This window comes from Hymenobacter sp. ISL-91 (assembly GCF_018613725.1).
Lineage (GTDB): Bacteria > Bacteroidota > Bacteroidia > Cytophagales > Hymenobacteraceae > Hymenobacter.
This window is the reverse complement of sequence record NZ_JAGGPS010000022.1, coordinates 1-57,671: the sequence shown is the minus strand read 5'-3', so window position 1 is coordinate 57,671 and position 57,671 is coordinate 1. Positions and strand designations below refer to the sequence as shown.

Sequence of the window (57,671 nt, the reverse complement as noted above, 5' to 3'; positions counted from 1 at the left end):
ACGGCACCCGTTGCCGTAAAGCCCAAGGCTTTAATCTGGCCGATAGTAGCTTCCGACACCTCGTTCTTGATGGTAACGTTGTCTTTTTCCTGACACGAGGAGAGGCCGAGGCCCAGTCCGGTAGCAGCCAGCAAAGCCAGTAGCGTATTTTTCTTCATGGTGTTTGGTTGTGAGAGGTGGAATGGTGGAACAGTGAGGTAAACATAGTGTTTTATTGAAGATATTTCAAAATAGTTGCCGGTTATTTGACAAAATAATATACATTATACTTTCCTTATACCGATTGCATAAAATTGCGTAATCTGCTCAGGCAGTAGAATTAAAGCGGTTTATTTGGATTATGTGAGGAGGAAAATGTTTTCATATGCTGCTCGCTCAATCTGGTCGCCGCTGCCACCTCAGGTGTTGCGGTGGCTGTGGGGGTGCTAACTGGTGGGGCTTAGCTGCCCCGGCTATTTGGCTATCTTTGTCGATAACCCATTTCGTGCCGTTGGCTTGTTGGCCGCGGACTTACCTATATAGATTCTCCAAGCCGTGGCTTGTTCCTCCTGTTCTTCCGGCGGCGGCGGTTGCTCTACCAACGCTACTACTTCGGGCTGCGGCTCCAAGGGTAGCTGTAGCAGCGGCTGTACCCGCCTCAATGTATTCGACTGGCTCCAGGATCTGGATATGCCCAGCGACTTTAAAGAGTTCGACCTTGTGGAAGTCCGCTTCAAGGGCGGCCGCAAAGACTTTTTCCGCAACCAGAGCCGCCTGCCGCTCATCACCGGCGACGCCGTAGTGGTGGAGGCGGCCGGCAGTGGCTGGCACCTAGGCCATGTGTCGCTGAAGGGCGAGCTGGTACGCCTGCAGATGAAAAAGAAAAAGGTCCCCCTCGACTCAAAGGATATCCGCCCTATTCTGAGGGTGGCCACCGACGACGATGCCGAGCGCTGGCAGGCCGTACGCGACCTCGAAACGGGCACCATGTTCCGGGCCCGCGCCGTGGTGGAGGAGCTGCGCCTGCGCATGAAGCTCTCCGACGTGGAGTACCAGGCCGACCGTACCCGCGCCACGTTCTTCTACTCGGCCGATGACCGCGTAGACTTCCGCGACCTGATCCGGCGGCTGGCCGACGAGTTTCGGGTGCGGGTAGAAATGCGCCAGATTTCGCTGCGCCACGAGGCCGGCCGGCTTGGTGGCATCGGCAGCTGCGGCCGTGAGCTGTGCTGCTCCACCTGGCTTTCCGATTTCAAGAGCGTAAGCACTACCGCCGCCCGCTACCAGAACCTGAGCCTGAACCCGGCCAAGCTTTCTGGCCAGTGCGGCCGCCTTAAGTGCTGCCTCAACTACGAGCTCGATACCTACCTCGACGCCCTCAAGGACATTCCGCAGGTGCAGCGCCCATTGCTGACCGAAAAGGGCGAATACACGCTGCAGAAAACCGACATCTTCCGCCGTAAAATGTGGTTTGCCGTGCGCGGCGACAACAACTGGGTGGTGCTGCCGGTGGAGCGCGTGCGCGAGGTGCTGGAGATGAACAAGCGCGGCGAAAAGCCCGATACGCTGCTCGTGCCGGTGCGCGAGGAAGAGCGGGCTCCCGAGGTAACCGCCATTGTGGAAGGCTCGCTGGAGCGCCTCGATGATAAGATAACCTCCTCGTCGGGCACTAAGCGGCCCAAGCGCGGCAAAAAGAAGCCCGCCGACGAAGCGCCCGCCACTGCTCGTACGCCCCGCTCGGGCCGGCCTGAACGCCCGGCGCGGGTTGCCGCGTCCGATACCGATAACAGTTCCGCTTCCGCCAAACCAAGTGGCCCAGCCGAAGGCACCGATGCTGCTGAGGAGCGTGCGCGGCCCCGCGGAGCCGCCGCCAAGCCCCTCAACCGCCGCTCGGGTCGTGGCCGGGGCGGCGAGGGCCGCAGTGGTGGCGAAGGCCGGGGCGAAAACCGGCGCGGTGCGGGCAAAGCTGCTCCCGAAGGCGGGGCCACCGATGCCCCCCGGCCTGCCCGTGAAGCGGGGCGTCCACCCCGCAACGACGGTTCGCAGGGCAACGCCGAGGGCGGTAAGCCCGAGGGCAGCGACGGCCGCTCGGCCGAGCGCCGGGGCCGTTCGGGCAGCCGCCGCACGGGCCGCTCGGCTGGCCGCGAAGGCCGCACCGATGGCGGCAGCACTCCACCCTCACCCTCCGCCGACTCCTGATGCTTAGCCTTTCTAACTCTATGCACGCTTTAACGCGCGGATTTATCGTTTTAACGGGGGGGCTGCTGCTGGCTGCCTGCGACCCGGCCGAGGTCTACGAAAAGAACATCGACTTGGAATCGCCCGCGGGCGACCCTTACGTGTGGGCCGTGCAGAACAAGCCCACGTTTGAGTTTGAAATAACCGATCCGGTGCCCCGCTACGACGTGTTTCTCAATGTCCGGAATACCGCCGATTACAGCTATTACAACCTCTACGCCCGCGTAACACTCACGGGGCCCGACGGGCAGATTATCTCGCGCAAGCTGCACGATATGAACCTGATGGACCCTAAAACCGGCGAACCGCTGGGCAACGGCAGCGGCGACATCTTCGACCACCGCATTCTGGCCCTTCCCAACCAGGAGTTCAGCAAGCCCGGTACCTACCGGGTGCAACTGGAGCAGTATATGCGCCAGGACCAGCTGCCTGGTATTATGGCTGTGGGCGTGCGCGTAGCCCGTCGCGAAGCAGGCCAGTAGCAAAAGCCACCACCACCGACGAACAACTGGTAATGTCAACCAAAAGCAGGGCTCCGTTCCGGCGAAACAAACTGTTTCGCCGGAACGGAGCCCTGCTTTTGGCAACAGATGGCAGTTTTTTAGCTGACTATTGAAAAAGATAGGCGCTTAAATCCGCTCTACTTTTACCGCGTTCTGCCCTTTGCGTCCATCAACAATATCAAAGCTGACGCGGTCATTTTCGCGAATTTCATGCACCAAGCCGGTTTGGTGCACGAAGATTTCCTGGTTGTCTTCGTCCTGTATGATGAAGCCGAAGCCTTTGGCTTCATTGAAAAATTTAACGGTGCCTGTTTTCATAAAGGTGTTAAGTGGTTGAGAAAATGGTGGAAAGAACAGCAAGTGAGCCTGAAGTAAAGGCTATACCTAAGCGCGGTAAATCTACGCTGTTTTTTAAATCAACAAAAAAGCCCGGGTGCAAAACGTGGCTGCCGGGGCTGCGTATGTACCAGCACCGCCACTTAAGCCCTTCGCAGCCATGTCCGATAACACCCAGAAGCCCACTAATACGCCCGAAAATCCTGCCAGCGCGCTGCCAGCCGAGCTGCGCACTCCAGACAACACCGCCGCCGGGCAACCCGTGGCCAACGACGAGTTCAACCACGAACAAAATGAAGTAGCCGGGGCCAGCCGGGGCGAATTCGGCCGCCAGTCGGAGCAGGGCGCCACCCAGGGGGGCTACGGCAACGAGGCCAGCCGCAGTACCGATACCTACGCTGGGCCGCCGGTGCAGGCCCCGGCAACCTCTGGTTACGATGGCGAGCGGACGCAAAACAAGGACGGTGTGCCGTCGGCCGAAAATGGCAGCTTTGGCACCGTTGCCGTGGGTGCCGGCCACGATGAGCCTGAGTCGGCCGTTGGGCCACTGTTTGGCAACGACAACGATGCGCCTACCGGCACCGGCTCAGCGTATGCCCAAAACTATGGTACCTCTTCGCTTGGCGGACAACCCAATGCAGAGGTTGAGCCCGGTGGAGCACACCGCAACCAGCGCGAAGACTACACCCCGGGACACCCGGAGGGAGGGCCAGCCGGCCAGCAGACTGGTCGGGCAAGCAGCAACGCCGGATACGGCAGTGGCGAAGCCGGAGCTACTCCGCCTACCCACGCCGACCGTAGCGGCTACGAGGCTGCCGGCTCGACTGATGCAGAGGGTGACGAGGCGCAAGGCTTCGGCTCGCAAGGTGGCTCGTACAACGACGAGTACGACGACTCGGCACCGGCTGCTGCTACTGGCTCGCCTGCTAAGGGAGACTTCGACAAGCAGCAGGGCGCCGGCAACTATGGTGAAGCGTCGGATGAGCGTACCAATGCCTCCGACTCGCCCGATTATGGGGCTAGCCCCGGTCCGCCTAAAAAGTAACCGGGTTATAAGGGGGGCTGGGTACGCCTATTTCAACTCGATATAGGGCAGCAGCTTGTCGTAGGTGGCTTCGTCGAGGATGCGGATTTTGCGCAGGTCGGTGGGCTGCTGGAAAGGGCCATGCTGCTGGCGGTAGGCTACCAGCACGCGGGCCAGCCGCTTACCCAGGTAGGGGTGGGCCTGCAGAACTTCAAACGAAGCCGTGTTCACAGCTAAGCGGGCCGGGCTGAAGCCGGGAGCCACAAAGGTGTATTTGCGCAGGCTATCGATGAGGTCGGGCGCGTCGCGGAAAGCAAAAATCTCGGCTAGCTGGTCTTCCTGCCGGAAGCCGCCCAGCCGCTGGCCGTACTCTACCACTCGCCGCGCATACCCGCGCCCAATGCCCCGAATCTGCATCAGTTGGGTGGTATCGGCCGCGTTCAAATCGAAAGCCGCCAGGTTGCGGGGTTTGGGCACGTAGCCCGGCTTGGTTTCGAAGGGTGAGCGCTCAGAAAGCTGTCCGTTTTTGGCGAAAGCGCGCTGCTCGCGGGGCGGCAGCTGCTCGGGCAGTTGGATGTAGGGCGCGAGGCGGGCATAGGTGGTGTCGGAGAGGCCGTAGGCTTTGCGTAGCTGCTCCTTGGCCCGAAAGCTGCCTATCACCGTGCGATATTTCACGAGCCGCTCGGCCAGCCAGGCAGGCAGCCCCCGCGCCTGCCAGTCGCGGGCCGAGAAGGTGTTGGGGTCGAAGGGAGCCAGTGGCACCTGGGGCACCCGCTCGCGGGCCACATAGGCGCGGCGCGGGTAGCGGCTGGAGTAGCGGTTTTCAAAATCGGGCCGGGCGGTGCGGCGGGCGGCCAGCTCGGCGGCCCAGGCATCGAGGCGGCGCTGGTCGGGAGCGGGGTCGTAGGCTGGTAGGGCCGGGCGCAGCAACGCGGGTAAGGCCAGTAGCAGCCCCAGCAGGCTCAGTAGCACCACAAGCCCCGAGGTTTCGCGCCGCGAGAAGCCAAAGTAGCGCCGCACTGCCCGGCGCAGCCCCGCTAGGGGGCCGGTCGTGCTCCTACGGTTCCGGCGGGTAGGCGGCAGGGGCGTAGGGGCAGCGGAATGCATAACGGATAGGGTTTAGCACGCTATAAGCCGCTCAGTTTAGCCGATATTCCGCACAAAATCAAATCAATTGTCTTAGCAGCTGCTACCTCCTGCTACTCGCGCATCTTTACTTCCACCTCGTAGCGGTAGCGGGGCGGGCCACCAAGCGGAATAGCGAAGAAGGGCAGGGCTACGTCGTACTGGTCAGTGACGTAGAAGACCAGGTCGTTGGGAGCCTTGGAAAGAGTCGTGAGCTGGAAGTCGAGCGAAAGGCCGTGTTCCTTGGCCACCACGGAGTGCGTGCTGGTGGCCCAGGCATTATTGCCGCTGATGGTAGCCGGATGGCCGTTTTTGGCCACGCTGAAAATCTTCATCTTGAGGCCTCCATCCAGGTCGAAGTTGCTTTGCCTGATGCTGACCACCCGGTCGTTGACGAAGGGGTAGAGGTGCGTTTTGGCCCCAACTACCGACGTAAGCCGGAACGCGTACTCGTAGGTGAAAGCGTTGCCACCCTCGACAGGCACGTTTTCGGTGGGTGAGGAGCTCAGGAAGTAGCGGTATAGGTTGCCATCGTCGCCGCGCAGACCCTGGGCAATCAGCTTGAACACGTAGCCGTCAAACTCAGGGGTAAGCTCGCCTTCGAGCGGGTTGAGGGGGCCGAAGGTGTACCAGCGGTTGTCGTAGGTGGGCTCGGCGCCAAAGGTTTTCTGGGCCAGCAGCGTGCCGGCGCGGTACTGGCCTTTGGGGGTGGTAGCGCGGGCATCGGGGGCCGAGTGGGCGTTGGTGCCGCCATACAGGCTGAAGTTGGTGGTCGTGTTCCAGCCACCCTTCAGCTCGTCGTGGCGGCCGCCGCAGTCGGGGTCGAATACGCGGATGTATACCGGCTGACGGCGCTCTTTCGGCACCAGAAAAAAGAAGGTCTGACTGAAGTCGTCGTCGCCCCAGCTGGGGTCGGCCTGGGCTCCGAACGTAATCAGGAAGGGGATATTCTCGCCGGGGTTGGGTGCAGCCTGGGCCCGCGCCTGCCCCGCCGGCAGCAGCAGCGCCCCCAACAGCGGCAAAAAGAGCAGAACGAGGCGCGGAAAGGGCAGAAGCATAGTCCGAAAGTAGCGCCCGGCCGGCAATTTACCGGCAATTGACGCCTAAATTGGCTGGCCGCCGTTGCCGAAGCGGCCGGCTTCGCGTATCATTACGGCACAAACCCGCCCACCGCTGCCTGCTGCCATGTCTGCCTATCCTGTTGCTACGACCGAATTTCTGGATGCCCTCACCGCCGATGTGGAGCGGGTACGCGAGGTAGCCAACCGCCGTTTCCGGACGCTGGGCAGCGAGCAGCTCAACCGGGGCCCGGGGCCGGGCCGCTGGAGTGTAGGCCAATGCCTGGAGCACCTCAACCTCATTGGCGGCCTGTATCTGCCGGTTATCAGCCGCAAAATTCAGGCAGCCCAGCAGCGCGGCACCCGCCCGGCCGCCACCGTAAAGCATGGCTACTTCGGCCAGAAACTAACGGCCGCTATGCGTGTGCCAGCCGCCGAAAAACCGCTAAAGTCGCCGCAACAGTATGCGCCCAGCGGCTCGCGGCTGCCGGGTACGGTGGTGGAGGTGTTCACGCGCCAGCTCGACGAGCTCAGCAACCTGCTTAGTCAGGCCCGCCGCGTCAACATGAACGCCATTCGGATTCCCAACCCGGTGATACCGCTGCTGCTGCCGCCCTTGCCCGACGTTTTCGAACTGCTGGTAGAGCATACCAAGCGCCACCTGCTGCAGGCCGAGCGCGTGCTTGATGGACTGAAGGGAAGCGAGTAGAAGGGGAGGGGGAGAAGGAAAATCGGCCAAGTATTCAGGGAAGTTGCGGCCGGCTGTGCGGTGGGCGTTTTTTTACGCATTTCTCTCGGAGCCGTGTGGAATCGGACGGCGGCGGGCATCATGGAGGTATCTGAACACGCATTTCCTTCGTTTTAGCCCTATGCGCCCTTTCCTGCTCTGCCTGTTGGCCCTGCTGATGCTGCTAACTCCCGGTTCCTCCCAAATCAGCCCCGCTGACCGCCCCGATAGCGGCCCGAACGCGGCCACCTGGCGTAAAATAGACCAGCTGCTGGCCAAGGGCCAGACGGCTTCGGCCGCCAGGCTGCTGGCGCCGCTTTACCAGCAGGCCCGCCGCCGGCCCCAGGCCGCGCCCGAGTACGTGCGCACGCTGCTCTATAAGCTGCGCCTGCTCGAAAACAAGGAGGAAGAAGCGGATGTAAAAGGAATTGAGCTGCTGGAGAAAGATTTAGAAACGGCACAGTTTCCGGCCCGGCCGGTGCTGCACAGCCTGCTGGCCCAACTCTACACCCGCTACTATCAGCAGCACCGCTACCAGCTGTACAGCCGCACCAACGCTGCCCGCCCCGACACGGCCGACCAGAGCCGCGCCGACCTGCGCACCTGGGACGCCGCCCGCCTCGGGGCCGCCGTGGTAAATCACTACCGCGCCTCGACCGAAGAGGAGCCCCGCCGTCAGCAGCAGTTGAAACTCACGGACCTGGGCTACCTCAGTCGCGGGGCCGATGCCGAGGGCCGCCAGCGCCGGCCCACGCTCTTCGACCTGCTGGCCTTCCGGGCCGTGGACGGGTTGAGCAACGCTGAACTGTATATCACCCGGCCTGCTCAGCAGTTCCGCCTCACCAACCCAGCGTTGTTTGGCCCCGCCGCCGAGTTTGTCCGCCTGCCGTTGGAAGCCCCGGCCGCCGACTCGCTCAATGGCCAGTTTCATGCGCTGCGGGTGCTGCAACAGCAGCTGGCTTTCCGCCTGACCGATAAAGCCAACCCCACAGCCCTGGCCGACGCCGATTTACAGCGTCTGGAGTTCATCAACCAGCACGCTGCGCTGGAAAATCAGCAGACCCTATACCGCGCCGCCCTGGCCCGGGCTGCTGCCACCTATCAGGCCTTGCCCATAGCCGCCGAATTCCGGGCGGCCGAGGCGGCGGCCTGGAAGGAGCAGGACCCCGCCAAAGCCCACGCCCTGGCCCTGGCCGTAGAGCAAGAGTTTCCTAAAACCCGGGGTGCCCGGCAGGCCGCTGCCCTGCGCCAGCAGCTGGAGCGGGTGGAGCTAAGCTTCACGGCCGAGGAAGTGCTGCTGCCAAACCAGCCCTGGCTGCTGCAGTTGACGGTCCGCAATGCCCCGCGCCTCTACGCCACCGCCTACCGCCTCAGCAGCGCCCAGGTGCTCCGGCAGCTGGAGCGGCCGGAGCTATATCAGAACAAAACCCTGCAGCAGCGCTACGCCCGCACCCTGGCTGCTAAACCGGCCGCCGCCTGGACGCTGGAGGTGCCCGGTCCGGCCGATTTCCGGAGCCACACCGTGCAGCAGGCCGGTCCGTCCCTGCCGCTGGGCCACTACCTCATCGTACTCAGCACCGCGCCCGCCAACCCCACCAAAGAGCAGCCCGGTGCCATTACGGCCACCAGCCAGGTGCAGGTGAGCCAGTTGAGCTACCTGCGCCGTAGCACCCCCGATGCCGACGGCCCCGAGCTGCTGGTGCTGCACCGGCAGACCGGCGCGCCCCTGGCCGACGTGCGGGTGCTGCCGTTTTTTCAGTTCTACAACCAACCCAAACGCCAATACCAGCAGCGGCGCGGCGAGGCCCAGACCACCAGTACTACGGGGCAAGTTCGGATTCCGGTTGGCGTTAAAACGGGCGAAAACACGCAGTTGCGGGCGGCCCTGTTCACGCAGGGCCCAGACTCGTTGCTGATGACGGACAACATGGGCTACTACGGTCCGCGCCGCAGCCAGCCGGATGAGAACGATGAACCCGAAAGCCGGACCTTCCTGTACACCGACCGCGCCATTTACCGGCCCGGGCAAACGGTTTACTTCAAAGGAATTGTTGCGCAGCAGCAGAAGGGCCGGACAAAGGTGCTGGCTAATTTCAAGGAAATCGTGGAGTTGCATGATGTGAATGGCCAGGTCGTGCAGCGGGCCGAATTTCAAACCAACAAGTTCGGTTCTTTCCACGGCTCCTTCGTGCTGCCAACCGGCCTGCTGAACGGCCAGATGACATTGGTGGCCGATGAATCGGATGAAGGGGGAGAGGTATACTTCGCCGTTGAGGACTACAAGCGCCCCACATTCCAGGTGACGTTTGCGCCGGTGGCGGGCACGCCCGTGCTGGGGCAGCCCGTAACGGTGCGTGGCACCGCTACCGCTTACGCCGGCCAACCCGTAGATGGAGCGGCCGTGAACTACCGGGTGGTGCGCCGCACGTTCTGGCCCTACTACGGCCGCGGCTTCTACGGGGGCGGCGCACCGGAGCAGGAAATTGCCACCGGCACGGCCCGCACCGATTCGGCGGGCGGCTTCACTGTCACGTTCGTGGCTCAGGCGGGCGAAACTGCCGCGGGTGGCAAGCGTGGCTCCTGGGAGCCCGGCTATGTGTTCGAGGTAACGGCCGATGTAACCGACGCGGCCGGCGAAACCCGCACCGGGGAGCAGCGCCTCAGCCTTGGCACCGAGGCCCTGACGCTGCGCCTGGATGTGCCGGAACTGGTAAACCGGGCCGACTTGCCCGAATTGCGCCTGCTCAGCACCAACGCCACCGGCGAGGCCCTGCCCGCCCAGGGGCAGCTGCGCCTCTACCGCCTCACGCCGCCCGCCCGGGCGTTCCGACCTCGTCCGTGGGCACGACCCGAGCGCGAGGCCCTGAGCGCGGAGGAGTTCCGCCGCCGCTTCCCGCTCGATGCCTACGGAGCCGAGGACAACGACAGCACCTGGGCCCGCACGCTGGTGCTTACCCAGGCTTTCGATACCGATAAAACGCCGCTACTGCCCGAACTGGCCGCCCGGCTGGCTCGCCAGGAACCCGGCCGCTACCGGCTCGAAGCTACGGCCGCGCCCGCCAAAGCTGGCCAGCCCGCCCCGCGCGCCGAGCACTTCTTCACCCTCTTCGACCCCGCCGCCAACCGCCTGCCCGTGCCCAGCCCTGATTGGTTCGTGGCTTTGCAGGACAGCATCCGACCGGGCGGCGTAGCCCGCTTCCTGGTGGGCAGCTCCTTTGCAGGGGCCCGCGTGCTGGTGCAGGCCGAGGCCAAGGGCGAAGCCCTGCGCGCCGAGTGGCTGACGCTGGGCGCCGGCGAGCAGCGCGTGGTGGAAGTGCCTGTGCCCGTCGCCCTCGGCGAAACCCAGTTCTACGTCCACCTCACCCAGGTGCGCGACAACCGCCTTTACCTTCACACAGCTGCCGTGCAGGTGGCCACGCCGCCTGCGCCACTGGTGCTCAGCATTGCCACCTTCCGCGACAAGCTGCAGCCCGGCCAGCGCGAAACCTGGCGCGTTACCATCAAGCAAACCGATGGCAAACCAGCCGATGCCGAGCTACTGGCCACGCTCTACGACAAGTCGCTCGATGTGTTCCGGCCCCATAGTTTCACGCCGCTGGAATTCCCGCAGCCCTATTCTCCTGCCACGCTGGCTTGGCAAGGCCGTTTTGGGCTGGAAGAAGGGCGGGGGCTGTTCGATAATCAGCCTAGTGGGGAGTCGCCTGAAGAGGTAGAATACCCGCACCTGACTATGTGGGGCGTTTGGGGAGAAGACACCAGAGAAGAGGTGGCTTCGACTAGGAAAAGCTTGCGCATGAATGTAGCAATGGATGCTGATAGCAAGCAGCTTAGTGAAGTTGTCGTGGCGGGGTATGCTGAGGCGGCCGATATGGCGGCACCAATGGCCAGCGCGCTTGCTGGGAAAGTGGCCGGCGTGCAGGTAGAGGAATCCGGTGCTGCGCAAGACCAGTCAGCCCCCCGGCCCGACCTAAGCAACGTGCAGGCCCGCACCGATTTCCGGGAAACGGCGTTCTGGCTGCCCGCGCTGCGCACCAACGCCCAGGGCGAAACCGTGCTGGAATTCCAGATGCCCGAGGCCGTGACGCGCTGGCAGCTGCTGGCCCTGGCCCACGACCAGCAGCTGCGCACCGGCCTGCTCCAGCGGGAGCTCGTGACCCAGAAGAAGCTGCAAATCACGGCCAACGCCCCACGCTTCTTCCGCGAGGGCGACCAGCTTACCTTCCAGGCCAAGCTCAGCAACCTCACCGCCGACGCCCTGGCCGGCACCGCCCAGCTATTCCTGCTCGATGCCCGCACCCAGCAGCCCCTGGAGGCCCGCTTGCTGCAAAGCCCGGCCCAGCTCGCCTTCAACCTGCCAGCCAACCAAAGCCAGGCGTTAAGCTGGAGCATTACGCTGCCTGAAACCGCTGAGGGCCAAATGCCCATCGAGGCCGTAACCTATAAGGTGGTGGCTTCCGCTCAGTTGCCACTGGTTGGTAGTCAGTTGTCAGGCAAAGAGAAGCGCCAACGCCGCCGCCAGAACAAACCAACAACTGACAACCAGCAACTAGCAACTGTCGAAGACGGCGAGCAGAACACGCTGCCGGTGCTGCCCAACCGGCTGCTCATCACCGAGAGCCTGCCGCTGCCCATTGTGGGGCCGGCCACCCGCGAGTTCGAGCTGAAGAAACTGACGAGTACTACCTCGGCCACCCGGCGCAACTACTCGCTCACGCTGGAAATGACGCCCAACCCGGCCTGGTACGCCGTGCAGGCGCTGCCCTACCTGATGGAGTACCCCTACGAGTGCTCCGAGCAGGTGTTTAGCCGCCTATATGCCAACCTGCTGGCGGCCAAAATTATCACCAGCAACCCGGCCCTGAAAACTACCCTGGCCGAGTGGCAGCGCGCCGCTCAGGCCGGCGACCAGACTGCGCTAAACAGCAAGCTGGAGCAGAACCAGGAACTCAAAAACCTGCTGCTGCAGGAAACACCCTGGCTGCGCGATGCCCAGAGCGAAACCGAGCGCATGCGCCGTCTCGCTGAACTCTTCGACGAGCCCCGTCTGAGAGCCGAAACCGCCCGTGCCCTGGCCAAGCTGCGCCAGCAGCAGCTCCCCGATGGCTCCTTCCCGTGGTTCGAGAAGATGCCCGCCGACCGCTACATCACCCAGCTCATCGTGGCCGGCTTCGGCAAGCTGCAGCGCCTGGGGGCCTTTGATGCCACGCAGGATGAGCAGGCCCGCCCGCTGCTGCAAAACGCGCTGGCCTACCTCGATGGTGAGCTGCAGCAGGATTACGCCCGCCTGCGCAAGCAGCCCAAGGTCGATTTGAAAGCAGATAACCTGAACGACCTCCAGATTCAGGCCCTGTATGCGCGCAGCTTCTGGCCGGCGCCGGCCGTACCGAAAGTGGCTCAGCCGGCCCGAAGCTACTACCAGCAGCAGGCCGCCACCTACTGGCCCGGCCGCACCCGCTACTTGCAGGCCCAAACTGCCCTGGCCCTGCACCGCGCCAAAACGCAGCCCGCCGCCGTGGGCCAAATCATGACCGCGCTCAGCGAAAATGCCCTGCACAGCGACGAGCTGGGTATGTACTGGAAAGACGTGCGCCCCGGCTACTACTGGCGCGAAGCCCCCACCGAAACCCAGGCCACCCTCATCGAGGCCTACGACGACATCCAAAACGACCAGAAATCGGTGGACGAAATGAAGCTCTGGTTGCTCAAGCAGAAGCAGGTGCAGAACTGGGCCAGCACCCGCGCCACCGCCGACGCCTGCTACGCCCTGCTGCTGCGCGGCTCCGACTGGCTGAAGCCCGCCACCGAGCCGCTCGTAGTAACAGTAGGCGGCCAGCCCGCCCAACCCACGAGCCAGCAGGCCGGCACTGGCTACTACAAAATAACCTGGCCCGCCGCCGAAATAACGCCCGCCCAGGGCCGCGTAACGGTGCGCAAGCCCGATGCCGGGGTGGCCTGGGGGGCGCTGTATTGGCAGTATTTCGAGCAGCTGGATAAGATAACGCCCGCCGCCACCGGCCTGCAGCTGGAGCGCCGCCTCTACCGCGAGCAGCGCACCGCCGCCGGCCCGGTGCTGGAGCCCCTCATGCCCGCCAGCCCCCTGCGGGTGGGCGACGTGCTGGTGGTGCGCCTGGTGCTGCGCGCTGACCGCGACCTGGAGTACGTGCATCTCAAGGACCAGCGCGCCGCCGGCCTGGAGCTCATCGGCCAGACCAGCGGCTACCGCTACCAAAGCGGCCTGGGCTATTACGAGAATCCCCGCGACGCGGCCACCAACTTTTTCATCAGCTACTTTCCCAAGGGCACCCACACCTTCGAGTACCGGTTGCGGGCGGCGCAGGCGGGCAATTTCAGCGGCGGCCTCTCGCAGCTGCAGTGCCTCTATGCGCCCGAATTCACTACCCACTCGGCCGGTACGCGGGTGAGCATTGCCGGGCAGAAATAGCGCAGGCCGTAAGCCTTGTCGGGAGCGTTGCTGCTATCTGGTGAGGCTTCTGGAAGCTCGTTTTTCCATGGGCCGGCTGGGTGTGGCCTCCCATTGGTTTTTTCGCTGCTCACAGTCCCATGAGCCTGATTCTGACCTCAATTCAAAGATTGGGGTTGAGTTTGGCGACCTGACGCCGTACCTTTGCCCCTCGTTTACTGAAGGAAAGAAAGGAAAAGTCGATGCGTAAACTACTTGTATTACTCTCTGCGCTGCTACTCGGCAGCGCCCCCGCCTGGGCCCAGGACGACACCAAAGCGGCCGCCACCATAACGCCCACCAGCCTGCCCGGCGAAGAAGAACTGTCGGCTCAGGAGCGCGCCGAGCGCGACTTTCTCATGCCTACCCGCCGCAAGCGGGCCGCCGCCATCGAAGCGGTAGAAGAGAAGGCCCGCGCCGCCGAAGCCGCGGTGGAAGCCGCTGCCAAAGCGGCCCGCCTGGCCGCCCAGGTAGAAGCTGAAAAGAACGCTCCACCGGTAATAGCACCCACACCAGCAGAGGAGCGAAAAGCAGTTGTCAAGCGCAAAACCGGCCGTAGCCGCCGCTAAATCCCGGTAGGTTTCCACCCAACCCACCAACGCCCCGCCCGACAACAATCGGGCGGGGCGTTGCGCGTTAGCTCCTCATGCGGGCCGACAGCCTAATCGGGCTGTGTATCATCAGTTGGGGGTTCCGAAAGAGCAGGTGCTTCTTGCGCTTCAGTCAGTGCTTCGGATTGCTGGGGTGCGCTGCCGTAGCGGGGCGTATGGGGCGTGGCCCGTTCACCGGTGCGGCCCAGCAGCCAGCCATAACCCAGCTGTAGCGCTATGTTTGAGCCCCGTTCGCGTACTGCAAAGCCGCCTTGCCGGAGCGTTCCATTAGCGTCGGGGTACAGTAGCTGCTGCGTGCGCAACTCCAGTAACGGCCGCAGACCCTGGGCATACCCCAGGCTGAGCAGCAGATGGTGGTTGGCTGCCAGTTCATAGCGTAGGCGCAGGTCGCCGTTCAGCAAAATGGTATTACGGTGCAGTGAGTGGCTTCGATAGATAACCACCAGTTGGTTTGGGGCAGACTGGCGCTGATCGAAAAAATCATGCACATTATCAACAGGGCTGGAACGAACCAACCGGGCTCCTGCGGCTCCTAAGCTGGCATCGAGGCTGAGTCGGGAGCCCAACATGAGCAAATCAAGGCGACGCACCGACAGGCCTGTTTGCAGCAGCGGCCCCATTCCAAACCCCGCGCTACTACTTGCGCTTCGCAACTGGTAGCTGATACCGGGCTGTAGTTCGGTAATTCCAATCGTGGTTTCCAATGCCCAATCGGAGGCTATGGGCCACGCCAGCCGCAACTCGCCTGCTAGTCTGAAAACGGCGTCGACCCGAAATGCCCTGGGCGTGCCCGCTGTGCGCTGCATGGCCGTTAGCGAATAGGCTGGCCCGGCACTCAAGGATACCTGAGGCCGTAGCTGGGCCTGAACAGTAACCGAGAGTAGCAAAACAGCCAACGTCGTACCTGTCATCCGGGTAACACATGCTGCCATAGTAATTCAATAGAAAGCGCCGATGCTGATGTTTCCTCATAACGCCCACCAGGATGTTGCATTGCGCTATCAAACAGAAAGCCGGCCCCACAAAGGGCCGGCTTTCTGTTTGATAACGGCAACGAATATTACGACTCTTGGGGCATCAGGCGCACCACCAGCCCGTCCATCCGCGGGTTAAGGCGAATCTGGCACGAGAGGCGGCTACCCTGCGTCATGATGGGCAAGCTTTCGAGCATGGCCAACTCATCATCGGAAGGCTCGGGCAGTTCGGGGCCGGCCAGCACCTCTACGTGGCAGGTACCGCACAGCGCCATTCCGCCGCAGGTGGCCTGAATGTCGTAGCCATCGGCCTTCATCAGCTCCATCAAACTCAGCCCCATATCGGTGGGGCCCACTATTTCGCGGCGGTGGCCGGGAGCTTCCTCCACGTACACCCGTACTTCGTCAGTCATGTTGTAAGCTTCAAGCTTCAAGCTTCAAGCTTCAAGCCGCAGAAGTCCGAATTTGGTCGAACCTACTTGCAGCTTGGGGCTTGTAGCTTGCGGCTATTTTCTAAAGAGTAGGTACCCCGTTCACGGTCGTGTACTTGAGGGTGTATTTTTTGTCGGGGTAAATGTACTTAAAGGCGCCCTGGCACATAAGGGCCGCCTCGTGGAAGCCGCACAAAATCAGTTTCAGCTTGCCGGGGTAAGTATTGATGTCGCCGATAGCATAAATGCCGGGCACGGAAGTCGAGTAGTCCACGGTGTTCACTTCCACCGCGTTGTCGTCGATGCCCAGGCCCCACTCGCCAATCGGGCCGAGCTTGGGCGTAAGGCCGAACAGCGGAATAAACGAATCAACCTCGACCTGCTGGGCCTCGCCGCCGTTGGCCGTAATGGTTACGCCGTTGAGGCGGCCGTTGCCGTGTACGTGGGTTACGTTGCTGCTGAGCACCAGCTTCACCTTGCCGGCCTCATGCAGCTTCTGCACCTTCTCGGCCGAGTCGGCGGCCCCGCGGAACGTGGTGCCGCGGTGTACCAGCGTCACCTCTTTGGCCACGTTGGCCAAGAATATGGTCCAGTCGAGGGCCGAGTCGCCGCCGCCGGCAATTACCAGGCGCTGGTCGCGGAACGTTTCGGGGTCGCGCACCATATAATGCACGCCCTTGCCGTTTTCGAAAGTGGTCAGGTCTTCAATGGCGGGCTTGCGGGGCTCAAACGAGCCGAGGCCGCCGGCAATGGCCACAGCCTTACAGTTGATTTGGGTGCCATCGGTGGTTACGAGCTCAAATGAGCCGTCGTCGAGCTTGCGGAATTGTTCCACCCGCTCGCCGAGCGTGAAGGTGGGATGGAAGGGCTCAATCTGGCGCATCAGATTGGTTACCAGGTCGCCGGCCAGAATTTCGGGAAACCCGGGAATGTCGTAGATCGGCTTCTTGGGGTAGATTTCTGACAGCTGCCCGCCTACCTGTGGCAGGGCATCCACTACGTGGCAGCGGAGCTTCAGCAGCCCGGCCTCAAATACGGCAAACAGCCCCACCGGGCCGGCCCCGATAATGCAGATATCGGTCGAAATCGAATTGGTGCTAGTATTGGTCATGGAATGAGCGAAAGACGAACCATTAAGGCCCGCAACGGGCCATGCGCACAACAACGAAACCGGCTAAATCGTTGGCCGAAAAATGCAATCAGTCAAGACCACAAAGGTTATGCGGGCGCAAAGATACGTAGCCAAACCGCCTGGCCCAACCAATAACCGAAGGATAGGCTTTTTCAGCAGGGGCTTATGGCCCTATAGTGGCAAATGGCTGTTACCACCGATGATATACAGGAAGTTATCGGGATTGAGACGATAATTATTAGAATGTCAAAATAATATCATTCTATAAAATAAGTGCTTATTTATAGTAAGTAATTGGTTTTCAAAAGAAAACCTAAAGCTTGTTTCGCCCAGCCGGCGGCCAGCAGACGCCGGATGAGCACTGCAACCGCAACGGCATCAGCCGGGTACACGTTGTTCTAGCCGTGCACTCTGCCCCGCTTTCAGCCCCTTTTCGGGCGTCTAAATACGCGCAAACCTGCCTGCCCCGCATTTGCTTTCTGTAACGATGGTAGTCGACGGCTACCCGTTTTTTTCATAACTCTCTTATCCTCCCTGCCAACGCCTTCTTCTATGCAACTCTCCGACCTGTTCGTCCCCACCGCCGCCCGCATAGACATGGTGTCGATGCTGACATATTTCTTTCTGCTCGCCTCGATGTACGCCTTTTTAGGCAACTTCCTTTTCTCTGTTATTTCCAATGGCCTCACAGTACCCGAGCACCGCCTCACCCGCACAATGGGGGCAGTAGTAGCGGGTATTGCAGCCCTTTCATACTACTTCATCCAGAATTACTACCAGCATATGCTAACCGACCTGGCCCGCCTGGGTACCGCAGCCGAGCAGCAGGAACTCATCCGGACCAGCTACAACGCCATCGGTCAATACCGCTACATCAGCTGGTCGATTACCACGCCCATCATGCTACTGACTATGGTGCTGCTGTTGCGCGTAGATCCGGCGAAGGCCAAAGGCTCGCTGGCTGCGCTGTTGCTGGCCGACTTTCTAATGATATTGACCGGGTATATCGGTGAGCAGCAGCTCGACGCAAACGGCCACATTGTGGCTGGCCCCAAGCTGTTTTGGGGCGCCATTTCCACGGCTGCTTACTTGGTGGTGCCCTTCGTGCTCTGGCGGCTCTGGAACCGGTTCAAAGGCCAGATTACGGTGGTAGAACGCCGGGCTTTTAAGCTGGGGGCTCTGAGCACCGTAACCACCTGGGGAGTATACCCGGTGGGCTACGTGCTGTCAACAATGGCCATCAATATGAACTGGATACACATCAGCTTCTCCATTGCCGATGTTATCAATAAAGTGGGGTTGTCGGTAGCCGTGTACTTGGTAGGCAAAACCATGCTCGATGAGCGGGTGCCCAAGGATGCCACCCAATCGGCCTATACCATTGGGTAAATTATGAGAATCAGCCGCTGCCAGACAATACCCGCATAAACGAGCACTGTCTGACAGTATAGGATGTGTTTTGGTAAGCTTATAGCAATAAAAAAGCCCCCGCTCTCGATTGAGGAACGTGGGGCTTTTGCTGTTTGACAGAGTTAATAACTATAGCTTTCGAACCAGAACAAAGATACCCCGTGCCCGGAAAGCTTTGATGAGAAGGCAAAAAACGGGGTGTTGGGCCGTTTACGAAACTCATCGCTTAGGGGCATTTCGTAAACTTTGAATCGTAGACGAGTTTCTTAAACTCACCAGATACTACAGTAGCTTGCTGACACCTGATAAAGGCACATTAAAGGTGGTTCAAGAAATCGAGGGTTTCGGGAAGCGGATGGCATGAATAAGCAAAAATTACCACCATACCGTGTATCTACTACCTTACACGAAGGGCTACCTTGTAGGGAGCAACGTTCCAAATTCCGTATGACTTCAAGAGTAGTAGCTTCATCTTATGTGATCAATTTCCCTAATCATGACTTCGATGATAACGCTATCATGGCTTTGCTTAAAGCAGAAGCAGACATCCTACTTCAAGAATTTGCGATAGACTCGCTGGCCGATTGGGAAGTCCTTTTCCATGCCATCTATGGCAACAGACCCGCAATTGGTGTCGCTGCCAGCATGCCTTCTTACATACAGGAGAAGCAAAAGCTTCTAATTATTCATATTCCTATCCCCACCCGCGATATTGTTCCCTGGGGCGTTGACCCGAAGCAGCATATACGACTTGGTGTACATCCCAATGAAGATAAATACATTAAACCCCTGCCGGTACATTTTACTGATTTCACGAATCAAACCGACTACATAGTAGACTCTATGCGCCGCGCAATAGCCTGTTGCTTTGAGAACGGATTCAGAGTCAATAGCATCCCTATAAAGGCAAAACACTCGGCAAAGTCGCGCTAGTGCCAGATACGATTCCTATAGTTTAGCAAAAGGGTCCGAAGGTAAACACACGCAGTCCGGTCAAAGGAGCGCACCTTTGGATTTCGTGGGGTACCACATCCGTCTTGGTTACTTTCGCGGCATGCACCTATTTAAGTTAACCAATCCGGACCGCGATAAACTGGCGGTCCAACTCGAACCGTGGGCTGAGGTGTATTACCTGCGCAAGGGCCAGGAACTGGAACTACGGCAACCCGTGCTGGCCCATGGATACTACCACTTGCAGGTGTGGGCCGATGGCGACGTACAAGTTTTTGTCGAGGGGTGGTTGGACCTTCCGCAAGTGTTTATCGACGGGGAGGAAGCGCAGCCTTGGAACGACTTCGTGTAGAGAGGCAAGTGGGCACCGTGGCCAAAGTCGGTTCTGTTTAGCCAAACGGTGGTTTAAAATGTCAGCGTTCTAAATATGTTCCTACCTACGGGCAAAGCCCCGCGTTCTTCGGTCGAGAGGCGCGGGGCTTTGCCCGTAGGTAGGAGCTAGCAACTACTTCCCGGCGGGTGAAACAAAAATACACGTCCGGCACACTTCGGTACGGGCAAGTTGCTCCTGATGCGAGGTCAGAAAGGAAATAACTCCGGACTGTCCCCTAAACCGTCCCCCGGAAAAGTAAAAAGCCCCGCAGCGCAATGCTGAGGGGCTTTTTGGTGGTCACGTAAGGAGTCGAACCTTAAACCTTCTGATTCGTAGTCAGATGCTCTATCCAGTTGAGCTACGCAACCCTTTTACCGTTGTGCGGATGCGTTTATCCGTTTTGGTTGTGCAAAGATAGCAGCTAAAAACCGGGCGGCGCAAACCGGGAGGCAAAAAAAGTGTGCTGCCAGCCTGCAAACAGCTGAATGACAGTCGGATTTTTTTTATTCTGACGCTTCGCCTTGCTTCAAACTGCGCTTCAGCGCCCGGGTAAACACAAAGTACAGCCCGAAAGCCGATACAGCCAGCAGTACGGCTACCAGCACCTTGCCGGCCGTGCCGGTGTCGGGGCTCTGGATGAGTAGCAGTACGTCTTGGGCCTTGGTACCGAGCCAGTAAAAAAACAGCGTACGTGGCAGCATCCCAATAACCGAGGCCGTCAGGAATTGCCGCTTCGGCACGCCCATTACGGTCAGAATAAACGTAATCATGGCAAAGGGCAGCACCGGCGAGAGGCGGGTAAGCAGCACGAGCCGCCAGCTGTCGGCCCGCATTTCGCCCATTACCGCGTGGGCCTTCGGAAACTGCTCCAGCAGCCGGATGAGTTTGCCCTTATCGAGGCTTTGGGCGATGAGGTACCCCCCGTAGGCGGCCAGCATATACGTCAGCAACATGCCCGGAAAGCCCTTCCAGCCGAAGAAAAAAGCGGTAATGAGCACCACCACGGTAGTGTGGGTGAGTGAGAGCGTCATGGTGGCGGCTACCACTATAAAGTAGAGCAGCATGAGGCCCAGACTAGGGTTTTGAAGCCAGTGCTGGTTTTCGTGCAAAGTCCAGGTTAGCACGCTGTCGCCGATTAGGGGCAGTACCGTGAGCAGCACCAGGGCGGTAAGCGTGGATTTGTTCTGGCGAAAGAGGGTTTTCAGGAACGACATAAGGAGCAGCAAACAGCGGCCGGCGCTACGGAGCCGGTCTGCCGCTAAGAACGTAAGAAAGGCGCCAACGGCCGGAACCTGCCCCGCAGCCCGGGCCAAAACACACTCCGGCCAAGGAGTGCGTACCTTTGCCGGGCAACTGATTTTTCACCTGTTACCGCTCTCTGCTGCATGAAATTCGGAACCAAAGCTATTCACGCCGGCGTGCATCCCGACCCCGCCACCGGGGCCATCATGACGCCCATCTACCAGACTTCTACCTACGTTCAGACTTCGCCCGGCCAGCACAAGGGCTTCGAATACTCGCGCACCCACAACCCCACCCGCACCCAGCTGCAGGATGCGCTGGCCGCCCTCGACAACGGCCAGCACGGCCTGGCGTTTGCCTCGGGTATGGCTGCCATCGACTGCGTGGTGAAGCTGCTGCAGCCCGGCGACGAAGTTATCTGCACCGACGACCTGTACGGCGGCTCCTACCGGCTCTTCACGAAGGTGTATGCGCCCTACGGCATCAACTTCCACTTTGTGCCCATGCACGACATGGCCGCTGTGGAGGCGGCCGTAACCGAGCGCACAAAGCTGATTTGGGTGGAAACGCCCAGCAACCCGCTGCTCAACGTCATCGATATCGAAGCCGCTGCGGCCGTGGCCAAAAAGGCCGGCGCCCTGCTGGCCGTTGATAATACTTTCTCGACGCCGTACCTGCAGAACCCGCTCGATCTGGGGGCCGATATCGTGGTGTACTCGCTCACCAAGTACATGGGCGGCCACTCCGATACGGTGATGGGCGCGCTGGTTGTGAACGACACCGAGCTGAACGAAAAGCTGGCGTTCTACCAGAACTCCTGCGGCGGCACGCCCGGCCCCCAGGACTGTTTCCTGGTGCTGCGCGGCCTGAAAACCCTGCACGTACGCATGCAGCGCCACTGCGAAAACGGCCGCCAGGTAGCCGAGTACCTGCAGCAGCACCCGAAAGTAGAGAAGGTGTATTGGCCCGGCCTCTCAACCCACCCCAACCGCGCCGTAGCTGCCCGGCAGATGCGTGACTTCGGTGGTATGGTGTCGTTTGTGCTCAAAGGCGATAAGCAGGCCGATGCCGTTGCGGTGCTCGAAAAATTCGAGCTCTTCACGTTGGCCGAAAGTCTGGGCGGCGTCGAGAGCCTTTCAGGCCACCCCGCCAGCATGACGCACGCCAGCATCCCGGCCGAGCAGCGCCGCAAGGCGGGCCTGTCCGATTCGCTCATCCGCCTGAGCGTGGGCATTGAGGACATCGACGACCTGCTGGCCGACCTCAAGCAGGCCATCGGCTAATCTGCTGGTGGGCTGCTTAGGTGACCAGCTACGCCGTTTTGTGGCATGCGGGGCAGCGGCTACACTCTGCCACTACTTTCCTGCCGAGTTGGAGTCGAGGATTTTGAACAGTTCGTTGAGCTTGGGCGTGAGGATGATTTCGGTGCGGCGGTTGAGAGCCTTGCTTTCGGGAGAGGTGTTGGGGGCCACGGGCACGTACTGCGAGCGGCCCGAGGCCGTTACGCGCTCGGGTGCTACGCCGCCGGTGGTGAGCAGGCGGGCAATTTCGGTGGCCCGCAGCACGCTCAGGTCCCAGTTATCGGTCATGGCGCCCACAGCCCGGCTGAAAGGCACGTTGTCGGTATGGCCTTCCACCACCACGTTCACGTCGGGCTGCTGCTGGAGCACGGTGGCCAGTTGGCGCAACGCATCCTGCCCTTTAGGATCTACTTTGGTCGAGCCGGTTTTGAACAGCAGCTGCTCGGAAAGCGACACGTACACCTTGCCGTTGCGCATTTCCACCTGCAGCTCGGTGCCCTTAAAACCGCGCAGGGCGTTGCTCACGCTGGCCTTGAGGGCGTCCACGGCCCGGTCTTTCTCGGCCAGCGCCTTTTGCAGCTCGCCCAGCTTGGCTTCGCGGGCCGTCAGGTCCTGGTTGAGGCGGTCGATGTCGGCGCGGCTTTTCTTGAGGCTCTGGTCCAGCTCGCCCAGCTCGGCCTCGCGGCGGGCCAGGTCCTGGGCCACCTTGTTGTAGTCGGTGGTTTTGTTGGCCAGCGTCCGGTCCGAGTTCTTCAGCAGCCGGTCGTAGCTGTCGGTGAGCTGATCGTAGAGCTGGCGGGTACGGGCCAGGTTGCGGCCGGTTTCGGTCGAGTCGTCGGTGAGGCGGCGGTTTTGTAGCCGCAGGCGGGTAAGCTCGTCGGAGGCCTTTTTCAGCTCGGCCACATTCTGGCGATTCTGGCGCTCGGCCTCGGTTTTGGCCTGCTCGGTAGCCGACTGACGGGCCCGCAAATCGTCGTACTTCTTGGAAGCTACGCAGCCAGGCAGGGCCAAAGAGGCGAGTAGGGCGCCCATTGCCAGGGCGGAGGGGATAGAGTTCTTCACTACGAAAGCAACTAGAAAGCCGAAGGAAAACGCGGCCGGCTTGCGGCCGGCTTCCGGCAAGATACAGCCCGCCCGCCGCTTTGGCCCCAGACCGGCGGCTAAGCGTACTTTGCCCCGGCGTTTCGCGCTTCTGGATTCCGCCGTAACTTGCACCCCCCAACCTGCGCCCGTCCGGCCGGCACGGGCCTGTACTTCCTTCTGAATCCACGCCTTTCCGTTAGTTATGTCGTCCTGGTTTAATCGCAAAGAAAAAGGCATCGTAACGCCCACCGACCAGAAAAAGGAAACGCCCGACGGCCTCTGGTACAAGTGCCCCGAGTGCAAAACGGTGGCCACCATGGTAGAGCACAAACGCCTGCTCTCCACCTGCGGCAACTGCGGCTACCACGACCGGCTGGAGGCCGCCGAGTACTTCAGCTTCCTCTTCGATGGTGGCCAATTTGAGGAGCTCGACGCTACGATGCACTCGGCTGACCCGCTGCACTTCGTTGACACCAAAGCCTACCCGCAGCGCCTGAAGGCCACCGAGAAAAGCACCGGCCTGCGCGACGCCGTGCGCACCGCCCACGGCCAACTCAACGGTCTGGGCCTGGTAGTGGCCGCCATGGATTTCAAGTTTATCGGTGGCTCGATGGGCTCGGTAGTAGGCGAGAAGATTGCCCGCGCCATCGACTATGCCCGCGAGCACCGCCTGCCCTTCCTGATGATTTCGCGCTCGGGCGGTGCCCGCATGATGGAAGCCGGCTTCTCGCTGATGCAGATGGCCAAAACTTCGGCCCGGCTGGCAATGCTTTCCGAAGCTGGCCTGCCGTATATCTCGTTGCTCACCGACCCCACCACGGGCGGCGTTACGGCTTCGTTCGCCATGCTCGGCGACTTCAATATTGCCGAACCCGGTGCGCTTATCGGCTTTGCCGGACCGCGCGTTATCAAAGAAACCATTGGTAAAGATTTGCCCAAAGGCTTCCAGAGTGCCGAGTTTGTGCTTGAGCACGGCTTCCTCGACTTTATCATTGACCGCAAGGAGCTGAAGACGCGGCTGCACACGCTGCTTTCTATGCTGCAGGCTGGCAAAGGCGCTGAGGCTGAGCCCGCTTAAGCGGCCCGATTGGTATTGCGGCCCCTAGGCTTAATTTTCGGCAAGCTTTTTGGAAAGAAGCCCGCCAGATGCGCTGCAGGCGCTTCGGGCGGGCTTCCGGCTGTTTAGGCAGTTCGCTACCGGAGCTCATGTATAGATAAGCGCCTATATTTGCCGAACTTTTTTTCTCAAACCTAGTAAGTACCTCTGACCAGGTAAACTGGCTCTTTCTTTCACCAATCTATTGAATTTTATGACTTCCCGCACCTCCCTTTTTACTCTTCTGATGGCTTTCGTGCTGTTCATCAGCTCCTGCGCCACTTCGCAACCCCGCAACCCCAACATCCCGGAGGCTGATACCAACGGCACAGGCCCCCGCAAAACCGGCATGAGCAAAACGGCTAAAGGTGGCCTGCTCGGCGCTGGTGGCGGCGCCATTGTGGGTGGCGTATTGGGCCGCGTAATTGGTGGCAAGAGCGGTACGGCTGCCGGTGCCATTATCGGTGCTGCTGTAGGCGGTACGGGCGGTGCCCTGATCGGCCGCAAAATGGACAAGCAGGCGGAAGAGTTGCAGCGCGACATGGCTAACGCTAAAGTAGAGCGCGTAGGCGAAGGCATCAAGATTACCTTCGATTCGGGCATTCTGTTCGATACCAACAAGAGCGACCTGCGCGCCGCTTCGATGACCGAAATCCAGAAGATGGCCGAAACGCTGAAGAAGTACCCCGACACCAACGTGATTGTGGAAGGCCACACCGATGCTTCGGGTTCGGATGCCATCAACAACCCACTTTCGCAGCGCCGGGCTCAGGCTGTAGCCAACTACACTGTTAGCCAGGGCGTAGATGCCAGCCGCGTTACGACGCAGGGCTACGGTTCGAGCCAGCCTATTGCCGACAACACGACCGAAGCCGGTAAGCAGGCTAACCGCCGCGTTGAAATTGCCATCTTCGCCAACGAGAAGATGAAGAAGGCTGCCGAAAACGGTACCCTGTAACTATAGGTTGGGCACGTGCTGCCCGAATCTGCTAAGAAAAGCCCCCTCGGTGAGGGGGCTTTTTTTGTGCCTGTGCCTACTATTTAGAAGCTGTAGCTGGAAACTACCCCCGCGGTGCCCGCCCGAGATGAAAAATTGCGGCTTAGAAATCTGCTATTCCTGCCGCTAACAGCGCAGGGCTTTGGAGGTGGGTAGTTTTCATTGCGTGAGTTCTGTAATACCCGGCTCATGGTTTAGGAAAGGTGTCCGGCCACGAAAAAAAGAGCGGCGGAAAGTGCAACACGTGCTGCTGTGCTTACCGGAAACTACCAACCTGGGTTTAACCAGCGCCGTTAAAGGGTTCATTGGCTCGCTGCTGTGCCTGGGTATATCCGCCCGGAGTCTGCCAGCGCTGCCGATTTTTCGTTTTACTAAAACCGACCAACCATGAAAATGATACGCTGGACCTTTATGCTGCTGATTGCCGCCCTGATGATGAGCTGCTCGACTTACCGTAATGCCAACGACACGGGCAAAGGCGCTATAATTGGGGGTGGCAGCGGTGCGGCCGCCGGTGCCGTAATTGGCGGCACCAAAGGCGCTATAATTGGTGGCGCTGTGGGTGCCGGTGCCGGGGCCGTTATCGGCAACGAGAAGCAGAAGCGCAAAGATGAGCGCCGCCGGGCCCGCGAGGCCAACACCCCGAACCTGTAGGCACCCCCTTGTGTTCAGCCTAGCTGTTACTGTTTTTGAAAACGTAGCAGGTTGATGCCCGGGCCCATTCGCTACCAGCGAGTGGGCCCGGGTTGTTTCTGGCAGGGTGGTTGTAAAGCGAACTTCGGCGGGTAGCTTTGCCGGCAAGTAGCCAGCTGGCTGATCCGTTTTTTTCAACTTCCTCTCATTTCTATTTTCCGATGACCAATCTTCGCTCCCTGTTTGTGCTGCTGCTGGCCGTGTTGCTGCTGGGCGGCAATTTCGCCGAGGCTCAAACCACTAAAGAGAAAAAACCCTGGAGTAAAACCGCCAAAGGCGGGGTAATTGGCGGCCTGGGTGGTGCTGCCGGCGGCGCAATTCTGGGCCGCGTGATTGGTGGTAAGTCGGGCACGGCCAAGGGCGCCATTATCGGGGCTGCCGTGGGCGGAGCCGGGGGTGCCCTCATTGGCCGCCGCATGGACAAGCAGGCGGCCGAACTGCAGCGCGAAATGGCCGGTGCCACCGTCGAGCGGGTAGGCGAGGGTATCAAAATTACTTTCGACTCAGGCCTGCTGTTCGCCAAAAACTCGGCTGGCCTGACAGCTGCGGCCCAGAACAACATCCAGGAACTGGCCAAAACGCTCGTGAAGTACGGCGACACCAACGTAATTGTGGAAGGCCACACCGACACCAGCGGCTCCGACGCCGTGAACAACCCGCTTTCGCAGCGCCGGGCTCAGGCCGTGGCCAACTACACCCAGCAGCAGGGCGTAGATGCTTCGCGCTTCACGGTAACCGGCTACGGCTCGAAACAGCCGGTAGCCGACAACTCGACCGAAGCCGGCCGGGTGGCCAACCGCCGGGTAGAGGTGGCCATTTTCGCCAACGAAAAGTTGAAGAAGGCCGCTGAGAAGGGCACTATCTAGTCCAGGTTTTTGGGCTTTTGAAAAGCAGGGGCTTCCTTTCGGGGAGGCTCCTGCTTTTTTGTGGCCCGGTGGGTGCAACCTGCCGCCGGGCCCGGCGGTACAACCGCCTATGCCCATTGCCTACACCGCTTCCGCCGCCGAGAAAACCCTGCAGAACTATGCGGAACTCCAGCGCTTCTTCCCGCCCCTGACGCTCGATAAGCCCCGCCGCTCGCCCATGCGCGAGCTGATTTCAACGGTTCTGTCGCACCGCACCACCCACGCCGACGAGGAGCTGGCTTACGACCGGATGCTGGAAACCTTCGGCGACTGGGCCGGGGTGGAGGCGGCCCCGACCCGGGAGCTGGCCCATGCCATCCGTACTACCCGATGGCCCGACACCCAGGCGCCGCGTATCCAGGAAATTCTGCGCCGCATAAAGGCCGAACGAGGCGAGTTCGCGCTGGATTTCTTGGCTGAGTGGCCCACCGACAGGGCCATGCAGTGGCTGCACGACATGCCTGGTATCGGCCTGAAAACGGCTTCGCTGGTGCTGCTCTTCAACTTCCACAAGCCCGTGTTGCCCGTCGATACGCACGTGCACCGCATTGCCCAGCGCGTGGGCCTGATTCCGCCCAAGGCCTCGGCCGATAAGGCTCACCAGCTGCTGCTGGCCCAGCTGCCAGCCGATGCGCTGGTGCTACTCAACTTCCACAAGCACAACTACTGGCACGGCCAAAAGGTGTGCTTCTATGCCAAGCCCGACTGCGCCCGCTGCCCGCTCAAGGGCTTCTGCAACTACTACCTCGAACACTACGGCCCGGCGACGCCCGAGGTGCTGGCCGCCACGCCCGCCCGCTGGGACCTGGCCTGGGGCGAGCTGCAGCACTGAAAAGCTTCAAGCCACAAGCTTCAAGCTTCAAGTAAGTTCATAAAGTCCGTTACTTGTAGGTCTGAGCTCCAGAACAAAAGCTTGTAGCTTGCGGCTTGAAGCTTGTAGCTCACAACAAGCTTGCAGCTCCCAAAATATGCGCCTCGTTCGTCATCCGGTTCTGTGCAATTACTATGTTACCTACCGGTGCAACGCCAAATGCTCGTTCTGTGACATCTGGGAGAAGCCTTCCCCTTATATCACGCTCGACGACGTAACCCAGAACCTGCGCGACTTGAAGCGGCTGGGCGTGTCGGTGGTGGACTTTACGGGCGGCGAGCCGCTGCTGCACCGCCAGATTCATGAGTTCGTGGGGCTGGCCCACGACATGGGCTTCATCACGACGCTGACGACCAACTGCCTGCTCTACCCCAAATACGCCGAGCGGCTACGCGGCAAGGTAGACATGCTGCATTTCTCGCTCGATTCCAGCGAGAAGGAGGTGCACGACCGGGGCCGGGGCGTGGCCTGCTTCGATTTCGTGCTCGAAAGCATCCGGGTGGCCCGCGAGCTGGGCGAGCGGCCCGATGTGCTATTCACCGTATTCCGCCAAAACCTGGCCGACCTGGAGCGGGTGTACGAACAGATTACGCAGCCCAATAAGCTAGTGCTCATCCTCAATCCGGCCTTTGAGTACGGCGACGTGGAAACCGGCGAGCAGCTTACCGCTGAGGAACTCGACTACCTTTCGGCCTTTGGCAAGCGCAAGGGCGTATACCTTAACGAAGCGTTTATTCAGCTGCGGCGCGATGGGGGCAACCACGTGGCCGACCCGGTGTGCCGGGCCGCCAGCACCACGCTGGTCGTGTCGCCCTCCAACGAGTTGGTGCTGCCCTGCTACCATCTCGGCGAAAAGAAATTTCCCATCGAAGGCCGCCTGTTCGACCTTTACAACTCGGCTGAAGTACAGCAGCTGGCCGCCCTCGAAGGCCGCCTGCCCGCCTGCGAGGGCTGCACCATCAACTGCTACATGCAACCCAGCTTCGCCGTTGAAACCAGCAAGTACTTCTGGCAGGCGCTGCCCAGCACTCTCAAATACAACTGGGACAAAGGCACCTGGAAACGGATGCTGACACGCTGAGAAACTGAAAAACAGCGTGTCATGCTGAGCGTACGTAGCAGAGGGGAGTTGAAGCATGCTGATACGTTCTTGTCCACCTCATCACTCACTATCCCACTACTTACCACATGCCGCTCCTTCTGCCCGTTCAGGGAAAAAACCCGCAGCTTGGTCCCGACTGCTTCGTGGCCGATAATGCCACCATTGTGGGCGACGTAACAATGGGCCGCGCCTGCACCGTGTGGTTTGGGGCCGTGGTGCGCGGCGACGTAAACGCCATCCGCATCGGCGACCAGACCAACATTCAGGACGGGGCGGTGCTGCACTGTACCTACCTGAAGGCAGCCACGACGGTTGGCTCGCGCGTAAGCATCGGCCACCGCGCCATTGTGCACGGCTGCACCGTAGAGGATGACGTGCTGATTGGTATGGGCGCCATTGTAATGGACCACGCCGTGGTGGGGGCCGGCTGCATTATTGCGGCCGGGGCCGTAGTGCTGGAAAACATGCACTGCGAGCCGGGCTACCTGTATGCCGGGGTGCCGGCCCGCCGCATAAAGCCCGTTACGGAGCAGCAGCGCGCCGGCCTGCTTCAAACGGCCGACAACTATGTACTGTACGCCAGCTGGTTTCAGCAGGAAGGCGCTCATCCCGAAAAGCAGGCTGACTAGAGCCAAATTTCCTCCATGAGCCCCAACCAAAAGCGCCTCCCCGAACCAGGGAGGCGCTTTTGGCTATTATGGTTTAAGGCCTGCGGGGCCGGCCGCTACAGGTGTGGCATTTCGCTGGCTTCCGCTTCTTCTTCCTGGCCATTGAGTACCCGTAGCTGCACCAGCTCGACGGCGCGGCGCGAGCGTTTGAGCACCCGGAACTCGTAGTTGTCAAGCGTGGCCACATCGCCTACCTCCGGAATGTTGCCGTAGAGCACGTTGAGCAGGCCGCCCACGGTTTCGTAGTCGTCGCCCTCGGGGAGGGGGTAGGGCAGGTGCTCGTTGGCGTCGGGGATGGGCGTGGCGGTATTTACGCGGTATTCGGTTTCCGATACCTTCTCGACCACCGGCACCTCGTTGTCGTACTCGTCCTGGATTTCGCCTACCAGCTCCTCCATGATGTCTTCAATCGTGACGATGCCGGATACGCCGCCGAACTCGTCGCTGACAATGGCCATGTGCATGTGCTTGCGCTGGAACTGGCGCAGCAGCCGGTTGATTTTTTTGGTTTCGGGCACGAAGTAAGCCGGCCGGATAATTTTGGCCAGCTCCAGCGGCTCGTGCCGCCGGATAATCTGGAGCAGGTCCTTCACATAAAGTACCCCCACGATGTTGTCGATGTTGAGTTCGTACACCGGAATACGCGAGTAGCCTTCGGTGTACACCATTTCCAGCACCGCATCTTCGGGCGTATTGATTTCCAGGGCCACCAGCTTGGTGCGGGGCACCATAATCTGCTTCACCATCCGGTCGTTGAACTCGAACACATTCTCGAGCAGCTCGTGCTCCGATTCCTGAATCTCGCCGCTCTGCTTGCTTTGGTCAAGCAGCATCCGTAGCTCTTCGCTGGTGTGCACCTCCGAACCGTGCGACGAAGCTACCCCAAACAGGCGCAACACAACGTTCGACATCCGGTCGAGAATCCAGATGAAAGGGAAAGCAATAAACGCAAAAGCCCGTAGCGGGATGGCAATGGCCAGGCTGGTGCTTTCGGGCTTCTGAATTGCCAGCACCTTGGGGGCCTGCTCGCCGAGCACGATGTGCAGTATCGTAATCAGCGAAAACGAGGTAACGATGGATATTTGGTGGACTACCGTATCAGAAAGCACGATGCCGAACTGCGCGATAATGGCCATGATAATCTCGGCTACCACGCTTTCCCCGATCCAGCCCAGGGCCAGTGAAGCCAGGGTAATGCCGAGCTGGCAGGCCGAGAGGTAGTGGTTCATTTCGTGCAGCATGCCCAGCAGCAGCTGCGCGATGCGGTTACCGCTCTGCGCTTTTAACTCAATCTGCGAGATGCGAACCTTGACGAAGGCAAATTCGGCAGCCACAAAAAATCCGTTGGCGGCAACCAGCAGGATAGTCAATAAAATGTTTAAGCCCATAGTTGCGGATAGCAGGCTCAACCGGCCCGGCCATCCTTTATACTGCGAAAGTACGACATTCGCTCTAAGGGGTTGGGCTAAGAACCGGAATTCCGGATGCTGGCAGCGCTGTGGCCGGCCGCTGACCAAGGTAAACCTAGTTGCCGGGTAGCTGTTGCGGTTTCTGCCGACCTTTGCTGTCGTTCCGCTTACTCCCTGCTTCTATTATGCTCACGATTCTCCGGTTTTCCCTGCTACTGCTGGCGCTGCTGCTGCCCCTGGGCATGCAGGCGCAGGTACTACAGCCTACCAAGCTCACCACTACCCTCAGCCAGCCCACTGCCAAAGTAGGCGAGCAGGTAGAGCTCATCATCAATGCCCGTATGGAAGCCACCTGGCACCTGTACGCTACCAACTTCGACCCCGACCTGGGCCCCACGGTTTTCACCCTCACGTTTGCTAAAAGCCCGGCCTACGAGCTGGTGGGCCCGCCCAAGTCGGTAGGCGAAACCAAGCACTACGACAACGTATTCAAGGGCGACGTCACGTACTTCGATAAAACGGGCCAGATTCGCCAGCGCATCCGGGTGCTGCAGCCCGGCCCGCTCACGGTGCGCGCCGAGGCCGAGTTCCAAACCTGCACCGATGTCGACGGACGCTGCATTCCGGGCGAGGCCAGCCTGAGTTTCGGCCCGCTGGAAGTAACGGGCAGTGCCGTCGCCCCGGCTGCGGCTGCCACGCCGGCCCCCAACGCAGCCGCTACCGGGGTGGCCCCATCTGGCCCCGGCGCTGTGGCTCCCGGCAACGCTGCCACTACTGCTACTACCGCCGCTAATCCCGCTGCTCCCGGCAGTACTGCCCCTGTGCCCGCCACCGCCCCTTCGCTCGATACCCTGGCCGCTGCCGATGGCAGCGTTGCGGTTGTATCGGGTGAGGTGGGTGCGCCGGCGGCCAGCGTGGCCACGGTAACCACCACGGCCGTCGAGTCGGCGGGTGGGTTATGGGGCTTTGCCTTCGCGGCCTTCGTGTTCGGCCTGGGGGCGCTGCTCACGCCCTGCGTGTTTCCGCTTATTCCGATGACGGTTTCGTTCTTTACCAGCGGCTCCGACAGCCGGCAGCGGGGCATTTTCAAGGCCGCCATCTACGGGCTCAGCATCATCGTCATCTACGTGCTGATTGGCGTCGTCGTGTCGGCGCTGCTGGGCGAAGACGGCCCCAACCTGATTGCTACGCACTGGCTGCCCAACCTGATTTTCTTCGCCGTATTCGTGGTGTTCGGCCTCTCGTTTCTGGGGTTGTTTGAAATCACGCTGCCCCACAGCATGGTGAACAAGATTGATGCCCAGGCCGACAAAGGCGGCTGGGCGGGCGTGTTCTTCATGGCTCTCACGCTGGTGCTGGTGTCGTTTTCCTGCACCGGGCCCATTGTGGCCACCATTCTGGGCCTGGCGGCCCGCGGCGAGCGGGTGGCCCCGGTGGTGGGTATGCTGGGCTTCTCATTGGCCTTCGCGCTGCCCTTCACGCTATTTGCCATCTTCCCAACCTGGCTGAAAGGCCTGCCCCGCTCGGGTGGCTGGCTGAATACGGTGAAAGTAACGCTGGGCTTCGTGGAGCTGATGCTGGCTCTCAAGTTCCTGAGCATGGCCGACCTAGCCTACCACTGGGACCTGCTGCCGCGCGACGTGTACTTAGTGCTTTGGATTGCCCTTTCGGGTCTGCTGGGCCTTTACCTGCTGGGTCGCTTCAAGCTCTCCCACGATTCCGACCTGGCGCACCTGAGCGTGGGCCGGCTGCTGATGGCCGTGCTGGCTTTCAGCTTCATGACTTACCTGGTGCCCGGCCTGTTTGGCGCGCCGCTGCCGCTGCTGGCCGGCTACCTGCCCCCGCAAAGCCGCACCGACTTTATGGTAGCCACCGTGGGTACAGCGCAAAGCAGCGCCGTGGAGGCCGTGCCCGTGGCTGGCTGCGAGCCGCCCCGTTACGGCGACTTTCTGGAGCTGCCCCACGGCCTGCCCGGCTACTTCGATCTGGAGCAGGCCCGCCGTTGCGCCCAGGCCCAAAACAAGCCGCTGTTCATCGATTTCACCGGCCACGCCTGCGTAAACTGCCGCAAAATGGAAGCCACCGTCTGGAGCGACCCGCAGGTGCTGAAACGCCTGCGCGAGGATTTTGTGGTAGTGGCGCTGTACGTCGATGATAAAACCGACCTGCCCGCCCAGGAGGCATACACTTCAACCTACGATGGCAAGCTAAAAAGCACTATCGGCAAGAAAAACGCCGATCTGCAGGTGACGGGTTTCAATGTAAACGCCCAACCCTACTACGTGCTGCTCGACCCCAACGGGCCGGCCAACCAGACCGGCGTACTGGCCCCGCCCCTCGGCTACGAGCCCGATGCGGCGGCTTTCGTTCGGTTTTTAGATGAGGGCCTGGCCCGATACCGCCAGCGGCTGGCCAACCGCTAACAGTGGCACCAGATAAGAAAAGCTCCCGACACTATGTCGGGAGCTTTTATTCATAAACCTGAATGGATTTGCGGCTAAAATAGCCGACCTTTGCGGCAAGTTTCGGTATTAGGGTACCACATTCCCTAAAAAGAGGCTCAGGAGGCAGGAAAATAGCAAAAATGAAAAAAAGAAGGCGGCACCCACCCAGATGCCGCCTCTCAATTCAGAACGTACCCACCCAGATACGTTCCGGTATTCCCTTCCCACTTAACCCCACCAAATCGTTAGTGCTTTATAAAAAAGGAGTTACACCTCCACGCAATAGGTAATGTAGTTGGCAACTGGAATCATTATTTATCAGATTCCTGCTCCGAGAGGGAGTATTCGTCCATCAATCTCAGCATTCTACCATACCGCTACAGTCCTGTGCCTTTTGCAGTAGATTGTGACAAATGTATAAAACGCATTGATAAGATGAAATATAGTAAGATATAATGAATAAAAATTTATACTATTTTTAAATAAAAGTACGTTTGGTTGAAATATACATAATCAAAGTTTAAAACAATGGCACGTAATTACGAACTTGACGACACCGACCGCAAGATTCTGGCCTTGCTTATTGACGACGCCAAGACTCCCTACACGGAAATTGCCCGCAAGGTGCATGTATCGGGTGGAACGGTGCATGTGCGTATGGCCCGCCTGGAGGAGTTGGGTATCGTGCAGGGCGCAACCCTCAAGATAGATTACGAGAAGCTGGGCTTCGGAGTGCGCGCTTTTCTGGGCATCTATCTGCAGAAAAGCTCGGTGTATGAGGGAGTAGTGAAGGCCCTGCGTGAAATTCCGGAAGTCGTCAGCATCGACTTTACCACCGGTGCCTACGGCATCTTCGCCCGCCTGATTTGCCGCGACACCAACCATCTGCGCGAGGTGCTACACGGCCAGATTCAGCTTATTGATGGTATTGAGCGCACCGAAACGCTCATCTCGCTCGAAGAGGCTTTCAACCGGCCCATTCAGTTGCCCGAGATAAAGGAGGACAACGATTAATAACCGGTCTGCCACTGCTAAGGGTAGCAGTGGCCAGACCTGCAAGTAGACTAGGATAAGCTGAAATAGGGTTATAAGGAGAAAAATGCGCTATTAGTTGCCATTTTATGGTAGCTAATCTATATTTAGTAGCCAGTAACTAGTGCTTTACCCTGGCTGCTTATGAGAATACGCTACGTTTTTCTCCTTGTGGCCGCAGGTGCGGTGCGGCTAAGCCACGGGCAAAGCCTGCCGGCCGTTTACCTCGACAGCCAAGGCCGGCCGACTGTACCCGACAGCGCCACCCATTACCGGGTGGTGGAGCGCCGTAATGAGTTGCTGGGTACCCACGTCATGCGCGAATTCTCCCTGTTGGGCGAACTGCTGCTGAAAGGCACTCTTTCGTCCATCGACCCGCCGGTGCGCAACGGCCTCCTCACCTGGTACCATCCGGGAGGCAGCCGCGCCGCCCAGGTGCAGTACCGCGACGATGAAGCCAATGGCCTGTATGTGGGCTGGTACGAGGATGGCCGCGTTAGCCAGCGGGGCGATTATGTGCAGGGGCAGCGGGTGGGCCGCTGGCTTTCGGTGCACCGCAACGGCCAGAAACGCTCGGAAGGCCACTACAACACCGGCCGGCCGGTAGGCGAGTGGCGCTACTACTACGATACGGGCGAGCTGAGCGCTATTGAAATGCCCGACCGCCAGGGTAGGCCGCTGGCGCTGGCTTTTTTCAACAAAGACGGCTCGCCCTACATGCAGCCGGTGCAGGTGCGCAAGCTACCGCGCTTTCTGGGGGGCGAGGCGGCCCTGCTCAGCTTTGTGGCCCAAAACACCACGTACCCGCGCGAGGTACGCCGCAAGGGCATTGTGGGCAATGTGCTGGTTAGCTACACCGTGGGCGAGGATGGGCACGTAGGCCAAGTGCGGATAACGCAGGGTTTGGCTGCCGAAGCCGACCGTGAGGCGTTGCGGGTGGTAGCCGCCCTGCCGCGCTTTGAACCCGGCCGCGAATACAACCTGCCCACGGCCATGACTTTTACCATTCCCATCTACTTCGGACCAGGGTTTTCGCTGGCTTCGGGCCTGAAGCCGCCCCAAACGCCACCCTCCGAGGCCCGCGCCGCTGCCCCCGAAGCCACCGACTAAGCGACTGGTATACCATATCCTATAAAGAAGCCTCCGTGCTACCTGACCATTGAGGCCGGCAGCACGGAGGCTTCCTTGCTTACTGAACTGGGCTAAACTAAGCCGTTACCTGGGCGTCGAGCTTCTGGGCCAATACGTGCTTGGGTACGGCGCCTACCTGCTTGTCTACCACCTGCCCGTTCTTGAAAACGAGCAGTGTAGGAATGCTACGGATGCCGAATTTGGCCGAAGTCTGGGGGTTGGCATCTACGTCGACTTTGCCGATAATGGCTTTGCCTTCGTACTCGCCAGCCAGCTCTTCTACCACCGGGCCTACCATACGGCAGGGGCCGCACCATTCGGCCCAGAAATCCACAAGCACAGGCTTATCGGAGTTGATGATCTGGTCGAAGTTGGCGTCGGTAATCTCAATGGCTTTATGTCCCATGATGAATGTCGGGTTTGGGGTGAAAGATGTTACGCGGCTATACGGGCTTTCGACCCGCAAGGTAGCAGATTGTGATTCAACAAGGCCCGGCCCGGAAAGTTCGTTTCGCTTGGCGGCCCGGTTTGGACGGCCGGTTCTGTCCCGTTCTTTGGGCTGGTCGCACTTTCGTTTGCCTGCACCCGGCAAAGCACCCCTAGCCGAAGAAAAGGCTGTAGAGTCATAATTTTATTTAAACCAGATAATATATAAAAATAATGACTGATGGTATTCTCGAAATTTTGCTTAAAATATTGCTTATAAGCATTTTGATGAATTTTATAGAAGTTGTTGAATATTATAAGGCCGGCAGCAAATAGTGCTATTCCGGGACGCCATCTATTCCTTGCTGTTGAGGTATTTGATAACGGAAGGGCCCTTGAAGCGTACATAGAAGAGTAAGATTTGCTTCCTGCTCCCTATATGCCCTCCGACACCAACCTGCCTCCCGCCGCCGATAAAACCAGTTTTTCGGCTACTAACGCTCGGCTTGATACCGACGTCCGACAGCCGATGGTGCTGCCCGTAATAGAAGAGCAGGCATTGATAAGTCGCGAAGTAGTAGAGAGTGGCCGGCTGCGCATCCGCAAAACGGTGCAGCAGGTCGAGCAGCCCGTGCAGGCAACGCTCCAGCACGATGAAGTGCAGGTCGAGCATGTACCCGTCAATCAGTTCGTGGCCGATGATGCCCCGCTGCCCGGCAGCCGCCAGGAGGGCGACGTACTGATTGTACCTGTTCTGCGTGAGGTGGTGGTGACACGCGTTTTACTGGTAGAAGAGTTGCGCATCAGCAAGCGGGTGGTAGAAGAAGAATTCACCAGCACTGTGCAGCTTCGTCAAGAGCAAATCCAGATAGAACGCGATGCGCTTACACCAGATAGCTCCCCCAACACACCCTGATTTTCTTTCCTTTCTTTCAATCTAACTATAACCCAATACCATGCAAACTGTAGTAGGAATTTTCGATAATGCAGACCACGCCCGTCAAGCCGCACAAACCCTTAAAACGGCCGGTTTTTCGCTCGACGATGTAGATACCATTTCGCGCGACTCGAAAGAGGGCAGCAATTACTATAACAGCACCGGTACTTCTACCGAAGCCGCAGGCGATGCTGCCAGCCGTACCGGCGACAGCATTGGCAACTTCTTCAGCAACCTTTTTGGCGACGATGATGACGCCAGCCGTTATTCGCACGTAGCCCGCAACAGCCACTCGCTGGTAACGGTACACTGTAAAACCGCCGACCACGCCCACAAAGCCGCCGAAATTCTGGATAACGCCGGGGCCATCAACGTGGATGAGAAGGCCCAGCAGACCGGCTACCAAGGTGCGGCTTCAGCCAACGCTATGCGTGGCAATACTAACGCCAATACTACTAATACCGACAACAACGAGGTATCGGCCAAAGTAATCGAGGAGAACCTGCAGGTAGGCAAGCGCGTGGAGCAAACCGGTGGTGCCCGTCTGCGCAGCCGCATTGTAGAGCGCCCGGTAGAAGCCAGTGTGCGTTTGCGTGAGGAACACGTAAATGTGGAGCGTACGCCCGTCAACCGTCCGGCCACGGAAGCCGACTTCAATGCCTTTAAAGAAGGTGAAGTGGAAGTAACCGAGCGCGCCGAGCGGGCCGTAGTGGGCAAAGAAGCCCGTGTGGTAGAAGAAGTAACGCTGGGCAAAAACGTAACCGAGCGCGAGGAAACCATCCGCGACACGGTGCGCAAAACGGAAGTAGACGTTGAGCAGCTTGGCAACAAAGACATGCGCAACCAGAACCCGAACGACCGGAAGTAGCCGTAGGACATCCAAGGAACAGTTGGGTTTTTCCTCCATCCCTTGGCTTGCCTGACAGACTAAAAAGCCCTGCCCGAATTTTTCGGGCGGGGCTTTCTGTCGTATGAGGGGCAAGCCTGCATCACTATTCAGCGTGCGTCAGCATTTCGCTCACGGTCAATAGCATCCAAGTCAGCCTCTCCCTGCTCCACGGACACCCACTCCCAGCTGGGCCGCTTGCCGGCGCCCGCGTTGGCAGTAATGCGCAGGTAATTGAGCCCGCCGGGGTTGGGAATAACAAGCTGACACGGAAACTCAGGCAGCTCCAGGCACAGCCGCAGCATCTGGTCTGGCTGGGGCCAGGGGATTTCCAGGTATTGCTGAGGCCTGAGCGCCCCCATTGGCTGATTATCAAGGGAAAAAGCCACCGGGGCCGTCGAGATATCAGCGTAGCGGTACATGTATATATAGGCCGTATCGGTGCACGCCGGGGCCGGCAGCAGCGGGTTCGGAAACTGGCCGGCCTCCCCGGTGCGCATATCCACGGCATAGCCCATCGGCTCAGCCGAGTGGTCGACGCCCGGCGTATGTGCCAGGGCGGCACCCAACAGGCCGGCCTTTAACTGCCCTTGCATGGAGGACTGCGCCCGGGCCTGCCTGTAAGCCACATCGGGCGGCGCTTCGCCTACGAAGGTGAAGAAGTTGTGGTGGCGGTGGAGCGGAAAGAAGTTCTTTTGGTGCTGCACGAACAGCTGCCGGCCATCCGAAAACCCCCAGACCTGTTTGGCGGGCTGGTGCTGGTTTTTCTCATTCACGATTTTGACGCGGAGCCGGGGCACGCCGAGCCAGCGCAGCCGGGCTTGCGGAGGCCCAAAGCTGAAGGTCACCGTATCGGTGGAAGCCTGCAGATCGGGGGCGGGCGTATTGGCCAGAAATTGCTCGAAAGTGAGGTAAACGCCTGGTCGGGGCAACTCGCGCAAAACCGCGGGTGCGGTTCCGGCCGCCGCGGTGGCAGAGGCTATGGGTACGTCGGTGGGTAGCTGGCCGAGCGCCAGGGCCGGGCCGGTGGGGCGTTCGGCCCAATCGGAGGAGTAAGTTGCTCCAGGCATTTTTGCAGCAGCAGCGCCATGTGTTTGGCGTGCAGGGCAGTGGTTTCGAGTGCCCGCGCGGCGGTGTGCGCTGCCACGCTCCGCACAAAATGGTAACCATCGGGCTGGTGCTCGTACACGTCGGCCGCCATATCGGCGCTGGCATTTTCGGTGAGGCCGTTGAGCTGCTCGCCCACCCGGAGCTGGCGCAGGCATAGCACTACGGCATGGTCGGTGGGCCGGGCTGGCAACTGCTGGCGCACAAAGTCAGTCAGCTCCGTCTCCAGCTCCTGCCGGAACATAACTGCCATCGGCTTATTGCCCAGGCCCCGGTAAACCAGGCCAATGACCGGCTTGGCTGGCCACCCGTCCAGCACCTACTCCACGTGCACTGTGCGGGAGGGGCATTATTTTCTGGTTTCTCAGGTCCAGATAATACTGTGCCTTGGCCGTCGGAGCCAGCAGCATACTCCCCAGAAAAGCCAAAGCCAGATGGCCGCGGCAGAAAAATGACGACATCTCGAAACGTGTAGCAGGATAAGCGAGCCGCCGCTACGACTCCACGGAGCTATAGCGGCAGTAAAAATCAGCCTAATCAACGTAAAATCAATAAAATCAGGGGTTTATATCAGCTGGCAGGCCTCGATTTCCATCTCGCGCATCTTGCGGATAAACTCCTTGGGCTCGATGCGGTAGCGGCGCGAGTAGGTGTCCACTGCTAGGTGTTCATGAGGCTCGGCGAACTTGATTTCGAGCTTTTTCGAGCCGGCGGCGCCTTCCACAGCTTCCATGAAACGGTCCATGAACGGCTCGGTGATGGTGCGCAAATCCAGCTGCACACGCACGCCGTTGGAGAGCTTCTCGGCCACGTTGAACAGCGGCTCCATCGTCATAATTTTAAACTCGAACTGGTCGGAGTCGCGGAAGCGCTGGGCGTACTTGCCCCGGATGAACATGGGTGGCACCTGCTCCTTGTCGTAGTTGCGCGGGTTTATCAGGGCCGAGAACTTCGAGTAGTCGTCGCGGAATAACGCGAGGTTGAGGCTGGATTCGTAGTCTTCGATGTTGAAGCTGACGAAGGGCTGGCCGGTTTTGGTGGTTTTGAACAGCACGTTGGAAATCAGCCCGGCCACCGTAATGTCGCGGTTCTTGTAGCTTTCAATCTTATCCAGCCCACAGGTGCAGTACGAGTCGATTTCCAGCTTGAAGTCGTCGAGCGGGTGGCCCGAGAGGTAGAAGCCGACCACTTCCTTTTCGCGGCGTAGCTTCTCGGTGGGGCTCCAGGGCTCCATATCCTGGATTTTGGGCATCGGAATGGCCATTTCGCCCCCGCCGCCACCAAACAGGCTTTGCTGCGCCGACTCCTTGGCCGCCTGGTGCTGCTGGCCCACTTTCATGGCCTTCTCAATCAGGCTCTGGTCGTTGCCGGGCGCTTCCATAAACTGGCGGCGGTGGTAACGGTCGAACGAGTCGAAGGCGCCGGCCTGGGCCAGACTCTCGAAGGTTTTCTTGTTCACGGCCCGCAGGTTCACGCGGCGCGAGAAGTCGAAAATGTCGCCATAAGGGCCGTTCTGGTCACGCTCCTGCACGATTTCCTCCACCGCCGCCTCGCCTGCGCCCTTCACGGCCGCCATACCGAAGCGAATCTGGCCCTGCTTGTTCACGTTGAACTTGAGGATGGATTCGTTGACGTCGGGCCCAAGCACGGCCACGTTCTGCTTGCGGGCTTCCTCGATAAAGAAGGTCACCTTCTTAATATCGCCCATGTTGTTGGTGAGCACGGCGGCCATGTACTCGGCCGGGTAGTGGGCCTTGAGGTAGCCGGTCTGGTAAGCCACCAGCGAGTAGGCGGCCGAGTGGGAGCGGTTGAAGCCGTAGGCCGCGAACTTCTCCATCACGTCGAACACCTCGTTGGCCTTTTTGGCCGCAATGCCGTGCAGGTTTTTGGCGCCCTCGCAGAATTTCTCCCGCTCCTGGGCCATCTTCTTCATGTCCTTTTTGCCCATCGCCCGGCGCAGCAAGTCGGCGCCGCCCAGCGAGTAGCCGGCCAGAATCTGGGCCGCCTGCATAATCTGCTCCTGGTACACCATAATGCCCTGCGAGTAGTTCAGGATGGGTTCCAGCAGCTCGTGCGGGTAGTCCACGTCCTCGCGGCCATGCTTGCGGTTGATGAAGTTGGGGATGAACTGCATCGGACCCGGCCGGTACAGCGCGTTCATGGCAATCAGGTCCTCGATGTTGGTGGGCTTGAGGTCCTTGAGGTACATGCGCATGCCCTCGCTCTCGAACTGGAACGTGCCGATGGTGTCGCCGCGCTGGTAGAGCTCGTAGGTTTTCAGGTCGTCAATCGGAATCTCGTCGATGTCGATTTTGATGCCGTGGTTTTTCTCAATCAGGTTGATGGCGTCCACGATAATCGTGAGCGTCTTCAGGCCCAGGAAGTCCATTTTCAGCATCCCGGCACTCTCAATCACCTTGCCGTCGAACTGGGTGATGAGCAGGTCCGAATCCTTGGAAGTCGAAACCGGAATGTACTTGGTGATGTCGTCGGGGGCGATGATGACGCCGGCGGCGTGGATGCCGGTGTTGCGCACCGAGCCTTCGAGCTGGGTGGCGAGGCGCAGAATGTGGCCCCGCAGGTTATCAGGCGCGTCGTCGCGCCGAATCATGTCGAGCTCCTGGTTTTCGGCGAAGGCTTTGGTGAGCGTGGTGCCCACCTGGTCGGGCACCATTTTCACGAGGTCGTTGGCCACCGGCAGCGGCAAATCCATCACCCGCGACACGTCCTTGATGCTGCTTTTGGCGGCCATCGTGCCGAAGGTGATAATCTGGGCCACCTGAGTTTTGCCGTACTTGTCCACCACGTAGTCAATCACGCGCTGGCGGTTCACGTCGTCGAAGTCGATGTCGATATCGGGCATCGACACGCGCTCGGGATTCAGGAAACGCTCGAACAGCAGCGAGTACTTAATGGGGTCGATGTTGGTGATGCCCACGCAGTAGGCCACGGCCGAACCGGCGGCCGAGCCCCGGCCCGGCCCGATGGCCACGCCATTGTTGCGGCCGTGGTTGATAAAATCCTGGGTGATGAGGAAGTAGCCGGCAAAGCCCATCGTCTCAATCACGCGCAGCTCGTAGTCGAGCCGCTCTTCAATTTCGGGCGTGCGCTCGGAGTAGCGGCGCTTGTCGCCCTCGAACGCGCCCTTGTAGGTGAGGTGGCGAAGGAAAGCGTCGGCGTTGGCATGCTCGGCCGGAATGGGGAAGTTGGGCAGCAGAATATCGCGCTGCAGCTTGGGCGGCGTGATTTTGTCCACGATTTCGTTCGTGTTGTCCACGCTTTCCGGCACGTCGGCGAACAACGCGTTCATCTCGGCCTGGCTCTTGAAGTAGAACTGGTCGTTGGCGAAGCCGAAGCGCGACTTGGGCCGCGGGGCCTGGGCCTCCTCATCGATGCGCTGGAGCTGGCGGCGCACGGCGGCATCCTGGCCCGCCAGGGGCCGCAGGTTGTCGAGGTGGTCGTAGAGGACTTTGTTGTCCTGGGAAATCAACCGGAAATACTGGGTCTGGAAGTCGCCCACCGGGATGCTGTGCTCCTCGCCGGTGTTCACGCACAGCAGAATATCGTGCGGCGCGAAGTCGGTCTGGTCGACGTAGTGCGAGTCGTTGGTGCAGATAACCTTGACGTTGTACTTTTTGGCCAGCCCCAGCAGCACCTGGTTCACGTCTTCCTGGCTTTTGCCGGTGCCGTCGAAGTTCATCAGCCCGTGGCGCTGAATCTCGATGTAGTAATCGTCCTCGAATACGTCAATCCACCACTTCAGCAATTCCTCCGCCTTGGCCTCACTCTCGAACAGAATGGCCTGCGGAATCTCGGCGCCGATGCAGCAGCTGGTGGCAATCAGGCCCTTGTGGTACTTGAGCAGCAGCTCCTTATCGATGCGCGGGAACTTGCTGTACACGCCCTCGATAAAGCTCATCGAGCAGAGCTTGCTCAGGTTGTGGTAGCCGTCCTGGTCTTTAGCCAGCAGCAGCTGGTGGTAACGCTTGTCCCGCTCGCCCTTTTCGCGACTGAACGCCTTTTTGTGGCGGTCGGCCACCATGTAGAACTCGCAGCCCACAATGGGCTTCACGTTGTACTTGTTGGCCTCGGCCACGAAGTTGAATGCCCCGAACATGTTGCCGTGGTCGGTGAGGGCCACGGCCGGCATGCCGTCGGCCTGGGCCTTTTTCATCAGGCCCGAAATGGAGGCCTGCCCATCGAGCAGCGAATACTGGGTGTGCGAGTGCAGGTGCGAGAAAACGGGCATGGGCAAACGGGGGTGCTAAAGTTGCTGGGGAGCTGATGTCAGGCACTTTTTCGGCTGGCTATTCGGGAAGGCTTGTTCCGAAGCGCAACTCCAGCCAGTGCGTACTATCAAGTAGTAAAGATACCAAGCGAATCAGGTGGATGTGGTATGAAGGGCCTACTATTACACGCTGCGTAACGCAATAAGCAGAGAAAAAAGCGCCATGACTGCGCATAAAAAACCGTTTCGGCGCAGCCAAAAGGCCATTGCCGTAGCGCGTTGATATGGCCCGTCAGCGGCTGGCGAATGGCAGCGAGCAGCAGGCGGTGTGGCGAGCCTGTGAGCACGCCAGGTGCGGCTGACTGGCGCGGCTGGTGCACTTCGCCTAATGAACGGGAGAACAGGTCCGGGGCATCTTGCGGCTCAATAAGGTCAGCGCCTTTGGAGGTATGGTTGGAAAACGACCTGCATTCTGCTGAGTAACCTTTCTGCTGCCGCACAGAGGAAATAATGGGGGGCGGCAGATGAAGTACAGCTGCTGCTGCTCGTCTGGCATGAAGGGCGCAAGCGAGGAGTATTGTGTGCCTGCTTTGTGCAAGTTGTCCGAATGGCAGCATATTGTGGAGGGGTATACTGGCATGGGCGCGTGTCGGACGCTCTTTTCGTCCGGACTTTCCCTGTCCAGCCACGACCTTCGTATGCCTACTTCTATCCTATAGCTCTTACATGCCCCAGGCTCTATTACCCTTCGACTTGCTGCCCGTTTTCAACGCCCAGCCTGGCGCCACGCTGTTGCTCTCGCCGGAATGGGTTGTTGTAGCCGTCAGCGACGACTATCTGGCCGCAGCGCAGACCCAGCGGGACATCATTGTGGGGCAGTTCATCTTCGATGCCTTTCCGGACAACCCTGATACCCCCGACGCCAACGCCGTGGCCAACGTGCGGGCCTCCCTGGCCCAGGTGATGGCCACCAGGCAGCCGCACGACATGGCCCCGCAGCACTACGACGTGCCGGACCAGTCGCGCCCCGGCCGGTTTCTGGAGCGCTACTGGAAGCCGCGCCACACGCCGGTGTTCGACGACGCCGGGCAGGTGCGGTTCATTATTCAGTCGGTGCAAGACATTACCGCCAGCTGGCGGGCCGAGCAGGGGCTGCGCGAAAGCCAGGCCCGCGAGCAGGTCGCCCAGGCCGAGGCCGAAACGCAACGCCAGCGCCTCTACAACGTGCTCATGCAGCTGCCCGCCCAGGTAGCCGTTTACCACGGCCCCGACCACGTCTACCAGTTTGTCAGTCCCAATTATCAGCGCATGTTTCCGCACCGTTCCTTTTTGGGGCGGCCGTTTCGCGAAGGCATGCCCGAAGCCGAGGGCTTGGGGGTTGTTGCCCTCTTCGACCAGGTATACCAAACCGGGGAGCCGTACTACGGCCACGAGATGGAAGGCTGGTTTGACTTTGCCGGCAACGGCCGGCCGGAGCAGCTCTTCTTTGAGCTTTCCCTGCACCCGCTGCACAACGTCCGGGGCGAAATCGACGGGGTGCTGGATTTCAGCTACGATGTAACTGAACAAGTGCGAGCCCGCCAGCAGGTGCAGCAGCTCAACGATGAGCTGGAAGCCCGCGTGCAGCAGCGCACCGCAGAGCTGGAAGCCGTCCGGGCCGAGGTAGAGGAGCAGCGCAACCGCCTGCTGCGCCTCTTCGGCCAGGCCCCGGCCCACATCAACCTGTTTTCCGGCCCCAACCTGGTATGGACTCTGGTGCACCCTGCCTCCCAGCGCGTAATGCCCCACCGCCCGTTCCTGGGCCTGCCGCGGCGCCAGGCCCTGCCCGAGTTGCCCGATGCCCAGCACGCGTTGTTTGAGCGCGTGTACCGCACCGGCGAGGCCGCGTACGCCCCGGAGGAGTCCCGCCGCCTCGACCTGCACGGCAACGGGGAGATGCACGAGGAGTTTTTCGACATGACCGTGCAGCCCACCTACGACGCGGCCGGGTAGATAGAAGGCGTGATGAGCTTTGCCGTGAACGTGACCGAGCGGGTACGGGCCCGGCAGCGCGCCGAAGCGCTCCAAGCCGAAGTGCTGGCCGCTGCCCGGTGGAAGGCCCGGGAGCAGCAGGATTTGTTCCAGATATATGCCCAGACGGAGGCTTTGGTGGCGCTGATGCGTGGGCCCGGCCACCGGTACGAATACGTGAATCCGGCGTATCAGCGGTTTTTTCCTGGTCGGTCGCTAATGGGGCATGAGGTGGCCGAGGTGGCCCCGGAGATGGTGGAACAAGGCTTTGCGGCGCTGCTGGACGAAGTGTACCGGAGCGGCGAAACCTTCTTTGGCAAGGAGCTGCTGTTTACGCCGCCACCACCGGCGGGACAGCCGGCGCGCCCGGCCTACTTCAACTTCACTTACCAGGCTTACCGCGAAGGGGGCGTCATCACCGGCGTTTCCGTGTTTGCTTTTGACGTAACGGAGCAAGTGGAAGCCCGCCAGCAGCGCGAAGCCGAGCGCCAGCAACTGCAAGCTGTGTTTGCCCAGGCGCCGGTGGCCGTAGGCGTGTTTCGGGGCGAGGACTACGTATTTGATATTGTTAATCCGTTGATGGCCGCGATGGTGGGCCGCCCGCTGGCGGAACTGATAGGAAGACCCTTTTTTGAGGCGCTGCCTGAACTGCGCACCCAAGGGCTACCTGCCGTACTGCACGACGTGCGTCGCACCGGTATCCCGTTTGTGGCCGAAGAGCGAGAATTTCAATTAGCCCACCACCGGCCGGGCCAGCCCGGGTACTACAATTTCGTGTACCAGCCCCTATGGGCCGACGATGGCCAGGTAACCGCCGTTGTGTGCGTGGCCATCGACGTGAGCGAGCAGGTGCGGGCCCGCCGGCAAGTGCAGGACCTGAACGAGCAGCTGCAGACCACCAACCAGCAACTGCAGGCGACCAACGAAGAGCTCAACGGCAGCAACCAGCAACTGGTGCGCACCAACGTGGACCTCGACAACTTCATTTACACGGCCAGCCACGACCTCAAAGCGCCCATCTCCAACATCGAAGGCCTGCTTTACCTGCTGCAGGAAGAGCTGCCCGCTGCTGTGGCCCAGCACCCGGATGTCAGCCCTATTCTTACCCGCATGCTCGACGCGGTGGAGCGCTTTCAGCGAACCATTGAGCACCTGACCGATGTGAGCAAGCTGCAGAAGGAGAATACGCCCGCCACCACCCTGGTTAACCTGGCCGCTGTGGTCGAAGACGTCCGGCAGGACCTGCAGCCCCAGCTACAGGCAGTCGGTGCCAAGCTTTTTACCGACGTATCGGCGCTGCCGCCCGTGCAATTCACCGAAAAAAATCTGCGCAGCATCGTCTACAATCTGCTCAGCAACGCCGTCAAGTACCGGCATCCCGCCCGCACGCCCCACATCGACGTGCGGGCCCACGTGCGCCCGGGCCACACGGTGCTCGAAGTGCACGACAATGGCCTGGGCCTGGATGAGGCTCATTTACCGCGCCTGTTTACCATGTTCCAGCGCTTCCACAGCCACGTTGAGGGCACGGGCATTGGGCTCTACATGGTTAAGCGCATGGTAGAAAACGCCGGGGGGCGCATGGAGGTGCACAGCCAGCTTGGGGCCGGCACTACGTTCTTCGTCTTCCTGCCACATTCGGCTACTCCTACCGGGCAGGTTTTTCCTGCGTATCAGCCTTCCTGATAGCGTGGTTCTCTTCGCGGTACGCTGCTCTGCGCGCTTCCTGCTTGTGTGCTACCGCCGTAAGCTAGACGCGCTAAAGATGCCTCGGCTACGCTCAGCAGGATATTCTTGCTGACTTTGGAGCTGTTTAGAAAGTCAAAAGTGTGTCATCCTGAGCTTGCGAAGCACCTGGGAAGAAACCAATTGAACTGATGACACCTGCCCGAAGCAGTTGGTTGGAACGTTGCTGGAAGCCTGAAAAAGCGCGCCTATATGCCTTCAGCAGGGGCCGTTACCGAATCCATGGTTTCTTCGGGCTGGAGCTCAGGAAGCTCGGGGGCCAGCTCTTCGGCCTCGGCCGCTCCCAGCGGCTCCGACTCCACCTGAATAGTGTCGGGCTGAATATCGAACAGGGTAGGGGCAGCGGCTTCCAGGTTTTCATCGGCGCCATCGTCGCGGGGCTCGGGCGTCGGGCGGGAGCGGGTGGTCGACTCGGGTGCGGCTGGTGGGCGGGCGTAGTGCTGCACGGCCCAGCCCCCCGCCCCGATGCCCGCCAGCAACCCCAGCACCAGCGCCACCCGCGGCCACTGCAACTGCCAACGGCCCTCGGGCAGGCGCGGCACAGCAGCAGCAGCAACTGCCGCCCGGGGCCGCGCAGGGGCAGCGGTTGAAGCGGTAGCTGCCACCGGCACGGCTACCGAAGCAGTAGGAGGTGGCGTGGTTGCCGCAGGGCGCGTTTGAAGCTGCGCTACCTGCTGGCCCAGCTGCTGCATGCGGGCCTCCAGCTCGCGGTTGCGGGTTTCAGCCTCCTGGCGCGAGGCCGTAATGGCGGCGGCCAGTGCCTGCTTTTCCTGAGTTTCGGTGGCCAGCCGGGCCTGCAGCGCGGCCACTTCGGCGGCGGCCGATGGCGTGGCGGCCAACTGCTGCCGGAGCTGGGCAATGCTTTGCTCGCGGGCGGCTTCGCGGGCTTCCATTTGTAGGCGTTGCTGCTGTAGCTCGGCAAAGAGCTGCTGCCGGAGCTGCTCCAGCCGCTGTTGCTCGGCTGCTGTATCGGCCGGTGGCGCCAGGGGTGCCGGAGCCGGGCCGTAGGGCGGGTCGGCGGGCACGTCGGCAGCCCCTAGCCAGCTCCAGAGCTGCCGGGCTTTCTGCTCCCAGAATGGTGTTGGAGATGTTTCCTCCTCCTCTTCACTGAGGCTTTCTGCCCAGCGCTGCAGCAGGGTGTCGGACAGTAGCAGTGTGGTGGGCAGCTCCCGCAGTTGCTGCGGCAGGTGTTTAAGGGGCGTGCCAGGCCAGCCAGCCGGCTTGTTGGCTGAATTGGGACCAACACTGAAGCCTGCAACGGCTGCGGCCGGCACGGCTGGCAGCTCGGGCCAGGTGCCCAGCCAGGCAGCCAGCGCCGTTTGCTGCATCTGAGTGGAAGTGCCTGATGCTTTGGCGTCCGGTTGCAGCACTACCACCCGGCCCGGCAGCACGGCCACGGCCGGCAGCGTCAGCGTTTCAGAAACTGTGAGGTTGGCCAGCAGCAGCCCGGTTGCACCGTCAGCATCCAGTGCGTCGCCCAAAGCGGCAAACCACGTTTCGGCCGCGGCATCGGGGAAGGGGGCAAACGTGAGGCGGTGGAGCATAGCGGACAGGAAGGCCGAAGGGCAGAAACAGCATCTTCGGCCCTTAATTACGATGGATAACAGACAGAGTGGGAAATGTACGAACCTCAGAACGAAGCCCCACCCATGTGTCTGCCAAAACGGCCGCCCCGGCACCCCGGCCCGAAGTGTGCCGTACAAGGGGCCTATGGCTCCTTCTGATTCCTTTTTTGCCAAAAAGCCCCGCCCCGATGGCAAACCTGCCCTTTCGGTGCGCGAGCGGTTTTCGGCTCTTAAAAACCTGCCGGCCTTTTTGCGCCTGATTTGGCAGACCAGTCCGGCCCTGACGCTGGGCAACGTGGCGCTGCGCCTGCTGCGGGCGGCCCTGCCTGTCGCCATGCTCTACGTGGCTCAGCTCATCCTCGACGCCATTATCGGCCTGAGCCGCCAGCCGGCTCAGGCCCGGGAGCTGACGCCGGTCCTCACGCTGGTGGCCCTGGAGTTCGGGCTGGCCATTCTGTCCGACGCGCTGGGCCGGGGTGTGGCGCTGCTCGACTCGCTGCTCGGCGACCTGTTTGCCAACCAGACCTCCATCCGGCTGATGGAGCACGCCGCCGAGCTCGACCTCGACCAGTTCGAGGACAGCACCTTTTACGACAAGCTGGAGCGGGCCCGCCGGCAGACGCTGTCGCGCACCGTGCTCATGTCGCAGGTGCTCAGCCAGGCCCAGGATGCCATTACGATGGGTTTTCTGGCCGTGGGGCTGGTGGCGTTCAATCCCTGGCTGCTGGTGCTGCTGCTGGTGGCCGTGGTGCCGGCGTTTCTGGGCGAGTCGCACTTCAACGAGCGCAGCTACTCGCTGGTGCATGGCTGGACACCCGAGCGCCGCGAGCTGGACTACCTGCGCCAAACCGGCGCCTCCGACGACACGGCCAAGGAAGTGAAAATCTTCGGCCTCTCGACCTTTCTCACGGATAGATTCCGCACGTTGTCCGACGACTTCTACCAGAAAAATAAGGCCCTGGTGGTGAAGCGGGCCGGCTGGGGCACGTTCTTCGCGGCGGTGGGCGCGGCGGGCTATTACGCGGCCTACGTCTACATTATTATGCAGGCCGTGGCGGGCGTGGTCAGCATTGGCCAGCTCACGTTTCTGGCCGGTTCGTTTGCCCGCATGCGGGGCCTGCTCGAAGGAATTCTGAGCCGCTTCAGCGCGGTGGCCGAAGGGGCGCTGTACCTGCAGGATTTCTTCGATTTCTTCCAGCTCCAGCCCCGCATCCGCCGCGACGAAAGCCAGCCGGTGCGGCCCTTCCCCAACCCCATCCGCGAGGGCTTCACGTTTGAAAACGTGGGCTTTAAGTACCGCAACGCCGAAAAGTGGGCCTTGCGCAACCTCAACTTCCGACTGCGGGCCGGCGAGAAGCTGGCGCTGGTGGGCGAAAACGGGGCCGGCAAAACCACCATGGTGAAACTGCTCTCGCGCCTCTACGACCCCACCGAAGGGCGCATCCTGCTCGACGGCCACGACCTGCGCGACTACGACCCGCGCGAGTTACGCCAGGAAATCGGCGTTATTTTTCAGGATTTCGTGCGCTTCCAGCTGCCGGCCGGCCAGAACCTAGCCGTGGGTCGTATCGAGCAGCAGCATAACCGTCCCCGCATCGAGAAGGCTGCCGCCCAAAGCTTGGCCGATTCGGTAATTGCCAAACTGCCCGCCGGCTACGACCAGATGATTGGCCGCCGCTTCAACGGGGGCGTAGACCTGAGCGGCGGCGAGTGGCAGAAAATTGCCCTCGGCCGCGCCTACATGCGCGACGCCCAGTTGCTGATACTCGATGAGCCCACCGCCGCCCTCGACGCCCGAGCCGAGTACGAGGTCTTCCAGCGCTTCAACGACCTGACACGGGGCAAAACGGCCGTCCTCATTAGCCACCGCTTCAGCACCGTGCGCATGGCCGACCGCATCTTAGTCATCGAGAATGGCCAGTTCGTGGAAATCGGCAGCCACGAGGAATTGCTGGCCAAAGGCGGGCGCTACGCTGAGTTGTTTAAGCTGCAGGCGGCCGGGTACCGGTAGTAGTTGTGTATTTTACCCGCTAACCCGCCAGCAGTCTGCCGGCCGGGCCAATCCGGTAAGCGCCCAGTAAGTCTGAAGTCGCCGGCCGCCGCCACCCTGCCTCTGAACGGTAGCAGCGGGGCCTCTTTCTGCGTAAATAATACGAATCGGCCCTGCGCACAGGCCTTGGTCACAAAACCGTAAGACAAGCCATACATGTATAAAGTAAAGCAACTATTCCTGGCAAGCACCTTCAAAAAAGGTATTGTAATTCCGAGCCTGGTATTTATTATGTCCGTTACTTTGATTGCCAGCTTCTTTCCGAATACGGCTGCTATTTTATTGTCGAATACACAAAACTGGATATTCACTAATCTTAACTGGTTGTACGTATGTTCGGTAACGATATTCGTATTTTTTCTATTAATTCTCTTTTTCAGCAAATATGGCTCTATCGTACTCGGGGATGACGATTCGGTTCCGGAGCACTCTTTTTTTTCTTGGGTATCCATGCTGTTTGCGGCGGGCATGGGCATTGGTCTGATGTACTTTAGCGTCGCAGAGCCAATATCCCACTTTTCCGAGCCAGCTTTCAGTGAGCTAAGCGAAGTTCAGCGCGCCAAAAACGCGCAAATATTTACCTTCTTCCATTGGGGAATTCATGCCTGGGCTATTTATGCGGTTGTGGGATTGGCTCTGGCTTATTTTACTTACCGCTACAAGCTGCCTTTATCGTTGCGTAGCTGTTTTTATCCGATTCTGAAAAACAGGGTAAATGGAGTAGCCGGCGATATTATCGATTCTTTTGCCTTGTGTAGTACTTTTTTTGGTATTACTACCACGCTGGGCTTCGGCGTAGTTCAACTCAATGCGGGGTTGGTAGAAGTAGGTGTACTGCAGGGGAAGGGCTTTGGCTACCAGGCAGCTATTATTTTAGTGATAATGATTATTGCCATTTTATCAGCAACTTCCGGAGTAAATAAAGGAGTTAAGTTTTTGAGTCAGCTCAATATTGTGAGTGCTATTGCACTGATGCTGTTTATTCTGATTTTAGGCCCTACGGTTTTTTTGCTTGGCTCATTATCCGAAGGAATCGGCTACTACTTAACGCAGTTTCTACGCCTTACATTTGATACGCATGCTTATGAGCCGGCCAGCCAGCCCTGGTTTTTTAAATGGACGATTCTGTACTGGGCCTGGTGGATTTCATGGTCTCCCTTTGTGGGGCTGTTCATTGCCAATATATCGCGCGGCCGGACCATCCGCGAGTTTATAGGCGCTGTCCTGATCATTCCAACTGCCTTCAACTTTATATGGATGACCGTGTTCGGCAACAGTGCCATCTGGCTTGACCAGCACGCGGCGGGCGGGGTGTTGAGCCAGATGGCCGACCGGACCGACGAATTACTGTTTAAGTTTTTGTCCTATTTACCGTTTTCGGGAGCAAGTAGCATTCTTGCCATATTTATAATTTTTATATTCTTCGTCACGTCGGCCGATTCGGGTATTTTCGTGATGAATACAATTGCTACTAACAATGCAAAAAAGTCCCCGAAATGGCAGTTAGCTTTCTGGGGCGTGCTGTTGGCATTGTTAGCGCTGGTGCTGCTAAATGCGGGCGGACTAGGGTCGTTGCAGACAATGACGCTCATTACGGCCTTGCCATTTTCAGTAATTATGATTCTGTTCTGTTATAGTCTGGCGCGGGGGCTGATTGTGGACGACTATTATCATACGAAAGGATTTGCACCCGCCGCGCACAATTGGTCGGGCGAGCTATGGAAAGAGCGGCTTACCAGAATACTGGCCTTTAAAAGTCAGACTTTGGTCGATGATTTTATTCTTCAAACTGTTTCTCCGGCGCTGGAAGATCTGGCCGGAGAGCTAAACCAGAAAGGAGTAGTAGCTGCTATATCCAGCACGGGCAGTCCGACCCGGGTGGCCCTCACTATTCGGCACGAGCTGATAGAAGATTTTGTATATGGAGTTGCGAATCAGCCAAAAATAATATCTGATTTTCTGGTGAATGAGGATAACATTCCGAGTGCTCAGGACAGTAAGACGTATATTCCAATAACTTACTTCGGCGACAATAGATTAGGCTATACGATTGAGTACTTCACAAAAAATGAAATAATTGCCGACGTGCTTAAACAATACGAACGGTTCCTGCAGCTTTCCTCAGAAGTAAAAAACGAAATATTTACCGATGCCACGCTAAAGCGCCGGTAGCAGTTAAGGCCGATAACAAGTCGCGTGAAACTGCTAAAGCGTAGTTCTTTCTGGCATATTTCGTCTGGAGCGTGCTGGGGCAATTACAACGGTGTCGTGCATTTTATTGCCGACAACAGACGCCAATACCATAGCCGCGCAACGGTAGCCGGCTGCCTGGGCGTAAGCATGTTCTGCCACACCAGGCAAACCCTGACTTTTGATTCAATCCTATGCCCCACATGCCCCAACCTCTCACTGAAACCGACCTCATCCACCTGCGCCACTGCTTGCAACTGGCCGAAGAAGCCTTGCAGGCTGGCGACGAGCCGTTTGGCTCGGTGCTGGTGGGTGGCAACGGCGAGGTACTAGCCACGGCCCGCAACCGCGTAAACGAGTTGAATAACCTGGCCCACCCCGAACTGGAGCTGGTGCGCTGGGCCGGCGAAAATTTGTCGGCTGAAGAGCGGGCGGGGGCCACGGTGTACACCAGCGGCGAGCATTGCCCGATGTGCGCCGCCGCCCACGGCTGGCTGGGCTTGGGGCCCATTGTGTACCTGAGTTCGGCCCAACAACTGGAACAGTGGCTGCAGGAAGCCGGTGCGCCGGCCGCGCCCATTACGTTTCTGCCGGTGCAGGAGCTGGTACCCGGCCTAGAGGTGCGAGGCCCCGGCAGCGGCGACCTGCTCCAGCAGATAAAAGCGCTGCAGCTACGCCACCAGGCCCAGTCCGAAAAATAAGTATTCGACTCTTGGGCGGCCTGCGGCCATTCTGGTGCAGGTGAGGCCTGATAAAGTAAAAAATTAGGGTTTTTTCGTCTGACAGTCAATCGATAAGCGCGCCGGGTTTCGTAGTTTAGTAAACACGCCCCATCAATTTTCATGCGCTTATGAACTGGACGATTACTTTACTAGGCAGCGCCAGCATGCTGCTGTCGGGGTGCCTGATGTCGCAGGAGGCCCGGGTCGAATCTGACTACAGCTATGCCGGGCAGTTCCGGCGCTACCGCACCTACGAGTTCGTGAGCGGCGAAGGCCTCAACTCCGACACCAGCCGGCTGGGCGAGGCCCTGCGCGACGCCATTCGTACCCGCCTCAAAGTGCAGGGCTACCGCGCATCCCGCCGCAAGCCCGACCTGCTGGTAAGCTTTCATCTGTTTGAAGGGGATATGCGCTTTCGCGGCTACCAGCAGGACGATTTCACTAAGTGGGTGAACAGCGGCAACGCCGAGGACGAGGACACGCCTAAAGACGCACGCAAAGGTTACCAGCCCGTGCGGCTGCTGCTATCAGAAGGTACGCTGCTCGTTACGCTCATCGACAACCGCACGAACAAAGCCATCTGGAACGGCTATGCCTCGGGCGTGAGCGTGCCGGCCGGGCCGCGGGGCGAAATAGTGCTGCGCCGCTCGGTGCGCTCTATTTTCGATCAGTACCATGTGTTTACGGCCGGTTATTTAAGTGGCCAGAACCCGGTTGGCCCCGACGAGGACTAAGCTGCTGGCATTGGCCGCCGAACCAAACACCTGCTTCAGTAGTTTAGGCCTCAGCGTAGGCCCTGGCAGTAATTTCGGGGTCTGAACAATAGAAGAAGGCAGTTGCTGCCGGCCCTTGGGTTGGAGCAATAGCACTACCTTCGTGGCAGTCTGCCAATGGGCGGCTACCTGATTTCACCTCCGTAGCAGAGTAGCTCTGCTGCTGTTCTACAGCACCAAAGCCGCATGAGCACCAAACCCCTTCGGTTTACCAACGTCCAGCGTTCCACGTTTTTTGCCACAGTTCGCGAGCGGGCCGATGCCCATTTCCGCGACAACAACCTCTCGCGCCACGCCAACGGTGCTATGTGGGCCAAAACCGCCTTTTTCCTGGGCTCCTTTGTGCTCACCTACGGGCTGATTATCTCCAACCAGTTCAGCGTGCCCGTTATGGCCGGGCTGGCGGCGCTGCTTGGGGCTATCTGCGCCTTTATCGGCTTCAATGTGTGCCACGATGCGCTGCACGGTTCGTTTTCGGCCAGCAAGCGCGTAAACAAGGGCCTGGGGCTGATTTTCAACCTGATCGGGGCCAGCCCCTACGTGTGGAACATCACCCACAACGTGGTGCACCATACCTACACCAACATTGCCGGCCACGACGAAGACATTGAGGTAGCGCCCGGCCTGGTGCGGCTCGATGCCAGTGAGCCAGTGCGCCGGATTCAGCGGTATCAGCACTGGTATGCGTTTCTGCTCTATGGGCTGGCTTCGCTTTCGTGGGTGCTGCGCAAGGATTACAAAAAGTTTTTCCAGCCTAAAATCGGGCAGCAGGTGGCCAACCATCCGCGCCGTGAGTATTTCAACCTGTTTTTTTATAAGGCTATTTACTACGTGCTGTTTATTGTGGTGCCACTGCTGGTGCTCGATATTACGTGGTGGCAGTGGGCATTGGGCTTTGTGCTGATGCACTTTGTGGAGGGGCTGGTGCTGGGCCTCGTGTTTCAGTTGGCCCATGTGGTAGAAGGCACGGCTTTCCCGCTGCCCGACGAGCAGAACGACATGCGTGAGGCCTGGGCCGTACATCAGCTGCGCACTACGGCCAACTTCTCGCCCGACAGCCGCCTGGCCAGCTTCCTGTGTGGCGGCCTCAACCGCCAGATCGAGCACCACCTGTTTCCGAAGATCTGCCACATTCATTACCCGGCGCTGGCCAGCATTGTGCGCGAAACGGCCCACGAGTTCGACCTGCCTTACTTGGAAAACCCGACGTTTGTGGGGGCGTTGCAGTCGCACCGCCGGGTGCTGTGGCAAATGGGAGCCGGAGCATGGACTACGGCCCGGCAGGCGTCGCGGGCGCAGGTGGCGGCGTAGCCGGCCTGCCCGTTAGTAGTAGGAGCGAGGTTTCGGCTCTGCGCAATAAAAAGTACCTTCGGCCCGGTTTTGGCCCACCGAATGAACGTACTTTTTATGCGCCGCTCTATGAACACAATTTTCTCCCGGCGCTGGGTTGCCGGGCTGCTGGCGGGTTGCGCCGGCCTGCTGGCCGTGGGCTGCACCGCGCCCCGCGCCATTGTAAGCACCGGCAAAGTAACGCCCCGGGGCGAATTTCGGGTAGGCGGCAACCTGGCTTTCAACGTGCCCACCGAAACTATCAGCAAGGCGGGCTCCACGCTCAAATCGGCCGCCCGCGACCTGGCCCAGAAGTCCGCCAACGACACGGTGCGCTACAACGGAACGATTGAGAAGCTGCAGATAGCCGCCATTGCCTACGCCCTCGACCCCGTACGGCCCTCCTCCGACCTATACCTGCGCTACGGCGTTATCGACCGGCTCGATGTGGGCTACAAGTACGCGTTCGGCTCGCACGTATTCGATGCCATGTACCAGTTTCTGGGGCCGGTGGGCAGCGTGGAAAACCCCGGGGCCAGCCGGCCCGGCACCACCTACGCCAGCATCGGGCTGCAGTATGCCACCCAGCGCACCAAGCTGCCCAGCATCCCGTTTCTGGATGATGTGAATACGTTGCTGGGCTTCCGGGCCTCGCGCCACGACCTGCTAGTGCCGCTGGTGTTCAGTCAGTCGTTGGGAGCAGAAGAAGAAATCGGCGCCATTTCCTATGGTGTGGTGTATGCCCACACCTTCCTGCGGTACGGCCTCACCCCGGGCAACCTGTTCAATGGGCCGGGCAGCCAGTTTATAACGGGTAAAGTACCGGAGTTACCCACGGTTCGCCAGAATTTTGGCTCGTACGGAATATTCTTTAACGCCAAGCTCGGCTACCGCTACGCCTACGTCATTCCGGCGCTGTCGGTATATTACCAGAACTATGGCGAATACCGGCTGCTCAACAACCAAACTGCTAAGCTTAGCGGCCTCACCTTTATTCCGAGCCTGGGCCTGCAGTTCCGCATTCCCGGCTCCTCGCGGCGGTAGTAGACGATACTTACGGGCCCTCATAACGTCATCCAAGCAGCTCTTCAGCCGATGAAAATTCTGTACGGAGTGCCCGGCGAAGGGCTGGGGCACGCTACCCGTAGCAAAGTGGTTATCGGATACCTGCTCGACCAGGGCCACGAGGTGCGGGTAGTGAGCAGTTCGCGGGCCTACCAACTGCTGGCGGCGGCCTTTCCGGGAGGCGGGGTGCACGAGATAAAAGGTTTCCATCTGGCGTACAAGAACATCACGGTATCGAAGTCGCGGACGGCGGCCCTCACGTTGCGCTCGGCCCCGGAAAGTCTGCGCGTTAACTTCGGCAAGTACCGCGAGCTACTGCGCGACTTCGAGCCTGAGGTAGTGATTTCCGACTTCGAATCGTTCAGCTACTACTACGCGCAGTGGAAAGGCCTGCCGGTTATTAGCATCGATAATATGCAGATAATCAATCGGGCCGTGCTGGATGTAGCGGTGCCGGCCGCCGAGCGGGGCAACCTGGCGCTGGCCCGCCGCTTGGTGCAGGCCAAGCTGCCGCGCAGCCAGCACTACCTTATCAGCACGTTTTTCCGGCTGCCGTTGCGCAAGGAGCGCACCACGCTGGTGCCGCCTATCCTGCGGTTCGAGGTGCTGGCTCTGGCCCCGACGCGGGGCCGCCATGTGCTGGTGTATCAATCAGCCACTACCCAGCAAAACCTGGTAGCCCAGTTGCAGCAGCTGCCCAACCAGGAGTTCCGGGTGTATGGCTTCAACCGCGAAGAAACCCACGGCAATGTGCAGTTGCGGGCCTTTAGTGAGGCCGGTTTCCTGGCCGACCTGGCCAGTGCCCGGGCAGTGGTAACCAACGGCGGCTTCTCGCTCATCAGTGAGGCCGTATACCTGCGCAAGCCCATCTGCGCAGTGCCTATTCCGGCGCAGTTCGAACAGTTTCTCAACGCCGCACAGGTGGAGAAGCTCGGCTACGGCCGCCACTTTGCCACCATCAGCCCCGATAATCTTCGGGCCTTCCTCTACGATTTATCGGGCTTTGAAGCGGCCCTACAAACATACGAGCAGCACGGCAACCAGGCGCTATTTACGGCATTGGAAGAAGTGCTGGCGGGTATCAGCCCGACGTAGGGGCGGGGCTTGTCCCCGCCCGCCGTTCGCGCCACTGCCACGGTACTCGTTCAACGACAACCGTTCAACGGCGGGCGGGGGCAACCGCAGGACAGCGCAGCTAAGCCCCGCCCCTACACCGTGCTTGTAACTTGAGTTATCCTAACGAAAAGCTAACAGCCAACAGCTCAAAAGACATGACTGAACTCGAACGCCTGCTCCATGCCTACGACCAGCACCGCGCCGCGGGGCGGGCC

At 59.9% G+C, this 57,671-nt stretch carries 46 protein-coding genes and 1 tRNA gene (1 of these 47 running past the window's edge); 31 read left to right on the top strand and 16 right to left on the bottom strand.

The window, feature by feature from the left end:
• On the bottom strand, positions 1–158 hold the 5' end (the start) of the coding sequence (locus J7E24_RS09800) for a M57 family metalloprotease (RefSeq protein ID WP_215137590.1). 649 nt of this gene lie to the left of the window's left edge; 158 of the gene's 807 nt are visible here — the first part of the coding sequence; the start codon lies at positions 156–158; the stop codon falls past the left edge of the window.
• Positions 159–669: 511 nt separating this feature from the next.
• Between J7E24_RS09800 and ricT the strand changes: the two genes are divergently transcribed.
• Together ricT and J7E24_RS09790 are read left to right on the top strand one after the other, a co-directional pair.
• A complete protein-coding gene (gene ricT, locus J7E24_RS09795) occupies positions 670–2,178 on the top strand; it encodes a stage 0 sporulation family protein (RefSeq protein WP_215137588.1) in 1,509 nt (502 codons plus the stop codon).
• 20 nt (positions 2,179–2,198) lie between these two features.
• Positions 2,199–2,699, top strand: a complete 501-nt coding sequence (locus J7E24_RS09790; RefSeq protein ID WP_215137586.1) for a gliding motility lipoprotein GldH — start codon at positions 2,199–2,201, stop codon at positions 2,697–2,699.
• Positions 2,700–2,846: 147 nt separating this feature from the next.
• On the opposite strand, the gene J7E24_RS09785 is transcribed toward J7E24_RS09790, so the two are convergent.
• Complete coding sequence (locus J7E24_RS09785; protein ID WP_215137584.1) at positions 2,847–3,038, bottom strand: cold-shock protein; 192 nt, start codon at positions 3,036–3,038, stop codon at positions 2,847–2,849.
• Positions 3,039–3,216: 178 nt separating this feature from the next.
• Between J7E24_RS09785 and J7E24_RS09780 the strand changes: the two genes are divergently transcribed.
• Positions 3,217–4,101 (top strand): hypothetical protein, encoded by an 885-nt coding sequence (locus tag J7E24_RS09780; RefSeq protein WP_215137582.1) that lies wholly within the window; start codon positions 3,217–3,219, stop codon positions 4,099–4,101.
• 27 nt (positions 4,102–4,128) lie between these two features.
• On the opposite strand, the gene J7E24_RS09775 is transcribed toward J7E24_RS09780, so the two are convergent.
• Both J7E24_RS09775 and J7E24_RS09770 read right to left on the bottom strand, forming a co-directional pair.
• On the bottom strand, positions 4,129–5,187 hold the full coding sequence (locus J7E24_RS09775) for a ComEA family DNA-binding protein (protein WP_215137581.1): 1,059 nt from the start codon (positions 5,185–5,187) through the stop codon (positions 4,129–4,131).
• Positions 5,188–5,279: 92 nt separating this feature from the next.
• On the bottom strand, positions 5,280–6,263 hold the full coding sequence (locus tag J7E24_RS09770) for a hypothetical protein (RefSeq protein WP_215137579.1): 984 nt from the start codon (positions 6,261–6,263) through the stop codon (positions 5,280–5,282).
• Positions 6,264–6,390: 127 nt separating this feature from the next.
• On the opposite strand from J7E24_RS09770, the gene J7E24_RS09765 reads away from it, so the two are divergent.
• From J7E24_RS09765 to J7E24_RS09755, 3 genes are all read left to right on the top strand, one after another.
• Positions 6,391–6,972 carry a DinB family protein gene (locus J7E24_RS09765; protein WP_215137577.1) on the top strand — a complete coding sequence of 194 codons (582 nt, stop codon included), beginning with the start codon at positions 6,391–6,393 and terminating at the stop codon, positions 6,970–6,972.
• Positions 6,973–7,132: 160 nt separating this feature from the next.
• On the top strand, positions 7,133–13,432 hold the full coding sequence (locus J7E24_RS09760; protein WP_215137575.1) for an alpha-2-macroglobulin family protein: 6,300 nt from the start codon (positions 7,133–7,135) through the stop codon (positions 13,430–13,432).
• 221 nt (positions 13,433–13,653) lie between these two features.
• On the top strand, positions 13,654–14,019 hold the full coding sequence (locus tag J7E24_RS09755; protein WP_215137573.1) for a hypothetical protein: 366 nt from the start codon (positions 13,654–13,656) through the stop codon (positions 14,017–14,019).
• 92 nt (positions 14,020–14,111) lie between these two features.
• On the opposite strand, the gene J7E24_RS09750 is transcribed toward J7E24_RS09755, so the two are convergent.
• The 3 genes from J7E24_RS09750 to J7E24_RS09740 form a co-directional block, all read right to left on the bottom strand.
• Positions 14,112–14,867, bottom strand: a complete 756-nt coding sequence (locus tag J7E24_RS09750) for a hypothetical protein (protein WP_215137571.1) — start codon at positions 14,865–14,867, stop codon at positions 14,112–14,114.
• A gap of 254 nt (positions 14,868–15,121) precedes the next feature.
• Positions 15,122–15,448, bottom strand: a complete 327-nt coding sequence (locus J7E24_RS09745) for a 2Fe-2S iron-sulfur cluster-binding protein (protein WP_215137569.1) — start codon at positions 15,446–15,448, stop codon at positions 15,122–15,124.
• 100 nt (positions 15,449–15,548) lie between these two features.
• Complete coding sequence (locus tag J7E24_RS09740; protein ID WP_215137567.1) at positions 15,549–16,577, bottom strand: NAD(P)/FAD-dependent oxidoreductase; 1,029 nt, start codon at positions 16,575–16,577, stop codon at positions 15,549–15,551.
• A 573-nt stretch (positions 16,578–17,150) separates the two neighbouring features.
• Here J7E24_RS09740 and J7E24_RS09735 point away from each other — a divergent pair.
• The 3 genes from J7E24_RS09735 to J7E24_RS09725 all read left to right on the top strand — a co-directional run bounded on the left by J7E24_RS09735 (position 17,151) and on the right by J7E24_RS09725 (position 19,311).
• A complete protein-coding gene (locus tag J7E24_RS09735; protein WP_215137565.1) occupies positions 17,151–17,987 on the top strand; it encodes a bacteriorhodopsin in 837 nt (278 codons plus the stop codon).
• Between the two features lie 468 nt (positions 17,988–18,455).
• On the top strand, positions 18,456–18,941 hold the full coding sequence (gene imm9, locus J7E24_RS09730) for an Imm9 family immunity protein (RefSeq protein WP_215137563.1): 486 nt from the start codon (positions 18,456–18,458) through the stop codon (positions 18,939–18,941).
• A gap of 121 nt (positions 18,942–19,062) precedes the next feature.
• On the top strand, positions 19,063–19,311 hold the full coding sequence (locus tag J7E24_RS09725; RefSeq protein ID WP_215137561.1) for a hypothetical protein: 249 nt from the start codon (positions 19,063–19,065) through the stop codon (positions 19,309–19,311).
• Between the two features lie 312 nt (positions 19,312–19,623).
• On the opposite strand, the gene J7E24_RS09720 is transcribed toward J7E24_RS09725, so the two are convergent.
• Together J7E24_RS09720 and J7E24_RS09715 are read right to left on the bottom strand one after the other, a co-directional pair.
• Positions 19,624–19,700 (bottom strand) — tRNA-Arg (locus J7E24_RS09720).
• A 135-nt stretch (positions 19,701–19,835) separates the two neighbouring features.
• On the bottom strand, positions 19,836–20,546 hold the full coding sequence (locus J7E24_RS09715; RefSeq protein ID WP_215137559.1) for a TVP38/TMEM64 family protein: 711 nt from the start codon (positions 20,544–20,546) through the stop codon (positions 19,836–19,838).
• Positions 20,547–20,717: 171 nt separating this feature from the next.
• Between J7E24_RS09715 and J7E24_RS09710 the strand changes: the two genes are divergently transcribed.
• Positions 20,718–21,857: a cystathionine gamma-synthase gene (locus tag J7E24_RS09710; RefSeq protein WP_215137557.1), complete on the top strand. Its 1,140-nt coding sequence runs from the start codon at positions 20,718–20,720 to the stop codon at positions 21,855–21,857.
• A gap of 72 nt (positions 21,858–21,929) precedes the next feature.
• Here J7E24_RS09710 and J7E24_RS09705 read toward each other — a convergent pair whose 3' ends face one another.
• Positions 21,930–22,937 carry a flagellar motor protein MotB gene (locus J7E24_RS09705; RefSeq protein WP_317195632.1) on the bottom strand — a complete coding sequence of 336 codons (1,008 nt, stop codon included), beginning with the start codon at positions 22,935–22,937 and terminating at the stop codon, positions 21,930–21,932.
• Between the two features lie 223 nt (positions 22,938–23,160).
• On the opposite strand from J7E24_RS09705, the gene accD reads away from it, so the two are divergent.
• The 7 genes from accD (at position 23,161) to J7E24_RS09670 (ending at position 29,251) form a co-directional block, all read left to right on the top strand.
• A complete protein-coding gene (accD, locus tag J7E24_RS09700; RefSeq protein WP_215137555.1) occupies positions 23,161–24,036 on the top strand; it encodes an acetyl-CoA carboxylase, carboxyltransferase subunit beta in 876 nt (291 codons plus the stop codon).
• Positions 24,037–24,301: 265 nt separating this feature from the next.
• Positions 24,302–25,012 carry an OmpA family protein gene (locus J7E24_RS09695; RefSeq protein ID WP_251047132.1) on the top strand — a complete coding sequence of 237 codons (711 nt, stop codon included), beginning with the start codon at positions 24,302–24,304 and terminating at the stop codon, positions 25,010–25,012.
• A 426-nt stretch (positions 25,013–25,438) separates the two neighbouring features.
• Entirely contained in the window at positions 25,439–25,705 is a 267-nt protein-coding gene (locus tag J7E24_RS09690; protein WP_215137554.1) for a YMGG-like glycine zipper-containing protein, read from the top strand.
• 200 nt (positions 25,706–25,905) lie between these two features.
• Complete coding sequence (locus J7E24_RS09685) at positions 25,906–26,610, top strand: OmpA family protein (protein WP_215137552.1); 705 nt, start codon at positions 25,906–25,908, stop codon at positions 26,608–26,610.
• Between the two features lie 109 nt (positions 26,611–26,719).
• Complete coding sequence (locus J7E24_RS09680; RefSeq protein ID WP_215137550.1) at positions 26,720–27,481, top strand: endonuclease III domain-containing protein; 762 nt, start codon at positions 26,720–26,722, stop codon at positions 27,479–27,481.
• Between the two features lie 136 nt (positions 27,482–27,617).
• Positions 27,618–28,601, top strand: coding sequence for a radical SAM protein (locus tag J7E24_RS09675; RefSeq protein ID WP_215137548.1), 984 nt, complete (start codon positions 27,618–27,620; stop codon positions 28,599–28,601).
• 107 nt (positions 28,602–28,708) lie between these two features.
• The gene (locus J7E24_RS09670; RefSeq protein ID WP_215137546.1) at positions 28,709–29,251 is read left to right on the top strand and encodes a gamma carbonic anhydrase family protein; all 543 of its coding nucleotides are present in this window, start codon (positions 28,709–28,711) and stop codon (positions 29,249–29,251) included.
• A 95-nt stretch (positions 29,252–29,346) separates the two neighbouring features.
• Here J7E24_RS09670 and J7E24_RS09665 read toward each other — a convergent pair whose 3' ends face one another.
• Positions 29,347–30,678 carry a hemolysin family protein gene (locus J7E24_RS09665; protein WP_251047131.1) on the bottom strand — a complete coding sequence of 444 codons (1,332 nt, stop codon included), beginning with the start codon at positions 30,676–30,678 and terminating at the stop codon, positions 29,347–29,349.
• A gap of 206 nt (positions 30,679–30,884) precedes the next feature.
• Here J7E24_RS09665 and J7E24_RS09660 point away from each other — a divergent pair, with 206 nt between their 5' ends.
• The 3 genes from J7E24_RS09660 (at position 30,885) to J7E24_RS09650 (ending at position 35,285) form a co-directional block, all read left to right on the top strand.
• Positions 30,885–33,122 (top strand): protein-disulfide reductase DsbD family protein, encoded by a 2,238-nt coding sequence (locus J7E24_RS09660; RefSeq protein ID WP_215137544.1) that lies wholly within the window; start codon positions 30,885–30,887, stop codon positions 33,120–33,122.
• 549 nt (positions 33,123–33,671) lie between these two features.
• Positions 33,672–34,157: an AsnC family transcriptional regulator gene (locus J7E24_RS09655; RefSeq protein WP_215137542.1), complete on the top strand. Its 486-nt coding sequence runs from the start codon at positions 33,672–33,674 to the stop codon at positions 34,155–34,157.
• A 162-nt stretch (positions 34,158–34,319) separates the two neighbouring features.
• Positions 34,320–35,285, top strand: a complete 966-nt coding sequence (locus J7E24_RS09650) for an energy transducer TonB (RefSeq protein ID WP_215137540.1) — start codon at positions 34,320–34,322, stop codon at positions 35,283–35,285.
• A 97-nt stretch (positions 35,286–35,382) separates the two neighbouring features.
• Here the strand turns inward: J7E24_RS09650 and trxA are convergent, their stop codons facing one another.
• On the bottom strand, positions 35,383–35,712 hold the full coding sequence (gene trxA, locus J7E24_RS09645; RefSeq protein ID WP_092742274.1) for a thioredoxin: 330 nt from the start codon (positions 35,710–35,712) through the stop codon (positions 35,383–35,385).
• Between the two features lie 459 nt (positions 35,713–36,171).
• Between trxA and J7E24_RS09640 the strand changes: the two genes are divergently transcribed.
• Both J7E24_RS09640 and J7E24_RS09635 read left to right on the top strand, forming a co-directional pair.
• Positions 36,172–36,648 carry a YsnF/AvaK domain-containing protein gene (locus J7E24_RS09640; protein ID WP_215137538.1) on the top strand — a complete coding sequence of 159 codons (477 nt, stop codon included), beginning with the start codon at positions 36,172–36,174 and terminating at the stop codon, positions 36,646–36,648.
• 40 nt (positions 36,649–36,688) lie between these two features.
• Positions 36,689–37,537, top strand: coding sequence for a DUF2382 domain-containing protein (locus tag J7E24_RS09635; RefSeq protein ID WP_215137536.1), 849 nt, complete (start codon positions 36,689–36,691; stop codon positions 37,535–37,537).
• A 128-nt stretch (positions 37,538–37,665) separates the two neighbouring features.
• Here the strand turns inward: J7E24_RS09635 and J7E24_RS09630 are convergent, their stop codons facing one another.
• From J7E24_RS09630 to dnaE, 3 genes are all read right to left on the bottom strand, one after another.
• Entirely contained in the window at positions 37,666–38,625 is a 960-nt protein-coding gene (locus J7E24_RS09630) for a hypothetical protein (protein WP_215137534.1), read from the bottom strand.
• Complete coding sequence (locus tag J7E24_RS09625; protein ID WP_215137532.1) at positions 38,535–38,915, bottom strand: hypothetical protein; 381 nt, start codon at positions 38,913–38,915, stop codon at positions 38,535–38,537. The genes J7E24_RS09630 and J7E24_RS09625 overlap by 91 nt, the downstream gene beginning before the upstream one ends.
• A 312-nt stretch (positions 38,916–39,227) precedes the next feature.
• A complete protein-coding gene (gene dnaE / locus J7E24_RS09620; protein WP_215137530.1) occupies positions 39,228–42,911 on the bottom strand; it encodes a DNA polymerase III subunit alpha in 3,684 nt (1,227 codons plus the stop codon).
• A 705-nt stretch (positions 42,912–43,616) separates the two neighbouring features.
• On the opposite strand from dnaE, the gene J7E24_RS09615 reads away from it, so the two are divergent.
• Both J7E24_RS09615 and J7E24_RS09610 read left to right on the top strand, forming a co-directional pair.
• Positions 43,617–44,882, top strand: coding sequence for a PAS domain-containing protein (locus J7E24_RS09615; RefSeq protein WP_215137528.1), 1,266 nt, complete (start codon positions 43,617–43,619; stop codon positions 44,880–44,882).
• A gap of 12 nt (positions 44,883–44,894) precedes the next feature.
• Positions 44,895–46,586 (top strand): ATP-binding protein, encoded by a 1,692-nt coding sequence (locus J7E24_RS09610; RefSeq protein WP_251047134.1) that lies wholly within the window; start codon positions 44,895–44,897, stop codon positions 46,584–46,586.
• A 248-nt stretch (positions 46,587–46,834) separates the two neighbouring features.
• Here the strand turns inward: J7E24_RS09610 and J7E24_RS09605 are convergent, their stop codons facing one another.
• Positions 46,835–48,190, bottom strand: a complete 1,356-nt coding sequence (locus J7E24_RS09605) for a hypothetical protein (RefSeq protein ID WP_215137524.1) — start codon at positions 48,188–48,190, stop codon at positions 46,835–46,837.
• Between the two features lie 166 nt (positions 48,191–48,356).
• On the opposite strand from J7E24_RS09605, the gene J7E24_RS09600 reads away from it, so the two are divergent.
• The 7 genes from J7E24_RS09600 to J7E24_RS09570 all read left to right on the top strand — a co-directional run bounded on the left by J7E24_RS09600 (position 48,357) and on the right by J7E24_RS09570 (position 57,435).
• Complete coding sequence (locus tag J7E24_RS09600; RefSeq protein WP_215137522.1) at positions 48,357–50,222, top strand: ABC transporter ATP-binding protein; 1,866 nt, start codon at positions 48,357–48,359, stop codon at positions 50,220–50,222.
• Between the two features lie 195 nt (positions 50,223–50,417).
• The gene (locus J7E24_RS09595) at positions 50,418–52,433 is read left to right on the top strand and encodes a BCCT family transporter (RefSeq protein ID WP_215137520.1); all 2,016 of its coding nucleotides are present in this window, start codon (positions 50,418–50,420) and stop codon (positions 52,431–52,433) included.
• Positions 52,434–52,654: 221 nt separating this feature from the next.
• Entirely contained in the window at positions 52,655–53,152 is a 498-nt protein-coding gene (locus tag J7E24_RS09590) for a nucleoside deaminase (protein ID WP_251047130.1), read from the top strand.
• Between the two features lie 149 nt (positions 53,153–53,301).
• On the top strand, positions 53,302–53,907 hold the full coding sequence (locus J7E24_RS09585) for a DUF4136 domain-containing protein (protein WP_215137516.1): 606 nt from the start codon (positions 53,302–53,304) through the stop codon (positions 53,905–53,907).
• A 225-nt stretch (positions 53,908–54,132) separates the two neighbouring features.
• Positions 54,133–55,257: a fatty acid desaturase family protein gene (locus tag J7E24_RS09580; RefSeq protein WP_215137514.1), complete on the top strand. Its 1,125-nt coding sequence runs from the start codon at positions 54,133–54,135 to the stop codon at positions 55,255–55,257.
• A gap of 108 nt (positions 55,258–55,365) precedes the next feature.
• On the top strand, positions 55,366–56,319 hold the full coding sequence (locus J7E24_RS09575; RefSeq protein WP_215137512.1) for a hypothetical protein: 954 nt from the start codon (positions 55,366–55,368) through the stop codon (positions 56,317–56,319).
• A gap of 51 nt (positions 56,320–56,370) precedes the next feature.
• Positions 56,371–57,435 carry an MJ1255/VC2487 family glycosyltransferase gene (locus tag J7E24_RS09570; RefSeq protein WP_215137510.1) on the top strand — a complete coding sequence of 355 codons (1,065 nt, stop codon included), beginning with the start codon at positions 56,371–56,373 and terminating at the stop codon, positions 57,433–57,435.
• Positions 57,436–57,671: the final 236 nt, after the last annotated feature.

Coding starts and splice junctions, on each gene's coding strand:
- J7E24_RS09595 (WP_215137520.1), top strand. CDS start 50,418: ATGTATAAAGTAAAGCAACTATTCCTGGCAAGCACCTTCAAAAAAGGT.
- J7E24_RS09750 (WP_215137571.1), bottom strand. CDS start 14,867: ATGCAGCGCACAGCGGGCACGCCCAGGGCATTTCGGGTCGACGCCGTT.
- J7E24_RS09725 (WP_215137561.1), top strand. CDS start 19,063: ATGCACCTATTTAAGTTAACCAATCCGGACCGCGATAAACTGGCGGTC.
- ricT (WP_215137588.1), top strand. CDS start 670: ATGCCCAGCGACTTTAAAGAGTTCGACCTTGTGGAAGTCCGCTTCAAG.
- J7E24_RS09715 (WP_215137559.1), bottom strand. CDS start 20,546: ATGTCGTTCCTGAAAACCCTCTTTCGCCAGAACAAATCCACGCTTACC.
- J7E24_RS09710 (WP_215137557.1), top strand. CDS start 20,718: ATGAAATTCGGAACCAAAGCTATTCACGCCGGCGTGCATCCCGACCCC.
- J7E24_RS09630 (WP_215137534.1), bottom strand. CDS start 38,625: ATGCCTGGAGCAACTTACTCCTCCGATTGGGCCGAACGCCCCACCGGC.
- J7E24_RS09600 (WP_215137522.1), top strand. CDS start 48,357: ATGGCTCCTTCTGATTCCTTTTTTGCCAAAAAGCCCCGCCCCGATGGC.
- J7E24_RS09740 (WP_215137567.1), bottom strand. CDS start 16,577: ATGACCAATACTAGCACCAATTCGATTTCGACCGATATCTGCATTATC.
- J7E24_RS09755 (WP_215137573.1), top strand. CDS start 13,654: ATGCGTAAACTACTTGTATTACTCTCTGCGCTGCTACTCGGCAGCGCC.
- dnaE (WP_215137530.1), bottom strand. CDS start 42,911: ATGCCCGTTTTCTCGCACCTGCACTCGCACACCCAGTATTCGCTGCTC.
- J7E24_RS09675 (WP_215137548.1), top strand. CDS start 27,618: ATGCGCCTCGTTCGTCATCCGGTTCTGTGCAATTACTATGTTACCTAC.
- J7E24_RS09585 (WP_215137516.1), top strand. CDS start 53,302: ATGAACTGGACGATTACTTTACTAGGCAGCGCCAGCATGCTGCTGTCG.
- J7E24_RS09760 (WP_215137575.1), top strand. CDS start 7,133: ATGCGCCCTTTCCTGCTCTGCCTGTTGGCCCTGCTGATGCTGCTAACT.
- J7E24_RS09580 (WP_215137514.1), top strand. CDS start 54,133: ATGAGCACCAAACCCCTTCGGTTTACCAACGTCCAGCGTTCCACGTTT.
- imm9 (WP_215137563.1), top strand. CDS start 18,456: ATGACTTCAAGAGTAGTAGCTTCATCTTATGTGATCAATTTCCCTAAT.
- J7E24_RS09605 (WP_215137524.1), bottom strand. CDS start 48,190: ATGCTCCACCGCCTCACGTTTGCCCCCTTCCCCGATGCCGCGGCCGAA.
- J7E24_RS09765 (WP_215137577.1), top strand. CDS start 6,391: ATGTCTGCCTATCCTGTTGCTACGACCGAATTTCTGGATGCCCTCACC.
- J7E24_RS09660 (WP_215137544.1), top strand. CDS start 30,885: ATGCTCACGATTCTCCGGTTTTCCCTGCTACTGCTGGCGCTGCTGCTG.
- J7E24_RS09640 (WP_215137538.1), top strand. CDS start 36,172: ATGCCCTCCGACACCAACCTGCCTCCCGCCGCCGATAAAACCAGTTTT.
- J7E24_RS09610 (WP_251047134.1), top strand. CDS start 44,895: ATGAGCTTTGCCGTGAACGTGACCGAGCGGGTACGGGCCCGGCAGCGC.
- accD (WP_215137555.1), top strand. CDS start 23,161: ATGTCGTCCTGGTTTAATCGCAAAGAAAAAGGCATCGTAACGCCCACC.
- J7E24_RS09770 (WP_215137579.1), bottom strand. CDS start 6,263: ATGCTTCTGCCCTTTCCGCGCCTCGTTCTGCTCTTTTTGCCGCTGTTG.
- J7E24_RS09690 (WP_215137554.1), top strand. CDS start 25,439: ATGAAAATGATACGCTGGACCTTTATGCTGCTGATTGCCGCCCTGATG.
- J7E24_RS09635 (WP_215137536.1), top strand. CDS start 36,689: ATGCAAACTGTAGTAGGAATTTTCGATAATGCAGACCACGCCCGTCAA.
- J7E24_RS09575 (WP_215137512.1), top strand. CDS start 55,366: ATGAACACAATTTTCTCCCGGCGCTGGGTTGCCGGGCTGCTGGCGGGT.
- J7E24_RS09615 (WP_215137528.1), top strand. CDS start 43,617: ATGCCCCAGGCTCTATTACCCTTCGACTTGCTGCCCGTTTTCAACGCC.
- J7E24_RS09670 (WP_215137546.1), top strand. CDS start 28,709: ATGCCGCTCCTTCTGCCCGTTCAGGGAAAAAACCCGCAGCTTGGTCCC.
- J7E24_RS09735 (WP_215137565.1), top strand. CDS start 17,151: ATGCAACTCTCCGACCTGTTCGTCCCCACCGCCGCCCGCATAGACATG.
- J7E24_RS09785 (WP_215137584.1), bottom strand. CDS start 3,038: ATGAAAACAGGCACCGTTAAATTTTTCAATGAAGCCAAAGGCTTCGGC.
- J7E24_RS09775 (WP_215137581.1), bottom strand. CDS start 5,187: ATGCATTCCGCTGCCCCTACGCCCCTGCCGCCTACCCGCCGGAACCGT.
- J7E24_RS09745 (WP_215137569.1), bottom strand. CDS start 15,448: ATGACTGACGAAGTACGGGTGTACGTGGAGGAAGCTCCCGGCCACCGC.
- J7E24_RS09695 (WP_251047132.1), top strand. CDS start 24,302: ATGGCTTTCGTGCTGTTCATCAGCTCCTGCGCCACTTCGCAACCCCGC.
- J7E24_RS09625 (WP_215137532.1), bottom strand. CDS start 38,915: ATGGCAGTTATGTTCCGGCAGGAGCTGGAGACGGAGCTGACTGACTTT.
- J7E24_RS09680 (WP_215137550.1), top strand. CDS start 26,720: ATGCCCATTGCCTACACCGCTTCCGCCGCCGAGAAAACCCTGCAGAAC.
- J7E24_RS09650 (WP_215137540.1), top strand. CDS start 34,320: ATGAGAATACGCTACGTTTTTCTCCTTGTGGCCGCAGGTGCGGTGCGG.
- J7E24_RS09685 (WP_215137552.1), top strand. CDS start 25,906: ATGACCAATCTTCGCTCCCTGTTTGTGCTGCTGCTGGCCGTGTTGCTG.
- trxA (WP_092742274.1), bottom strand. CDS start 35,712: ATGGGACATAAAGCCATTGAGATTACCGACGCCAACTTCGACCAGATC.
- J7E24_RS09570 (WP_215137510.1), top strand. CDS start 56,371: ATGAAAATTCTGTACGGAGTGCCCGGCGAAGGGCTGGGGCACGCTACC.
- J7E24_RS09665 (WP_251047131.1), bottom strand. CDS start 30,678: ATGGGCTTAAACATTTTATTGACTATCCTGCTGGTTGCCGCCAACGGA.
- J7E24_RS09780 (WP_215137582.1), top strand. CDS start 3,217: ATGTCCGATAACACCCAGAAGCCCACTAATACGCCCGAAAATCCTGCC.
- J7E24_RS09590 (WP_251047130.1), top strand. CDS start 52,655: ATGCCCCAACCTCTCACTGAAACCGACCTCATCCACCTGCGCCACTGC.
- J7E24_RS09655 (WP_215137542.1), top strand. CDS start 33,672: ATGGCACGTAATTACGAACTTGACGACACCGACCGCAAGATTCTGGCC.
- J7E24_RS09790 (WP_215137586.1), top strand. CDS start 2,199: ATGCACGCTTTAACGCGCGGATTTATCGTTTTAACGGGGGGGCTGCTG.